General features: G+C 62.7%; 54 protein-coding genes (2 of these 54 cut by a window edge). 20 read left to right on the top strand and 34 right to left on the bottom strand.

Translation table 11 applies throughout. The features are described from left to right. From FKM97_RS15395 to FKM97_RS15365, 7 genes are all read right to left on the bottom strand, one after another. A protein-coding gene (locus FKM97_RS15395; protein WP_144293313.1) for an oxidoreductase crosses the window boundary here: on the bottom strand, nt 1–522 show its 5' portion. It extends 312 nt beyond the left edge of the window; 522 of the gene's 834 nt are visible here — the first part of the coding sequence; it begins with the start codon at nt 520–522; the stop codon falls past the left edge of the window. Between the two features lie 45 nt (nt 523–567). Continuing rightward, a complete protein-coding gene (locus FKM97_RS15390) occupies nt 568–1,722 on the bottom strand; it encodes a mandelate racemase/muconate lactonizing enzyme family protein (protein ID WP_144293312.1) in 1,155 nt (384 codons plus the stop codon). Between the two features lie 155 nt (nt 1,723–1,877). Beyond that, the gene (locus tag FKM97_RS15385) at nt 1,878–3,089 is read right to left on the bottom strand and encodes a hypothetical protein (RefSeq protein ID WP_144293311.1); all 1,212 of its coding nucleotides are present in this window, start codon (nt 3,087–3,089) and stop codon (nt 1,878–1,880) included. Nucleotides 3,090–3,189: 100 nt separating this feature from the next. Beyond that, entirely contained in the window at nt 3,190–3,975 is a 786-nt protein-coding gene (locus tag FKM97_RS15380; RefSeq protein ID WP_144293310.1) for a hypothetical protein, read from the bottom strand. A 290-nt stretch (nt 3,976–4,265) separates the two neighbouring features. Further along, nucleotides 4,266–5,231: a lipase family protein gene (locus tag FKM97_RS15375; protein ID WP_170240928.1), complete on the bottom strand. Its 966-nt coding sequence runs from the start codon at nt 5,229–5,231 to the stop codon at nt 4,266–4,268. Between the two features lie 133 nt (nt 5,232–5,364). After that, on the bottom strand, nt 5,365–5,667 hold the full coding sequence (locus FKM97_RS15370; RefSeq protein WP_144293308.1) for a hypothetical protein: 303 nt from the start codon (nt 5,665–5,667) through the stop codon (nt 5,365–5,367). Further along, on the bottom strand, nt 5,664–6,434 hold the full coding sequence (locus FKM97_RS15365; RefSeq protein ID WP_246105103.1) for a DUF2092 domain-containing protein: 771 nt from the start codon (nt 6,432–6,434) through the stop codon (nt 5,664–5,666). Before FKM97_RS15365 ends, FKM97_RS15370 begins: the two co-directional genes overlap by 4 nt. Nucleotides 6,435–6,788: 354 nt before the next feature. On the opposite strand from FKM97_RS15365, the gene FKM97_RS15360 reads away from it, so the two are divergent. The 8 genes from FKM97_RS15360 to FKM97_RS15325 all read left to right on the top strand — a co-directional run bounded on the left by FKM97_RS15360 (nt 6,789) and on the right by FKM97_RS15325 (nt 15,818). Then, nucleotides 6,789–7,985 carry an AraC family transcriptional regulator gene (locus FKM97_RS15360; RefSeq protein ID WP_205015054.1) on the top strand — a complete coding sequence of 399 codons (1,197 nt, stop codon included), beginning with the start codon at nt 6,789–6,791 and terminating at the stop codon, nt 7,983–7,985. 100 nt (nt 7,986–8,085) lie between these two features. After that, entirely contained in the window at nt 8,086–9,144 is a 1,059-nt protein-coding gene (locus FKM97_RS15355) for an alpha/beta fold hydrolase (RefSeq protein WP_144293305.1), read from the top strand. A gap of 144 nt (nt 9,145–9,288) precedes the next feature. Continuing rightward, on the top strand, nt 9,289–10,341 hold the full coding sequence (locus tag FKM97_RS15350; protein WP_144293304.1) for a class I SAM-dependent methyltransferase: 1,053 nt from the start codon (nt 9,289–9,291) through the stop codon (nt 10,339–10,341). A 368-nt stretch (nt 10,342–10,709) separates the two neighbouring features. Next, nucleotides 10,710–12,524: a potassium/proton antiporter gene (locus FKM97_RS15345; protein ID WP_144293303.1), complete on the top strand. Its 1,815-nt coding sequence runs from the start codon at nt 10,710–10,712 to the stop codon at nt 12,522–12,524. Between the two features lie 216 nt (nt 12,525–12,740). Beyond that, nucleotides 12,741–13,544 carry a molybdate ABC transporter substrate-binding protein gene (modA, locus tag FKM97_RS15340; RefSeq protein WP_144293302.1) on the top strand — a complete coding sequence of 268 codons (804 nt, stop codon included), beginning with the start codon at nt 12,741–12,743 and terminating at the stop codon, nt 13,542–13,544. 17 nt (nt 13,545–13,561) lie between these two features. Continuing rightward, nucleotides 13,562–14,263, top strand: a complete 702-nt coding sequence (modB, locus tag FKM97_RS15335) for a molybdate ABC transporter permease subunit (RefSeq protein WP_144293301.1) — start codon at nt 13,562–13,564, stop codon at nt 14,261–14,263. Next, the gene (gene modC / locus FKM97_RS15330) at nt 14,260–15,375 is read left to right on the top strand and encodes a molybdenum ABC transporter ATP-binding protein (protein ID WP_144293300.1); all 1,116 of its coding nucleotides are present in this window, start codon (nt 14,260–14,262) and stop codon (nt 15,373–15,375) included. The genes modB and modC overlap by 4 nt, the downstream gene beginning before the upstream one ends. 101 nt (nt 15,376–15,476) lie before the next feature. Beyond that, on the top strand, nt 15,477–15,818 hold the full coding sequence (locus FKM97_RS15325; RefSeq protein ID WP_144293299.1) for a winged helix-turn-helix domain-containing protein: 342 nt from the start codon (nt 15,477–15,479) through the stop codon (nt 15,816–15,818). An 18-nt stretch (nt 15,819–15,836) separates the two neighbouring features. Here the strand turns inward: FKM97_RS15325 and FKM97_RS15320 are convergent, their stop codons facing one another. The 3 genes from FKM97_RS15320 to FKM97_RS15310 all read right to left on the bottom strand — a co-directional run bounded on the left by FKM97_RS15320 (nt 15,837) and on the right by FKM97_RS15310 (nt 21,193). Next, nucleotides 15,837–19,034, bottom strand: coding sequence for an efflux RND transporter permease subunit (locus tag FKM97_RS15320; protein WP_144293298.1), 3,198 nt, complete (start codon nt 19,032–19,034; stop codon nt 15,837–15,839). Between the two features lie 88 nt (nt 19,035–19,122). After that, on the bottom strand, nt 19,123–20,340 hold the full coding sequence (locus tag FKM97_RS15315; protein ID WP_144293297.1) for an efflux RND transporter periplasmic adaptor subunit: 1,218 nt from the start codon (nt 20,338–20,340) through the stop codon (nt 19,123–19,125). A gap of 19 nt (nt 20,341–20,359) precedes the next feature. Then, nucleotides 20,360–21,193 carry an alpha/beta hydrolase gene (locus tag FKM97_RS15310; protein ID WP_144293296.1) on the bottom strand — a complete coding sequence of 278 codons (834 nt, stop codon included), beginning with the start codon at nt 21,191–21,193 and terminating at the stop codon, nt 20,360–20,362. 104 nt (nt 21,194–21,297) lie between these two features. Here FKM97_RS15310 and FKM97_RS15305 point away from each other — a divergent pair, with 104 nt between their 5' ends. Then, the gene (locus FKM97_RS15305; protein ID WP_144293295.1) at nt 21,298–22,194 is read left to right on the top strand and encodes a LysR family transcriptional regulator; all 897 of its coding nucleotides are present in this window, start codon (nt 21,298–21,300) and stop codon (nt 22,192–22,194) included. 74 nt (nt 22,195–22,268) lie between these two features. Here FKM97_RS15305 and FKM97_RS15300 read toward each other — a convergent pair whose 3' ends face one another. Further along, complete coding sequence (locus tag FKM97_RS15300) at nt 22,269–23,033, bottom strand: class I SAM-dependent methyltransferase (RefSeq protein ID WP_144293294.1); 765 nt, start codon at nt 23,031–23,033, stop codon at nt 22,269–22,271. 81 nt (nt 23,034–23,114) lie between these two features. On the opposite strand from FKM97_RS15300, the gene FKM97_RS15295 reads away from it, so the two are divergent. Further along, entirely contained in the window at nt 23,115–23,939 is an 825-nt protein-coding gene (locus tag FKM97_RS15295; RefSeq protein ID WP_144293293.1) for an MmyB family transcriptional regulator, read from the top strand. Here the strand turns inward: FKM97_RS15295 and FKM97_RS15290 are convergent. Then, nucleotides 23,855–24,595, bottom strand: coding sequence for a glutathione S-transferase C-terminal domain-containing protein (locus FKM97_RS15290; RefSeq protein ID WP_144293292.1), 741 nt, complete (start codon nt 24,593–24,595; stop codon nt 23,855–23,857). The two genes, FKM97_RS15295 and FKM97_RS15290, sit on opposite strands and share 85 nt — an antisense overlap. Before the next feature lie 92 nt (nt 24,596–24,687). Here FKM97_RS15290 and FKM97_RS15285 point away from each other — a divergent pair, with 92 nt between their 5' ends. Continuing rightward, complete coding sequence (locus FKM97_RS15285) at nt 24,688–25,449, top strand: hypothetical protein (protein ID WP_205015052.1); 762 nt, start codon at nt 24,688–24,690, stop codon at nt 25,447–25,449. Between the two features lie 381 nt (nt 25,450–25,830). On the opposite strand, the gene FKM97_RS15280 is transcribed toward FKM97_RS15285, so the two are convergent. Next, nucleotides 25,831–27,303, bottom strand: coding sequence for an MFS transporter (locus tag FKM97_RS15280; protein ID WP_144293291.1), 1,473 nt, complete (start codon nt 27,301–27,303; stop codon nt 25,831–25,833). Between the two features lie 263 nt (nt 27,304–27,566). On the opposite strand from FKM97_RS15280, the gene FKM97_RS15275 reads away from it, so the two are divergent. Together FKM97_RS15275 and FKM97_RS15270 are read left to right on the top strand one after the other, a co-directional pair. After that, nucleotides 27,567–28,397: an isocitrate lyase/PEP mutase family protein gene (locus FKM97_RS15275; RefSeq protein WP_144293290.1), complete on the top strand. Its 831-nt coding sequence runs from the start codon at nt 27,567–27,569 to the stop codon at nt 28,395–28,397. Nucleotides 28,398–28,402: 5 nt separating this feature from the next. Continuing rightward, a complete protein-coding gene (locus FKM97_RS15270; protein ID WP_144293289.1) occupies nt 28,403–29,134 on the top strand; it encodes an SOS response-associated peptidase in 732 nt (243 codons plus the stop codon). Between the two features lie 197 nt (nt 29,135–29,331). On the opposite strand, the gene FKM97_RS15265 is transcribed toward FKM97_RS15270, so the two are convergent. Beyond that, nucleotides 29,332–30,321 carry a CAP domain-containing protein gene (locus FKM97_RS15265; protein ID WP_144293288.1) on the bottom strand — a complete coding sequence of 330 codons (990 nt, stop codon included), beginning with the start codon at nt 30,319–30,321 and terminating at the stop codon, nt 29,332–29,334. A gap of 176 nt (nt 30,322–30,497) precedes the next feature. Here FKM97_RS15265 and FKM97_RS15260 point away from each other — a divergent pair, with 176 nt between their 5' ends. After that, nucleotides 30,498–30,896, top strand: a complete 399-nt coding sequence (locus tag FKM97_RS15260) for a PRC-barrel domain-containing protein (protein WP_144293287.1) — start codon at nt 30,498–30,500, stop codon at nt 30,894–30,896. Between the two features lie 148 nt (nt 30,897–31,044). Here FKM97_RS15260 and FKM97_RS15255 read toward each other — a convergent pair whose 3' ends face one another. The 7 genes from FKM97_RS15255 to FKM97_RS15225 all read right to left on the bottom strand — a co-directional run bounded on the left by FKM97_RS15255 (nt 31,045) and on the right by FKM97_RS15225 (nt 39,211). Then, entirely contained in the window at nt 31,045–31,458 is a 414-nt protein-coding gene (locus FKM97_RS15255; RefSeq protein ID WP_144293286.1) for a helix-turn-helix domain-containing protein, read from the bottom strand. Nucleotides 31,459–31,528: 70 nt separating this feature from the next. Continuing rightward, nucleotides 31,529–32,575, bottom strand: a complete 1,047-nt coding sequence (gene proX / locus FKM97_RS15250) for a glycine betaine/L-proline ABC transporter substrate-binding protein ProX (protein WP_342783557.1) — start codon at nt 32,573–32,575, stop codon at nt 31,529–31,531. A gap of 88 nt (nt 32,576–32,663) precedes the next feature. Then, nucleotides 32,664–33,599, bottom strand: a complete 936-nt coding sequence (locus tag FKM97_RS15245) for an ABC transporter permease (RefSeq protein WP_144293285.1) — start codon at nt 33,597–33,599, stop codon at nt 32,664–32,666. Next, a complete protein-coding gene (locus tag FKM97_RS15240; RefSeq protein WP_246105101.1) occupies nt 33,599–34,708 on the bottom strand; it encodes a quaternary amine ABC transporter ATP-binding protein in 1,110 nt (369 codons plus the stop codon). The genes FKM97_RS15245 and FKM97_RS15240 overlap by 1 nt, the downstream gene beginning before the upstream one ends. Before the next feature lie 391 nt (nt 34,709–35,099). Then, nucleotides 35,100–35,555, bottom strand: coding sequence for a MaoC family dehydratase (locus tag FKM97_RS15235; RefSeq protein ID WP_144293283.1), 456 nt, complete (start codon nt 35,553–35,555; stop codon nt 35,100–35,102). 55 nt (nt 35,556–35,610) lie between these two features. Continuing rightward, nucleotides 35,611–37,608: an acetyl/propionyl/methylcrotonyl-CoA carboxylase subunit alpha gene (locus FKM97_RS15230; protein WP_205015050.1), complete on the bottom strand. Its 1,998-nt coding sequence runs from the start codon at nt 37,606–37,608 to the stop codon at nt 35,611–35,613. Nucleotides 37,609–37,612: 4 nt separating this feature from the next. Next, nucleotides 37,613–39,211, bottom strand: a complete 1,599-nt coding sequence (locus tag FKM97_RS15225; protein WP_144293281.1) for a carboxyl transferase domain-containing protein — start codon at nt 39,209–39,211, stop codon at nt 37,613–37,615. Nucleotides 39,212–39,320: 109 nt separating this feature from the next. Between FKM97_RS15225 and FKM97_RS15220 the strand changes: the two genes are divergently transcribed. The 4 genes from FKM97_RS15220 (at nt 39,321) to FKM97_RS15205 (ending at nt 43,951) form a co-directional block, all read left to right on the top strand. Next, nucleotides 39,321–40,937: an AMP-binding protein gene (locus FKM97_RS15220; protein ID WP_144293280.1), complete on the top strand. Its 1,617-nt coding sequence runs from the start codon at nt 39,321–39,323 to the stop codon at nt 40,935–40,937. Nucleotides 40,938–41,000: 63 nt separating this feature from the next. Further along, nucleotides 41,001–41,492, top strand: a complete 492-nt coding sequence (locus tag FKM97_RS15215; protein ID WP_144293279.1) for a MaoC/PaaZ C-terminal domain-containing protein — start codon at nt 41,001–41,003, stop codon at nt 41,490–41,492. A 4-nt stretch (nt 41,493–41,496) separates the two neighbouring features. Next, nucleotides 41,497–42,129 carry a TetR/AcrR family transcriptional regulator gene (locus FKM97_RS15210; RefSeq protein WP_144293278.1) on the top strand — a complete coding sequence of 211 codons (633 nt, stop codon included), beginning with the start codon at nt 41,497–41,499 and terminating at the stop codon, nt 42,127–42,129. A gap of 148 nt (nt 42,130–42,277) precedes the next feature. Continuing rightward, nucleotides 42,278–43,951, top strand: coding sequence for a thiamine pyrophosphate-binding protein (locus FKM97_RS15205; protein WP_144293277.1), 1,674 nt, complete (start codon nt 42,278–42,280; stop codon nt 43,949–43,951). A 55-nt stretch (nt 43,952–44,006) separates the two neighbouring features. On the opposite strand, the gene FKM97_RS15200 is transcribed toward FKM97_RS15205, so the two are convergent. The 8 genes from FKM97_RS15200 to FKM97_RS15165 form a co-directional block, all read right to left on the bottom strand. Continuing rightward, nucleotides 44,007–45,140 (bottom strand): ABC transporter substrate-binding protein, encoded by a 1,134-nt coding sequence (locus FKM97_RS15200; protein ID WP_144293276.1) that lies wholly within the window; start codon nt 45,138–45,140, stop codon nt 44,007–44,009. Between the two features lie 33 nt (nt 45,141–45,173). Continuing rightward, on the bottom strand, nt 45,174–45,881 hold the full coding sequence (locus tag FKM97_RS15195; protein WP_144293275.1) for an ABC transporter ATP-binding protein: 708 nt from the start codon (nt 45,879–45,881) through the stop codon (nt 45,174–45,176). A 3-nt stretch (nt 45,882–45,884) separates the two neighbouring features. Continuing rightward, on the bottom strand, nt 45,885–46,637 hold the full coding sequence (locus FKM97_RS15190) for an ABC transporter ATP-binding protein (protein ID WP_144293274.1): 753 nt from the start codon (nt 46,635–46,637) through the stop codon (nt 45,885–45,887). After that, nucleotides 46,621–47,496, bottom strand: coding sequence for a branched-chain amino acid ABC transporter permease (locus FKM97_RS15185; RefSeq protein WP_144293273.1), 876 nt, complete (start codon nt 47,494–47,496; stop codon nt 46,621–46,623). Before FKM97_RS15185 ends, FKM97_RS15190 begins: the two co-directional genes overlap by 17 nt. Further along, on the bottom strand, nt 47,493–48,383 hold the full coding sequence (locus FKM97_RS15180) for a branched-chain amino acid ABC transporter permease (RefSeq protein ID WP_144293272.1): 891 nt from the start codon (nt 48,381–48,383) through the stop codon (nt 47,493–47,495). The genes FKM97_RS15185 and FKM97_RS15180 overlap by 4 nt, the downstream gene beginning before the upstream one ends. Before the next feature lie 90 nt (nt 48,384–48,473). Then, on the bottom strand, nt 48,474–48,887 hold the full coding sequence (locus FKM97_RS15175; protein WP_144293271.1) for a Rieske (2Fe-2S) protein: 414 nt from the start codon (nt 48,885–48,887) through the stop codon (nt 48,474–48,476). Continuing rightward, nucleotides 48,884–49,987 carry an amidohydrolase family protein gene (locus tag FKM97_RS15170; RefSeq protein ID WP_144293270.1) on the bottom strand — a complete coding sequence of 368 codons (1,104 nt, stop codon included), beginning with the start codon at nt 49,985–49,987 and terminating at the stop codon, nt 48,884–48,886. The genes FKM97_RS15175 and FKM97_RS15170 overlap by 4 nt, the downstream gene beginning before the upstream one ends. After that, entirely contained in the window at nt 49,984–51,054 is a 1,071-nt protein-coding gene (locus tag FKM97_RS15165) for an amidohydrolase family protein (RefSeq protein ID WP_144293269.1), read from the bottom strand. Before FKM97_RS15165 ends, FKM97_RS15170 begins: the two co-directional genes overlap by 4 nt. A 287-nt stretch (nt 51,055–51,341) precedes the next feature. Here FKM97_RS15165 and FKM97_RS15160 point away from each other — a divergent pair, with 287 nt between their 5' ends. Then, nucleotides 51,342–52,400 (top strand): alpha/beta fold hydrolase, encoded by a 1,059-nt coding sequence (locus FKM97_RS15160; RefSeq protein ID WP_144293268.1) that lies wholly within the window; start codon nt 51,342–51,344, stop codon nt 52,398–52,400. Here the strand turns inward: FKM97_RS15160 and FKM97_RS15155 are convergent. The 4 genes from FKM97_RS15155 to FKM97_RS15140 all read right to left on the bottom strand — a co-directional run bounded on the left by FKM97_RS15155 (nt 52,375) and on the right by FKM97_RS15140 (nt 55,341). Continuing rightward, nucleotides 52,375–53,256 carry an amidohydrolase family protein gene (locus FKM97_RS15155; protein WP_144293267.1) on the bottom strand — a complete coding sequence of 294 codons (882 nt, stop codon included), beginning with the start codon at nt 53,254–53,256 and terminating at the stop codon, nt 52,375–52,377. The genes FKM97_RS15160 and FKM97_RS15155 overlap by 26 nt on opposite strands. Then, nucleotides 53,253–54,239, bottom strand: coding sequence for an NAD(P)-dependent oxidoreductase (locus FKM97_RS15150; protein WP_144293266.1), 987 nt, complete (start codon nt 54,237–54,239; stop codon nt 53,253–53,255). Before FKM97_RS15150 ends, FKM97_RS15155 begins: the two co-directional genes overlap by 4 nt. Before the next feature lie 511 nt (nt 54,240–54,750). Next, nucleotides 54,751–54,957: a hypothetical protein gene (locus FKM97_RS15145; protein WP_144293265.1), complete on the bottom strand. Its 207-nt coding sequence runs from the start codon at nt 54,955–54,957 to the stop codon at nt 54,751–54,753. Nucleotides 54,958–55,062: 105 nt separating this feature from the next. Beyond that, nucleotides 55,063–55,341 (bottom strand): hypothetical protein, encoded by a 279-nt coding sequence (locus FKM97_RS15140; RefSeq protein ID WP_205015047.1) that lies wholly within the window; start codon nt 55,339–55,341, stop codon nt 55,063–55,065. A gap of 208 nt (nt 55,342–55,549) precedes the next feature. Between FKM97_RS15140 and FKM97_RS26950 the strand changes: the two genes are divergently transcribed. Beyond that, nucleotides 55,550–55,672 carry a hypothetical protein gene (locus FKM97_RS26950; protein ID WP_281290106.1) on the top strand — a complete coding sequence of 41 codons (123 nt, stop codon included), beginning with the start codon at nt 55,550–55,552 and terminating at the stop codon, nt 55,670–55,672. Here the strand turns inward: FKM97_RS26950 and FKM97_RS15135 are convergent. After that, nucleotides 55,669–56,037: the final stretch of a phospholipase D-like domain-containing protein gene (locus tag FKM97_RS15135; protein ID WP_144293264.1), read on the bottom strand. The gene runs 1,071 nt beyond the window's last position; 369 of the gene's 1,440 nt are visible here — the last part of the coding sequence; its start codon lies beyond the right edge, outside the window; its stop codon occupies nt 55,669–55,671. The two genes, FKM97_RS26950 and FKM97_RS15135, sit on opposite strands and share 4 nt — an antisense overlap.

The raw sequence follows: 56,037 nt of genomic DNA, 5'->3' as shown, positions 1-56,037 counted from the left end.
GGTCACCCGAACCCCGATCAGCGCCATCTCCTTGGCGAGCGCCTCGGAGAAGCCTTCCACGCCCCATTTCGCTGCCGAATAGGCTGCGCGACCCGGCGCACCGAGACGTCCGCCCACAGAGGAAAACTGGATGATGTGGCCGGATCGCCGCTCGCGCATATGGGGGAGGACCGCCTTGGTCATGATGATCGTGCCGAACAGGTTCGTCTCGATCTGGCGGCGGAAGGCCGCGAGCGAAGTGTCCTCCACTGAGCCGATATCGCCATAGCCGGCATTGTTGACCAGAACGTCAAGGCTGCCAAACTGCCGGATGGCCGCGGCGACGGCGGCACGGGCCTGGTCCTCGTCGGTCACGTCGAGAGAGGCGGTGAGGAGGTGCCCCTCCTGACTTTCACCCAACCGCATGAGGGTTCCGGGATCACGCGCCGTCGCGACGAGATTGTCGCCGGACTCGAGGATGGCTTCCGAAAGGGCTCGGCCGAAGCCACGCGAGCTGCCGGTGACAAGCCAAGTCCTGGTCATCAATCCTCCCGAAAGCTGGCGGCCGATCGATGCCGGCCACTCGGTTCAAATGGCGATCTTTTCCAGTTTCTGCCAGTCGACCTCGATCCCGAGTCCGGGTGCGTCGGGCAGTTCCGCATAGCCCTGGCTGATATCGACACCCCCCTTGTAGATGCTCGGGTCGGCCAGCTTGATAAAGGTTTCATGGCCGTCGCAACTGAGGGGGTAATGCCCCCGCGTGGTCATGGCCACATGGGCGATCGCGGTATCGCCGAGCAGGGAATAGGGGCTGGTGTCGACACTGATGCCGATGCCCGCACTCTCGCAGATGGTGATGACGTCGCGGGCCTGGCTCAGTCCGCCCACCCGGTTCACCTTCAGGACGATCCGGTCGCAGGCGCCGCGCCGAACGACCTCCATCGCGGCCTCGGGTGACCAGACGGATTCGTCCAGGATGACGGGAATGGTGGAGCGCCGGCGGATGTCGCAATGGCCCTCGATGTTGGCGTAGTGCAAAGGCTGCTCGATGGCCAAATTACTGGCCGATGCAAAGCGCTCGAGCCGGCGCACCACGATGCCGGGATTGGTCCAAGCCTGATTTGCGTCCGCATCGATGAAGACATCCCGGGGAACGACATCCAGCGCCGCCTCCAGAAACCCTGCTTCGGTGGCAAGCGAGTCTGCGCGGAAGCCGTCCTTCCAAATGACGTCGCCAATCTTGATCTTCAATCCTTTGAATCCGCGCTCGACGAATGTCTTGGACGCGGCCGCCATCTCTTCCGGGGTCTTGTGGTAGAGATTGGTGAGAAGATCCATTCTCTGCCGGCGTGCGCCACCAAGCAAGGTCGTCACCGGGACGCCCCAGAGCTTGCCCAGCAGATCATGCAAGGCGACATCAACGCCTGATCGTGCCGACCGCCCGCCCGGCATGGCACCCGAATAGGCTTTGTCCATCACATGGTTGGCGGCGGCGAGATTGGTGGCCTCGGCTCCCTTCAGGCGCGAGGCATAAAGCGTCAGGCAGGACCGGATCTGCTCAGATGTCTCGCCGAGATACCAAGTCTGACTGGCGACTTCACCGAAGCCTTCGGTGCCGTCTTCGGCGGTCACTCGGACGATGAAACAGGGGAGAGTGGGGGCCCAGACGGAGTTCTCGTCCCAGCTTTCCTTAATGCTCGTGGACTTGATCTCGATGAAATCGAGTTGCGAAATTTTCGGCATGTTAGCTTCCCCGTAGGCCGTGAAGGATACCGCCGCCGAACTCGTCACTGCGAGGGCGAACGGCGGGAGCAGAGTATCCCATTTTTCCGCCGACACACGGGGATTGAAACCTTGAATTCCGCAGCACCCTGGGGGCGGGCCAAATTCTCGCGGTCTCAGTTCCCGTTGAGCAGGGCCGTATCGTGATCCTTCACGGTCCAGCCGACTTTCGCGATCTCGCGACGGGCTTCATCGGTGACGGTGCCGCTGAGGCGGATCTCCACCGGTGCACCGCTCTCAGCGCTGATCTTCTGGCTCATGGCCAAAACGGTCTTCCGGACGGGATCGGTCCAGGCCAGAATGTCCATCGGAAACAATCCGACCAGCTTGCCGTCGGCGCGCACCAGCAGCGGAAATCCCAGCACATTCGCAAAACCCGTGATGGGCTCCACCTTCGCATTGTATGCGGCCATCCACTGGGTCTGAACCCGGTGGAAGAAGGCCGCGTCGACGTCAGCCGCACCGGCAATCTTGGCCACGTACAGGGTCTTGTTGGCCGCGCGCGGCATGGACTTCAGCGCGGCGACCACAAGGGTCTTGTCGGCCGGCGTATAGTGCTGGTTTGACATGAAGGCGGCCATGACAGTGGGATTGACGCCCATGGCAAGAAGTGCGGCCTGGTTGATCTCATCAAGCTGGGCAACGGTCTTGTCGCGGACCAGCGAGCCGAGTGTCCCCGCCGACTGCAATCCGCTCACCGCAAGGCCGGCACCGCCGGGAATGGCCATGACCGCCCCCTTCACCGCGAGGCCGCCCATGGCGTGAGCCTGGGCCAGGGTCTGCAGCCGCTTCGCGAGCGGGGGAAACTTCGTGTAAGGATCGACATCATATTGGTAGGCCAGCTGCCGCAGCGCGGCGGATGTCCCCAGTAGCCCGTCGACCGCGTTGTCGCTCTTGTCATAGGGGTCGTTCAGTCCGGCACTGACCTTGTCGAACATCGAGCCGACACCCGAGACGGTTCCGGTGACGAGCGAAAAGGGGTTCACGAGCGCCTTGCCCACAGTGGCGATGGGCTGTTGCACGGCCGCTGCGAGAGACTTGGTGAACTCACCGCTCTGCGACAGCGCCTCAAGCTTCTCGAGGGCGGCGAGCTCGTGCAGCCGCAGCTTCAACAGCTGCTCGCCGTCGACACGGAAATTGCCATAAGGTGTCGCCAGCTTGAAGACATACAAGACGCCGTCGGAGGTGATGGGGTTCTCCACCTGGTAATTCACCCCGCGCGCCAGGGGCCCCAGCAGCCGGGCCGTGTCGGTCGAAGGCGGCGCTTCCGCAAGCACTGCCGTCGAGGCCAGCGCCGTCAGAGCAAACGCCACCGCAATTGACTTCATCCGCATTTCCAATCCCCAGTCTCCTATCGCCGCAGCGATCATTCCCCAATTCGTGTCTTGCCATGGCTGCAGCGCTGAAGCCGGCCGCGCTGCCGGCCGATCAAAAGCGGATGGCTGCCCCCATGATCGGGCCCTGCTGCACCACGTCAAATTTGAAGCCGTCATTGGTATAATCGACGCTGACGGCGCGATAGCCCGCAATCGCCGAGATGTTGTCGGTGAAGCGATAGCCAAACCCGCCCAGCACATCCCACATGAAGTCAGATCCCGCTCCGAAGCCTCCGATCAAGGCCCAACTCGTCCAATAAATGCTGGGTGTGAGATCGGCCTTGAACTTGAGGCCGACGATGGGATCGACCCAGGTCTCGGTCGAGGAGAAGCTGTCACTGCCGATCAATCCGCCCTTCACCTTCAGCTTGTTGTCGAGAGACCACAGGCGAAAGCCGGCGACCATATCCAGAGCGTAAGTCGGGCTGTCGGTGATGGTATAACCAAGCGCACCGGTCCACATGAGTTCCTGGGTCGTGAGCTTGACCTTGTCGGCGAGCACCTGGTTGGGGGTCTTGGCGCTGTCGCTGAGCTTCACATAGACGATGTCCGAATAGATGCTGAAACGGTCATTGCGGACTTCAGCCGCCCCCATGAAACCGATGTCGAAGTCGCTCAGGACCTCACCGATGCTGGCATCGATATGGGCCGGAGGAAACCCGCCCGCGCCGACCTTGCCCTTGATGCCCGCGGCCCAGACATAGGGGGCCACGGTGATGGTCCAGTCGGAGGCCGGAGGCGGAGGAGGTGCCACGGGTTCAGGCGGCGACATATCGGCCGCCAGGGCCACCGATCCCGTCATCAACACCAGTGACGCGGCGATTGCTGTCAATCTCATTTGGTCAGTCTTCCCCTCAAGCGCTCTTCTCAATGTCACACCCTCCGGCCGTCCCGGTCTGCTCCCCGGAGCACATCCATCACAGTCTCTGCTCGCCAGCCGCATGGACATGTCGCTGTTGCCGGTTGCTTGTGACCCCGTATCAAAACTCTATTGAAGCCGTGAAGAATTGAATTGGCCTCTGGGGACAAAGGCTTGACATTTTGTGCCAGCGATTTGGTCATCCGGCGACGCTGTCACTTTGGATGCCAAAGGCCAGCCCCGCTTCGGTCCCAAGACTTGGCGTGCCGCTACTGCTGAGAGTTGAAGTTCGTCTTTTGCTGGAGCTGTTGCTCGGGCCCCCGTGTGTGGCGCACCACATAGGTCTCGCGGTCGGCGTAGTCGACGCGCTGGGCTCGTTGCAGCTTGTCCTTGATGTTGGCGAGATACCAGTCGATCTTGTGATCGGGGACACTCGAGAGCACCGCATCATGCTCGAAAGACTCGAGGGAAAGCTTCGTCGCTTCCGAAGGCGCGAGGAACGCATAATAGGGGCCTGAGAGAATGGTCACCTCAGTTCCCAGATGGGCAAATTTGACCTGCCCGCCCTTGGTCGTGTCGGGAAGCATCGGCACAATGTCGTTCTGATCGACCACGCGCAGATAGGGCAGGTGACCATATTCCGCGATCCCGGCCTCATTCGTGAATTTGGGCTGACCGAAGGTCACCACGCCGGCAATCTTATAACCATCTTCGTGGAGATAGAGAGCCAGCAGGCCGGCGACCGCGCCACCCAGAGAGTGGCCGGTGAGATAGACTGAATAGTCCCGGTTCAAATGCTGCTTGAGATCCGCATAGAGCATCTTCGCCGCCGATTGGAAACCACGATGCACCAGGATGTGCGCCTTGGCGTCCACAATGCCTGCCGTATCCTCATCGAGGGACCAGTTCGCCTTGCTGGCCGTGCCGCGCACCGAAATCGTGTGGATGCGGCTGTCGTGATCGTGCTCGATGAAATAGAGCACGTCGGTCGTGCCCGGCGTGGCGATCCATGAGACGCCGGGATCGAGGGTGTTAATCGCCGCATCCGCCTTATAGGCATTGCTCGCACGCTGGGCGAAATAATAGACCTCCTCGAAGTCGATCTCGCCCGAGGACGTGTAGAGCTGATGCTCCTCCGCATACGCGGATGGAAGGTGCAGAAGGGTCAGAGCGAGCGCCAAAGCGCCCAACATCATTTTACCGGCCGCAAGACAAGGCCGCATCCCGCACGTCATGGCGCGATTTCCTTTGGCAACATTGACCGACAGCATCCCGACTTAATGCGTAGTTCACCCGTTCCGGCAGTCTCGGCTGGCACAGATGCCGTCATCCGCGCCAGCCATATTCAACTCGGCCTCCGGGAGCCGGTTATGGGCAACGCCAGAAAACCTGTCCGTAGCTGTTCACCGCCTGGACGCAGCCCGCGCGAGGGACCACCACCACGGGTGCCGGGGCGACAACGACGGGAGCGCCATAGACCCCTCGACGCGTGGTGCGTCGGGCGACGCCGGCATAGCTGAGCGGGGTGGCCGGACGGCCGATGATCGCCTGCGCCTTCGAGACCAACCCATCGGGCTGATCGAGTATGATCCTGTCGCTGAGCATCATCACGGCAGCGCCGACCACGAGGCCAAGGACGAGGCCGAGGCGTTTCATTGGGGTGGTTCTCATTGTTGCTCTCCCATCGGCTTGCTGTGCGGTACATCGTCGATGTTTTGCATCTCCGAGATCTCAATCTTTTTCGCGCCGGCAGGCGGCGTGAAGGTAAAGGCATCGGCCGCAAGCTGCGGATCCGATTTCCAATCCTTGATCACCATCGTGTATTGCGGAGCGGCCCCAACTGTCTTGCTGGTAATGACATATTTGCAGGGGATGGGCTTGTCGCCCGCCTGCACCCAAATCTGCCAGTCAATTTCGATGGTGCGGAAGGCGAGATGCTCACATTCGACGCCGTTGATGACGCCGCGGCCGATGTGCTTGGCCTCGATCACGCCATCCATGAGGATTTCGGCGGGGTTGGTCGACAGCAGATCGGCCGCCGGGAGTTCCGCCGAGGTATTGCCGCGCATATGCTCGACCACTTCCTCGATGCTGCCGCCCCTGTCGATCTGAGCATAGGCATTCATGTGCTTGCCCACGAGGGTCACGCTCTTGCCGTCCGAGAGGAGCTCCACATCGGCATAGCCCCCCATGCGCCGCGCCCTGACCTTGTCGGGTCGGCTCACGGCGACATCGCCGGTGCTGTCAAACTGGATCTTCTCCATTTCCGGCGTCACCACCTCGATCGACGTGTCGAAGGTGAAGGTGAAGGACGGTTGAGCGGAGACGTAATCCGACATGGATTTCAGGATGGCCGTCGCGTCCTGTGCCTGCGCGAATGAGCCGGTGGCGAGCATGAAGACACTCGCCGCGAGCGAGGCCTTGAGAGAGGTCTTCACAAGTTTTCGCGGTTGTTTTGATATGCAAATCTGCACTTTGATTTCTTTCTTGTTAAACGCAATTGGCCATATGCCCATGCATCGCAGCATGGTGGCGCTAACCGGGGCTGCGAGTCAGCGGGACATTCATCCCGGATACAATTTTGTGGGCGGGCGTTCTGTATTCCGCACATCTTAGCAGATGAGGTTCTCTCTTATCAGTCTTCGCACCAGACATACATCTTAAAACAATCAACGCTTGACAGTTTGGGGCAACAATCTGACCGTAAAAGACAGGGATCGGGTGCGCGAATTCACTCTGGAATCGCACGGCTCCGTAATGAGAAGAAAAAAGTAGCGGGAGGGATCGGGGCCGTGCAGTCAGTGGAGAGCATCGATCAGACGAAAAGAATGGCTACCGTCGTCCATGCAGGGCTGGGGCAGCCGGTGCCACAGAGATTTATCCGCGTCGGGGTTGCCGCAGCGCTCCCGGGCGTGCTGCGAGACTTCGGACACGAGCCGGAGGAAATTTTCGGAGCTGTCGGAATTCCGGTCGAGGTTTTCGACGATCCTGATAACACCATCCCCTTCGCCGCATTCGCAAAGCTGATCGCCCTGGCGGCACGGCACACCGGCCGAGATGATTTGGGGCTGCTCATCTGCGAGAAAACCAGCGCCTCCGCCCTCGGCATCACAGGCTTTTATCTGCAACAGGCGCCCGATCTCAGGACCGCACTCAACGATCTTGTGCGCTATCTCCACCACCATGACAGGGGGGCGGTGCCGTTTCTTGCTGTGGATGATGGGAATGTCCGGTTGGGATATCTGATTTACGAGCCCAATGCGGAGGGGTGCAATCAAATCTATGATGGTGCGATCGCCATCGGCCGAAACATCATGAGGAGCCTGTGCGGACCCGAATGGTCGCCCCTGGAAGTCCTGCTGTCGCGACCCGCGCCCTCTTCGCGCGCGCGGTATGAGCGGTTCTTCAATGCGCCGGTCCGATTTGGTGCTGAGCAGAGCGCGTTGATCTTTGAAGAGAAATGGCTGGAGACGAAGTTAAGAGATCCAGACGTCGCGCTGCGAAATATTCTGCGTAAGCACATCGAACTGCTGGATCTCAGCATGGGCGCGGCAAGCAGCAGCCTGTCGGATAAAGTTCAACGACTGCTGCGGGTCGTCCTTCTCACTCGGGCGGCATCGGTGGACGATGTCTGCGAAGCCCTGCAGATGAACCGCAGAACGCTTGCCCGACGCCTGAAGTGGGAGGGAACGAGTTTTTCCGAGCTGGCCAACGGCATCAAATTTGAAATTGCCCGCCAGCTTCTGCTCAATACTTCCGCATCCGTCACCGATATCAGTCTTTCCTTACATTTTTCAGAGGGGAGCGCCTTCACGCGCGCCTTTCGCCAGTGGTCCGGCTCTGCGCCGAAGAAGTGGCAAAATGAACATTGCACCGGCAGCTCCGCTTCCGCAGGGCTCGGCCCTGACGTGACCGTGCCGATGCCGCCTCACATCCCGCAGGGTGAAGCTGACGGAGCCATGGCCGCGATGACATCCCCAAAGGCCTAGGCCCCTCCTTGTGCCGAAGCAGCACTTTCATTGATCCCGCACAGGTCAGCTCCCCAACATTCCATCTTTTGCACTGCACGCAGCTGCGGTAAAATGGGCCATGACCACGCGACAGGCGATAAGGTTCTGCACCTCTGCGGACGGAACGCGCATCGCCGTTGCCTCGTGCGGCGAGGGCCCCGTGATCCTTCGGGCTGCCCACTGGTTGAGCCATGTCGATTACGATCTCGAAAGTCCGGTCTGGCGGCCCTGGGTGCAGTCGCTGTCATCCCGCAACCGGTTCGTCCGCTACGATCCGCGGGGCTGCGGACTTTCGGACCGCCATGTCGCCGACCTGTCCATCGAGGCTTGGCATGCCGATCTCGAGGCAGTGGCCGCTTCGATCGAAGAGAGGCGCTTTGCCCTTCTCGGCGTGTCACAAGGCGCCGCACTCGCCATCGTTTATGCTCTGAACCATCCTGAGCGCGTCTCGCATCTCATACTCCTCAACGGCTACGGCCAGGGTGCACGAACGAGGGCGAAGACTGACGCAGAGCGGCTAGAAGCAGAGACGCTGGTCAATTTCGTGCGCATCGGCTGGGGGCGCGAGAACCCTGCCTTCTGCCGATTCTTCACCAATCTCTTCATTCCGGAAGGGACGCCCGAACAGCATCGCTGGTGGGGCGACCTGGAGCGCGAGACCGCATCGGCGGCGGTGGCGGCGGAACTGTTGTCAAACATGCAAGGGATCGATGTGCTGGATCTCGCGGCACAGCTCCGCCTGCCCACCTTGATTGTGCATTGCCGCGGAGACATGCGCGTGCCCTTCAATGAAGGCTGCAAGCTGGCGACGGCAATCCCCGGGGCCCGCTTCGTCCCGCTTGACAGCAAAAATCACGTGATTTTACCGGGGGAGGCAGCCTGGTCGGTGTTTCATTCCGAGCTGGCCGCCTTCCTTGGCCAGGTCCGGCCGGCGGAGCCGATCGCCATTCGCAATGCCAGATTGACCGCTGCAGAGCTCGCGATCCTTGATCTCGTTGCCGAGGGCCTCGACAACCGCACGATCGCCGAGCGGCTCGGCAAGCGCGAGAAGACGGTGCGCAACCAGCTTTCGGTCATCTTCGACAAGCTCGGAGTCCACAGCCGCGCGCAGGCGATTGTCATGGCCCTGTCGCGATAAGCGCCGTCGCGGGACAGATGCCCCTGTCTTTTCAACTTATTTTATCCGAGGCGGGACAACCGCCTCATGCTGTTGGACGGCGTCGATCGCATGCTCACCCGCGATGACCCGACATTCGGTCGGGCGCAACTATGGATGAGTGCAATGAAGCAGACATTGGATGACGGCAAACTCAACGACCTTGTGGGTCGCGTGCTCGGAGATCTCGGCGGAGCGGTCAGCATACCGCTGGTGCGAATTGGCGACGCGCTCGGCCTCTATGCAATCCTCAAGACGATCGGCCCCGCGACCGCCGACGAGCTGGCCAAGGCGGCTGGCTCAGCCCCGCGTTACATTCGCGAATGGCTCGCAGCGCAGGCCGCATCCGGCTATGTGAGCCACCAGGGTGGACGTTTCTTTCTGACACCCGAGCAGGCGTATGTCTTCGCCGAGCCGGACAGTCCCGTGCATCTGATCGGCGCGTTCGATACGGCGGCAGCCATGGTCGAGAACCAGGACAAGGTTCAAGCCGCGTTCAAGACAGGCAGAGGCGTCGCCTGGGGCGAGCAGGCCGGCTGCATGTTCTGCGCCGTGGCCAGGCTGTTCCGGCCAGGCTATGTCAACGCGCTTGTCCAGGAGTGGCTGCCGGCGCTGGACGGCGTGGTCGAGAAGTTGAAGGCCGGGGCGAGGGTCGCCGATATCGGCTGCGGGCATGGATTGTCGACGCTGCTCATGGCGCAGGCCTTTCCCCAATCCCGCTTCACCGGCTACGACTTCCATGCGCCTTCCATTGCAGCGGCAACGGCGCATGCGCTGGCGCAGGGCGTGTCCAATCTCGAGTTCAAGGTTGGCCGGGCGCAAGATTTCCAAGAGCGCGGCTTTGATCTCATCACCTGTTTCGATTGCCTGCACGACATGGGGGATCCGGAGACTGCCGCGGCCCATATCCGTCGGGCCTTGGCCGATGGCGGCACATGGATGGTGGTGGAGCCGATGGCCGGGGATAGTCTGGAGGAGAACATCAATCCGGTCGGGCGACTCTATTATGCGGCCTCGACCATGATTTGCGTCCCCACATCGCTGGCTCAAGAAACCGGGCTCGCCCTCGGCGCCCAGGCTGGCCCAGCGCGGCTGGCGGAAGTGATCCGCTCGGGCGGATTTACGAAGGTGCGGCGTGCGGCCTCGACCCCGCTCAACATGGTGCTCGAAGCCACGTAATCGGGCCATCAGCGGTACCAAGGCTTTGTCTGACGATATCGTGACGGACGCGGCTGGCTTAACGTCCAGAGGAAGTGGGCATTTGCTTGCGGCGGCTCTTCGAGAGCCGGCGAGGTTTTGCCCATATCCTCTGGTCAAATTCGTTGTGCCGTGTCTTCCTTGGCGTGATCAAAGTCGCTTCGACCGGATTTGACCCGCGGGACGTTTTTCAGCTACTCGCGTGATCAGTCGTGCGATGAGACTCATTCGAAGGACGTCTCTTCGCCGCTGGAGACGTCGCACCGACCCTTTTTCAAACCGTTACGGCAATTGCTTCGGGGAACAGATTACACTCATGCTCTCATTTAACAGGTCTCGCAGGGGCTCGGATGGCTGAAACGATCGCACTCGCCACCCTTATCGGTTCCGGCTTGGTCGTTGTCTCCGTGCTCACCAGCCTGGTCGCTTTCCGGGTTGGAGCTCCCCTTCTGCTCGTCTTCCTTTGTGTCGGCCTGGTTGCCGGGGAAGACGGCCTGGGCGGGATCGAGTTCGAGAGTGTCGAGACCGCCTATTTCGTCGGGAGCCTGGCGCTTGCCGTCATCCTGTTCGACAGCGGGATGACCACGCGGCTGCAGTCCTTCCGTGTGGCCGCAACGCCAGCGATCGTCCTCGCCACCATCGGGGTGTTCCTGACGGCCTTGCTGATCTCCGTCCCGATCCATTTTCTTCTCGGGTTTCCCTGGCTTGCCTCCATCCTGCTGAGATCCATCGTGGGCTCAACGGATGCCGCAGCGGTCTTCTTCTTGTTGCGCGTGGGCGGAATCCAGATCCGCGAACGGATCCGGGCCACACTGGAAATCGAGTCAGGCTCGAATGATCCAGTGGCGATTTTCCTCACCGTGACCCTGGTGGAGCTCATCGCCGCCGGCGCGACGGGTCTCCAGGATCTGTCGTGGGAATTTCTCACCGCATTGTTCAGCCAGCTCGGCCTGGGGGTGCTGTTCGGGCTCGGCTTCGGTTTTCTCATCGTCCCAGGCTTGAACCGCCTTCGCCTGGAGGCCGGTCTCTATCCCATTGTGATCCTCGGCCTTGCATTATGCATCTTCTCCGTGACGGCACTTCTCGGCGGCAGCGGCTTTCTCGCCGTCTATGTTGCAGGGCTCGTCATGGGCAATATGGAATTGCGTGGAGGATTGGGGTTTCGGCGTTTCCAAGATGGTCTCACCTGGCTTGCGCAAATCACCATGTTCCTCGTGCTCGGGCTGCTTGCCACACCATCCCAATTTCCAGCCATCGCCTGGCAGGCGGTGCTGGTCGGGCTGCTGCTGATGTTCGTCGCCCGTCCGATTGCCGTCTGGCTTTGCCTCCTGCCCTTTGGCTTTCATCGCAATGAGACCACTTTTGTCGCCTGGGTCGGCCTGCGGGGGGCCGTTTCCATCCTGCTTGGGATCCTGCCGATCATCGGCGGAATGGAGTCTGGCCAGGTCATCTTCAACGCCGCCTTCATCATCGTCCTGACTTCGCTGCTCATCCAAGGCTGGACGATCCGGCCGGTGGCCAAATGGCTCAGCCAAGTGGTTCCGCCACCCATTGGCGCCATCGACAAAGTGGAGCTGGAACTGCCCGGCAATGCCAGTCACGAACTGCTCGTCTACCGGATCGCGAGTGACAGCCCGGTGGCGAGAGGCGAGCGGATCCCCCGCTGGGCGCGCCCGTCCCTGGTGGTGCGCGATGGGCGCTCCATGCGCATTCATGAGGCCGGCCGCTCACGGGCTGGAGATTTCGTCTATATCTTCGCGCCCTCCCGCCTGAGCAGTCTGCTGGACAGGATCTTCGCCAGCCAAGTGCGACTGACGGATCGGGATCAGGAGTATTTCGGCGAGTTCACCATCAACCCGGAAACTCCGCTGCAAGCCCTTGCCGATGCTTATGGTTTCGAGATTTCCGCTGAGCAGGGCAAGGTCCTGGTGGGAGACTTCATGAAGTCGCGACTGCATGGGTTCCTGGGGCGCGGAGAGCGGGTGGCCTTGGGTCAGGTCGAACTCATTGTTCGCGACGTGGATGCCGACACGGGTCTCCTGTCCATCGGGCTTGGTCTGGAGCCTGCACAATCTAACGCACCCAGGCTGCCCGTCTTCCAAAACTTTCAGGAGATCAAAGCGACAGTTCGCGCCTGGATGAGGCGCAAAACGTCAGACACCTGACGTCGCCTCGTTCATCGCGAGCGTGCCCCTTCGGTGCGGGAGATTTCCAGACCGACTCTTCCCTGGCGGTTGCGGCTGCGATCCGGGAAAATCCTGCTCGAACCCAATAGACTCGCGGCTCTTGTTATGTTTGATTGGATATATCGGTAGGCTATCTACGCTGAGCACTCGGCACAGTTTCTGCGAGCTCGCTATTCCGGAGGAGGGGTACGCGCAATGACGACAGTGAGACAGATGGGACGTGCGATCACTTTGGCGCTGGCTGTCACGATCGCACTGGCGTCGGGGCCCGTGGCTGGTCTGGCGCAGGAGAGGGTCACGGTGTTTGCCGCCGCGAGCCTGAAGACCGCGCTGGATGCGGTGAACGCCGCCTGCGAAGCGGAGGTGGGCGAGAGGGCGACGATTTCCTACGCCGCCAGTTCCGCGCTCGCCAAACAGATCGAGGAGGGCGCGCCGGCGGATGTGTTCATCTCGGCGGACCTCGCCTGGATGGATTATCTCTCGGACAAGAACCTGACCAAGAAGGACACCGAGGTCAGACTTCTCGGCAATCGCATCGTGCTCATCGCGCCGGCGGACTCCGGAGCCGCCATCGACATCGCGCCGAACTTCGACCTCGCCGGTCTGCTCGGCGACGGCAAGCTGGCCATGGCGAATGTCGCGTCGGTTCCCGCCGGAAAATACGGCAAGGCGGCGCTGGGGAAGCTGGGGGTCTGGACATCGGTCGAAGGCGATGTGGCGCAGGCCGATAATGTTCGTGCCGCCTTGGCCCTGGTCGCGACGGGCGAGGCACCGCTGGGCATCGTCTACCAAACGGATGCGGCCGCCGAGCCGAAGGTGAGGATCCTGGCGACCTTCCCGGAGGATACACATCCGCCCATCATCTATCCGGTTGCGCAGACCGCGCGCTCGAAGGATGATGACACGGCTGATTTCCTCAGGTGCCTGCAGTCATCGAAGGCCAGGGATCTGTTCGAGAAGCAGGGATTTACGGTTCTGACGCCGGTCGCTACCAATTGATCCGGATCGCCTGAGAGATGGGATGGCTCGACCTCAGTCCTGACGAGTGGAATGCGGTCCACCTCTCCATCAAGGTCTCGATCTGGGCCACGCTCGTCTCGCTCCCCTTGGGCGTCCTCGTGGCGTGGCTGCTGGCGCGCAAGACGTTCTGGGGCAAGTCAGTCCTGAACGGCATCGTACATTTGCCGTTGATCCTGCCGCCGGTCGTCACCGGCTATCTCCTGCTCCTGACCTTCGGACGGCGCGGCCCGGCCGGTGCGTTTCTGGACAGCTGCTGCGGCATCGTCTTCTCGTTCCGTTGGACGGGGGCGGCGCTGGCCTGCGGTGTCATGGCATTTCCCCTGATGGTGCGCGCCATCCGGTTATCGATCGAGAGCGTCGACCGAAAGCTGGAGGCGGCCGCCGGCACGCTCGGCGCCAATCCGGCCTGGGTGTTCGGCACCGTGACCCTGCCGCTGATCCTGCCCGGCATCATCGCCGGCATGATCCTCGCCTTCGCCAAAGCCATGGGGGAGTTCGGCGCCACCATCACCTTTGTCTCCAACATCCCCGGTGAGACACAGACACTGCCTTCGGCCATCTACACCTTCACGCAGGTGCCCGGCGGCGACGTCGGCGCGCTCAAGCTCACGCTGGTGTCGATCGCCATCGCCATGGTCGCCCTGGTGGCGTCGGAGGTCATGGCGCGCCGCGTCAGCCGACGCATGGACATCGAATGACGCTGTCGGTCGATGTCCATCACAGGCAGGGCGATTTCGCGCTCGACATGGCTTTCGAGAGCAGCGGTCGGCTGACGGCGTTGTTTGGCGCCTCGGGGTCTGGAAAGACGACGCTGGTCAACATGATCGGCGGGCTCATCCGGCCCCAGGTGGGGCGGATCGCCATCGATGGACGGGTGCTCGTCGACACGAAAGCAGGCATCTTCGTCCCTGCCCATCGCCGCCGCATCGGCTACGTCTTTCAAGATGCGCGGCTGTTTCCGCACCTGACAGTCAGTCAGAACCTGCGCTACGGCCGCTTCTTCACACCGCCAAGCCAGCGCTATGCCGATCTGGAGGCCGTCATCGATCTGCTGGGGATCGGCACGCTTCTGGACCGTCGTCCCGGGCGTCTCTCAGGCGGCGAGAAACAGCGTGTCGCCATCGGCCGGGCCTTGATCGCGAGCCCGAAGCTCATTCTCATGGATGAGCCGCTTGCCTCCCTCGATGATGCGCGCAAGGCCGAAATCCTCCCTTATATCGAGCGGCTTCGCGACGAGACAAAGATCCCCGTCGTCTATGTCAGCCACTCCATCGCTGAGGTCTCGCGGCTGGCGACCGACGCCGTCATCCTGTCGGGCGGACAGATCCTGGCGTCTGGCCCCGCAGCTGAGGTCCTGTCTCGGCCCGATGCCCTGCCGCCTAGTCAGCGCGACGAGGCCGGAGCGCTTGTGGAGCTGGAAATTGCCTCTCAGGACGAAGATTATGGGCTGACGGTTCTTCGATCGTCGGCCGGCGAATGGCGATTCTCGCGCATCGACCAGCCTATCGGCACGAAGGTCCGCGCCCGAATCCGCGCCCGCGACGTCATGATCATGACCCAAGGGCCGGTCGGCATAAGCGCCTTGAATATTCTCCACGCGAAGATCGTCTCCGTGACGCCTGGCGAAGGGCCGGATGCACTGCTCACCCTCGCGAGCGGCACCGACCAGCTGCTGGCGCGCGTGACGCGGCGCTCCGTCCATGCCCTCGAGCTTCTGCCGGGAAAGGCCGTCTTCGCCGTGGTGAAGGCGGTGACGCTCGATCGCGGGACCGCAGCTCCTGCCGCGCCCCTGAGGAGTGGTCCCGCCTGAATTCCATCGATATATTCGCTGCGGAATAGCGACATCGAGGACTTGTCACAGTTCCCTCAGGCAAGGCACACTCAGATGACGTGGAAGCAAGGAGCATCGCCATGGCGTCTCTCAGCCTCAGGATCAATCTCGATCCGGACGGAAAGATCGGACCCGGGAAGATCGAGCTCCTGGAGCATATCGCGGCCTTCGGTTCCATCTCGGCCGGAGCGCGCATCATGAAGATGTCCTACAAGCATGCCTGGGACCTCGTGGAGGAGATGAACCGGCTCTTCGGCAAGCCGGTGGTTGCGGCCCAGACCGGCGGCAAGCGCGGAGGAGGGGCCCAGCTGACGCCGGTAGGCCTCGCCGTGGTCAGCCGGTTCCGCGCCATCGAGCGGGCCGCGACCGCGGCCGCCGAGCAGCATATCGTGGCCCTGCAGAAGGAGATCGCGATCGCGTAAAGCCCAAACCCTGGTGCGCTATGGCTTCACGCCGCTGTCCAGCATGGGCTCGGCCGGCCGGAGAGGGGCTCCATGCTGGACCAGGGGACGGTTGCCGGTGAGCTTGCGCAGAAGGACGTAGAAGAGCGGCGTCAGGAAGATCCCGAACAGCGTTACGCCCAGCATTCCGGCGAACACCGCTACGCCCATGGCGTGGCGCATCTCGGCGCCCGCGCCGGTCGACATCACCAGGGGCACCACGCCCATGATGAAGGCGAATGAGGTCATGAGGATGGGGCGCAGGCGCAGGCGGCTCGCCTCGATGGCGGCCGCGACGGGCGTACTCCCGGACAGTTCCAGCTCGCGGGCGAATTCGACGATCAGAATGGCATTCTTCGCTGACAGGCCGACCAGGACCACGAGACCGATCTGCGTGAAGACATTGTTATCACCTCCGGTGAGCCAGACGCCGAACATGGCAGCGAGCAGGCCCATGGGAATGATCATGATGATCGACAACGGCAGCGTCAGGCTTTCATACTGGGCGGCCAGGACCAGGAAGACGAGCAACACAGCAATCGGGAACACCCACAGGCCTGAATCGCCGGCCAGGATCTCCTGATAGGTGAGCTCCGTCCATTCAAAGGAAAATCCTTTGGGCAGGGTCTCCTTGGCGATGCGCTCGACAGCGGCCTGCGCCTGGCCGGACGAATAACCGGGGGCGGCACCCCCATTGATGTCGGCGGAGAGAAAGCCGTTATAGCGCATGGCCCGCTCGGGACCCGCAGCGGAGCGCACGTTCAAGAGCGCGGCGAGCGGGATCATCTCCCCAGAATCGGAGCGCACCTTCAGCTGTCCGATGTCGTCCTCCCGAGCCCGATATTGTGCATCCGCCTGAACCCGGACCGAATAGGTGCGGCCGAACTTGTTGAAGTCATTCACATAGACGGAGCCGAGATAGGTCTGCATCGTGTCGAACACGGCAGTCACCGGTACGTTGAGCTGCCGAGCCTTGGTGCGGTCGATGTCGGCGTAGAGCTGGGGGACGTTGACCTGGTAGCTGGAGAACAAGCCAGCCAGTTCAGGAGCTTTGGCCGTTTCGGCCATGAAGGCTTTCACCGCCTCATCCAGTGCGCTGTAGCCCAGGCCCGCCCGATCCTCGATCTGTAGCTTGAAGCCGCCGATCGTGCCCAGACCCTGCACCGGTGGGGGAGGGAAGATCGCGATGAAGGCCTCTTTGATGCCGGCAAACTTGGCGTTGAGAGCCCCGGCGATGGCCATGCCGCTCAGGTCGGGTGACTTGCGCTCCTCAAAGTCCGTCAAGGTCACAAAGACAATGCCGGCATTGGAGGAATTGGTGAAACCGTTGATCGAGAGGCCCGGAAAGGCCACAGCGCTCTGCACGCCGGGCTGGGCGAGGGCGATCTCGCTCATGCGGCGGATTACTTCCTCGCTGCGATCCAGGGTGGCGGCATCGGGCAATTGGGCGAAACCGACGAGATATTGCTTGTCCTGCCCAGGCACGAAGCCGCCGGGGACGGTGCGGAACATCACGACCGTCATGGCGACGAGGACGAGATAGAGACCCATCGTCAGCGCCTTCCGCGCAATCACGCCGCCGACGCCCCGAGCATAGGCGTCGGAGCCACGGCGAAAGACCGTGTTGAAGCCGCGGAAGAGCCAGCCCAGGCTCCAGTCCATGACCCGGGTGAGGCGGTCCTTGGGCGCGTTGTGACCCTTCAACAGAAGGGCGGCCAAGGCGGGCGACAGGGTGAGGGAGTTGATCGCCGAGATCACCGTGGATATGGCAATCGTCAGAGCAAACTGCCGGTAGAACTGTCCGGTCAAGCCGGAGATGAAGGCGAGGGGAACGAAGACCGCCACGAGCACGAGGGCAATGGCGATAATGGGCCCCGACACTTCCGCCATGGCTTTATAGGCAGCAGCCCGGGGCTCCAGGCCATCCTCGATGCTGCGCTCCACATTCTCCACCACGACGATCGCGTCATCCACGACGATACCAATGGCGAGCACCAAGCCGAACAGGGTGAGGGCATTGATCGAGAAGCCGAAGACATGCATGACGGCAAAGGTGCCGACGATCGAAACCGGGACCGCCAGCAGGGGGATGATCGAGGCGCGCCAGGTCTGCAGAAACAGGATGACCACCAGAACCACAAGGACAATGGCTTCCAGCAAGGTATGAATGACGGCGTCGATGGATGCCCGGACGAACTGGGTCGTGTCGTAGACGATCTCGTAGTCGATCCCGTCGGGCATGTTCTCCTTGATTTCGTCCATGACCCGGCGGACCTCGTCGGAGATCTGCAGGGCATTGGATCCTGGCGACTGGAAGACGGGAACCGCGACGGCGTAGTCGTTGTCCAAAAGCGATCGCAGGGCGTAATCCGCCGCGCCGAGCTCGATGCGAGCGACGTCGCGCAGGCGCGTGATCTGGCCGTCCGAGCCCGTCTTGACGATGATGTCGCCGAACTGCTCCTCGTTTTCCAACCGCCCCTGGGCGTTGACCGACAGCTGCATGTCGATGCCATCCACGGCCGGTGAGGCACCGACCACACCCGCCGCAGCCTGTACGTTCTGGGCGCGGATGGCGTCGACGACGTCGGAGGCGGCGAGGCCGCGCGCGGCGACCTTTTGCGGATCGAGCCAGACGCGCATGGAATAGTCGCCGGAGCCGAACAGCTGGACTTGGCCGACGCCGTCGATGCGCGCCAGACGGTCCTTGACGTTGATGACCGCGTAGTTGCGCAGATAGGTCATGTCGTAGCGTCCGCCGGGCGAGCGCAGGTGCACGACCATCATCAGATCAGGAGAGCTCTTTATGGTGGTGATCCCAAGGCGGCGGACCTCTTCCGGAAGCCTGGGCTCGGCTTGAGAGACCCGGTTCTGAACGAGCTGCTGCGCCTTGTCGGGATCCGTGCCGAGCTTGAAGGTCACCGTCAACGTCATGACGCCGTCGGTGGTCGCCTGGCTGGACATGTAGAGCATGCCCTCCACGCCGTTTATCGATTCCTCGATCGGGGTCGACACCGTCTCGGCGATGACCTTGGGATTGGCCCCGGGATATTGGGCGCGCACCACAACCGAGGGGGGGACGACCTCCGGATATTCCGAGATCGGCATCACCTGCAGCGCGAGAAAGCCTGCGAGGAAGATCAGGATCGACAACACGCCCGCGAAAATCGGCCGGTCGATGAAGAATTTGGAAAAGCCCATGGCGCGGCTCCCGGAAGGTGCGTGATCAGGGTGTGAGATGTGGTTCGCGTGGCCGATATCGCGGCGGCCCGCGATATTCTCGCTTGGTTCAGCGTGTCAGGGTATCGGCGGCACTGGCTTGCGCCCCGCTGTGCGCCGGCTGGCCCATGGGGACCACCTCCGGCGCGACGACCGAGCCCGGACGGATGCGTTGCAGGCCATTGACGACAATGCGATCCCCCGGCGCGAGACCGGTATTCACCACGCGCAAGCCGTCGCGAATGCTGCCGAGGTGGATCTCGCGGTAAACGGCCTTGTTCGACTGATCGACCAGCATGACAAATTTCTTGTCCTGATCGGTGCCGATGGCCCGCTCGCTCACCAGCAGCGACGGTTCCGGCTTCGGCTGGCCCATTCGCAGCCTGGCAAACTGGCCCGGCATCAGTCCTCCGTCGGGATTGTCGAAGATGGCGCGGACGCGGATCGTGCCGCTGGCGGCATCGACGTGGTTGTCGATCAGCGCCAGCTTGCCACGGACCACGGGGCCACCGCTCGTGGAAGTGACCATCTCGACGGGGATGCGGTCGATCTCGTCGCGCCCCTGGGGGCCGAGCGCCCGCAACGCCTCCATCACCACCGGCTCATCGGCATCGAAGCTTGCGTAGATGGGGCTCACGGACAGGAGGCTGGTCAGCACCGGAGCGCCGGGACCGGCTGCAACCAAATTGCCGACCGTGACCTCGAGCCGGCCGACGCGTCCGGCGACAGGGGCCTTGATTTCCGTGTAGCTCAGATTGAGCTGTGCGGAGCGCAGACTGGCCTGTGCCGCCTGAAGGTTGGCTTCGGCCTCGGCATGGGCGTTGATCCGCTCATCCAACTCGCTCTGCGAGACGGTCCGCGAGTCCCACAGCTTCTGGCGGCGGTCACGCTCGCGCAGGGTGAGAGCCACCCGGGCTTTGGCCGCGGTCACCTGAGCCTCGGCGCGCTGCACTTCGGCTGCGTAAGGATCGGGATCGATGGTGACGAGACGATCTCCCTGCTTCACCAATTCGCCCTCGGAAAAATGTACCGATCGCACCGCACCAGCCACGCGGGAGCGAACCTCGACGCGCTCGATCGCTTCAAGGCGGCCAGAGAACTCATCCCAGCGCATGGATTCATGCATCTCCACGAGCGCCACGGAGACCGGCGTCGGCGGAGGCGGGGCGGCGGGGCCTTCGGATGCTGCTCGAGAGGACGGCATAAGCATCAGCCCTGCCGAAAGGGCGACAATCATGACGCTTGCGGTGCTCGCGCCCCAGAGAGCTCTTCTTGATGAATTTTGCATGTTCAACCTCAGCCTGAATTCAGGCTCCCCTTGATTTGAATGAGGCGGCCGCTCCCTTGGTCTTCGCGATTTCGGCGAAGAAGGACGCGATGTGGCTGCGCAGTTCTGCCGCCCAGGCCGGTGCTGTAAGGGCCGGGTCAGAGAGGGCGCAGGGCCAATGGGTCGGTGCCGCAAGAACGTGTTCGGTGACGGGTACCCCGGCCTGCCGCAGCCGGGCGGCATAGGCGAGGCTCTCGTCATGAAAGAGATCGTCTTCCGCGGTGATGATCAATGCGGGTGCCAAGCCGGCCAGTCGGGTCGACCCGAGCGGTGCAGCATAAGGATGAGAGGCCTTGTCGGCGGTGCCCAGATATTGGTGCCAACCATCCGCCCATTTGCAGCCGACCGGACCCGCACAGGCGTCGCGCATCGAGCCCGTGCTCATCCCGGGATCCAGCATGGGCGACAGCAGGATCTGACCGGCCAGGGGGGGCATCCGCCGATCGCGCGCCATCAAGGCGAGGGCTGCGGCAAGATTGCCGCCCGCTTCCTCTCCGGCCACGACAATCTGAGATTTCCGCGTGCCGAAGCGCGCACGGTTTTCGAACACCCAGTTCAGGGCCTCAAACGCCGTGCCCAGGGGCGTGGGAAAACATTGTTCGGGCGAAAGCGGATAGGCTGCCGAGATCACGATGGCCCCAGAGTCGGCGAGAAGTCCTGCCACCAACTGACCACTGTCCAGGGAGCCCTCGACGAAGGCGCCGCCATGGAGATGCAGCACAACCGGTGCCGCTGCGGAGCCCACGCGCTCGCCGTAGACACGGATCGCCATGTCGGATTTGGCGCAATGGAGAAGGTGATCGGCTGCGGTCATGTCGGTTTCTTCTGTTGCAGTGCGGTAGATTTATTCTATTCTTGGCGGGAATAAATAGCCGTATTGTGACTTCATTGTTTCTACCAGTGGACAATAGGGAAAAAATGGATCAGCTTTCCGCGATGCGGGTGTTCACGAAGGTGGTGGAGGCGGGAACCCTCACCCGCGCCTCTCAGCTCACCCAGATCCCCAAGGCCACAGCGTCGAAGCTCATCCAAGAGCTAGAGGCTCACTTGAGAACGAAGCTGCTCAACCGCACGACACGACGGGTGACGGTCACCTCGGATGGTGCAGCCTATTACGAGCGCGTTGTCCGCATCCTGTCGGACCTCGATGAGCTGGACGGCATGGTCTCCCAGTCCCAGGCCAAACCGCAGGGTCGCCTGCGGGTCGATATGGTCTCGCCCCTGGCACAGCTTGTGGTGCTGCCGGCCTTGCCAGGATTTCACGATCTCTACCCCGATATTCAGATCGACATCGGAATTGGTGATCGGGCGGTCGATCTGACCGGGGAGAACGTGGATTGCGTGCTGCGCAGCGGAGAGCTTCGCAATCCGTCTCTCGTTGCCCGTCGGATCGGTGAACTGCCCTTCGTCACTTGCGCGACTCCCGCCTATCTCGAGCGCTTCGGCACGCCTGCCCATCCGACAGATTTCGAGCGAGACCATCCTGTCGTGAGCTACTTCAGCCAAGCCTTGGCGCGGCATTTGCCGTTCAGTTTCACCCGCGGAGAGGAGATGCTGGAGGTCAATGGGCGCTACATCATCTCCGTCAACGACAGCAGCGCCTATCTGGCCGCCGGCATGACGGGGCTCGGTGCCATACAGACGCCCCGCTTCATGGTCAGTGAACAATTCGCAACAGGAGCGCTGCTTCCGATCCTGGAGGATTGGACTGCCGAGACCATGCCGCTTTATGTTGTCTATCCGCCGAACCGCCATTTGAGCAATCGGCTGCGGATTTTCGTCGACTGGGTGGCTGGCCTCTTCGCGGGACGATAATTATGCCCGCGAAGAAGACCGGGAGGGCCTACGGAGCCGAATTGCGCCGCTCGTTCAGCCGTCCCGAGTTTTGTTCAGGCTGCGGTGGCCTCTATCTGCAGCGTGTCGAGCGTGAAGGAGCCATCGGGCTCGATGCCGTAATAGTCCGCCGTCTCGCGGGAGGCGTTCTGCTGCAGCGAACGGATGGCCGCTCGGTGGGTGTCGGGGGTGCGCATGCGGTCGACCCAGACCGGATAATCCATCCGCAGGCGCCGCGCCTGGGTGGTCTGGACATGGAAACCGGCCCTGACCAGGGCAGCGCACCAGCCGGCAGCCGTGTAGTTGCGGATGTGGGAGGGATCGCGAAGCAGCTCGACAGCCTGCAGATGCGTGTCGAACGCCGCCGGACCCGGTGAGACGACGTCGATGAAGACGGCCGTCGCGCCGGGCTTCAGCACACGCCGCGCCTGCCGCAGGCCAGCCTCGAAATCATGCCAGTGGTGGGCGGAGAAGCGGCAGGCGAGGAAGTCGAACGCGGCATCATCGAAGGGGAGGTGCTCGGCCGGAGCGATGCATGTCTCGATGTTCGGCAGGTGTCGTTGGCGCGCCGTCGCCGCGACGGCGGCCATCATGTCGGCTGACAGATCACAGGCCGTCACCGAGACGGAGTGGGGCGCGAGCCGATAGGCGACATGGCCGCCCCCCGCCCCCAGATCGAGCGCTTTTTGCGGAGCGCGCAGGCGCGCCATTGCCTCCAGCGCATCGAGATCCTCGCCGCCGGCGTGGACGGCGCTGTGCACATAGGCCTCGGCGCGCGGGCCAAACTGATCTTGAACGACAGCATCATGTGAGCGGGTCATGGAATTCATCCTCCTCGCCCTGAGAAAGCGCGTTTTTCAGCCTAGTACAATGGGGGGCTTTATCCTATTACACTGACTCCCATGAAGACCAAAGAACAGCGGCGACTCTTGGGGCAGTTCCTGCGCTCCCACCGCGAGCGCATGGCGCCCGAGGCACTGGTCCGCAGACGGCGGACCCCCGGACTGCGACGCGAGGAACTGGCGCTGCGGGCCGGCATCGGCGTCACCTGGTGTGCCTGGATCGAGCAAGGTCGCGATGTCAGCGCGTCGCCCGAGGCCCTCGCCCGGCTGGCCGTCGCTCTCGCCTTGACGCCCGCCGAGCGGGCCTATCTGTTCGAGCTGGCCGGACGCCGCGATCCTGATTCGGTACCGTCCAAACCGATCTCGGCCGCCCCGGACTCTGTGCGCGCCCTGGTCGAGGCGCTCGCTCCTCCTGCTTACGGTCTGGACAGGCTGTGGAATGCCTGCTGCTGGAACAGGGCGGCCGAACATCTCTTCGATGGCTGGCTCGGAGCAGGGCAGCAGAAGAATCTGCTGCGTTACGCGTTCACCGACCCCTCGGCGCGCAGCCTGCTGCCGGACTGGAGGGATCGCGCCTTGCGATTGCTGGCGGAATTTCGTGCCGATTATGGCCATGCCCTGAATGATCCGGCCATGATGGCCCTCGTCGACGACTTGAAAAGCGCCTCCGATTTCTTTGCCGATGCCTGGGACCGGCAGGCCGTCCTGGCGCGCGAGGGTGGAGCACGGAGCTTCCTCCATCCGGCAGACGGCCCGCTCACCTTCGCGCAGCATACCTTCTCTCCGGCCGAGCGGCCGGACTACAAGCTGGTGGTGCTGCTGCCGGGAGGGGACGCATTGCGAGAGTTACCGCTCGCCACAGCAGCATGCATTCTGCAGCAGTGATCGACGATGTTCTGATGCTCCAGAACATATCTCTTCAAAGGCGTTTCGATCGCGTAGAAGTAGATGTTCGCAATAAACCCGTAAATGGCTGCGTCGACGGTGGATGGCCTCTGGCCGTGCATATAGCCTTGCTTAGGGAGAAGATCTGCGAGAACCTTCAGATCGGCCAATCCGCGCTGATAGGCGTCATCAGGTTCGTAGCGGCCTATGCCTTGGAAGTGATAGCGCTGAAAATTATAGTCACGGGCTCTTATCAGGTCCGCTTCGGTCAGAACGGAGTGTTCATTTAGAAAAGCGTCACGGAAAAGTGGCCAGTAGCGGTCGTCTTTCCAGCGTGAGTAGGAGATCACCCAATAGAGATCATCGAGCATTCTCGTGACGAGATGATCCATTGTTGGATTTCCGTCGGCCAAGTTTTCTTCGACGTTCGACGTGTAACGCTTCCGAAGAAAATCGATGATCTTCCCGCTGTCCCCAACCGTCATGTCGTCCTGCGTGATGTAGGGAAGCTGTCCTCTTGGTGCTGCCGACGCGTCGAACACGTGCTCATGACGAAAAGGGATCCGGGAGACCTGCAAGAAGGCGAAGATTTTCAGGCCATAGCCGTTGTTGTCGGCTACACCGAACAATGGGGGATAGGAATAGAGCGTCAACATGCTGGCTCCTTCAGGCTGGCGAGGCGCACAGACTATGATGGTCTTCGACCGAGCACTAACAGAGATCCGCGAGGGATGCCGGCTGGTTGGTGATGGTGGCAGGAGCAAGGTTCGAGAGAACCGAGAATCGTCGGGAGGCATCGCTGCGGATCATTGATTTCAGTTCATGGCAGGGTCTGCTCGCGACACTGATCGGATTGGCGCTGTTTACGCTTATCGGCGTCGGCATCCGCTTGTTGATGATGTTCACAATCCAGCAGCGGCGAGAGCGCATGAACCGTCAGATCAACGAGCGGTTGCGCACGCTGATCGCAGCTTACAAGGTCCTCGGAGGCTCTTTCACCGGAGACCTCAGTGTCGATCCTGCTCACCTTGGAGAGCTGCGCCGACGCAGCGAGAGCGCTGAGGGCGAGGCTGAGACAACCTCCGACGTTGCTGGGGAGCGCGCGGCTGGATCGGACCGCAGGCGGCGCATCCGCGATGCGGTCGAAGCGGCCTTGTCTGACGTGATCCTGCTGGGAACCGAAGAGCATGTCCGCCTTGCCGAACACGCGGCGCGCGCGCTGGTCGCCGGCCAGCCGGTGCATATGCATGATCTCGTGATCTCGCTGCGGGACTTCATTCGCAAAGCACTCGACCTCGACCCCATACCGGCCGACCTCCAGATTCCGCTGCAGGGCCCCACTCGTCCCTCCGGTCCTGGTGGAGCGGGCAGAGAGCGGGGAAAAGAGGGATCAAGGCAGGGCGGTGGAGGCCAGGGCGGTGGAGGCCAGGGCGGGGGGACGGGTCAAGGGTGGGGACCCGAAAAAAGCGGCGACGTGGAGGATGTTTCCACCGCCGGTCACCGCCCCTAGACCCTCGAATGCCTCGGGTCACTCTCTTGCGTCGTCTTACCCCTCACGGTTGATCTGCCACCGCGGCCCTTCAGACGAGATCTCAGCCTAAGCGGGGTAGGGGTTCTGCATGATTCATTCTTGTTCGCAATCCGCCTCCGGCGACCCGGCGCGGCGGCGCGGCGGATCCGGGGCGTCCGCGTCTCGCTGCGGCTGAAGTCGAGGCCTCTCGCCCTGGGGCTGTGATTTCAGATCTCTCGGGACCATGACGCATTCTCCTGTGCCCCTAGAAAGCTGCAGCGAATGACGCCGGTTCCGAATCCGGAACAACCGAGGAGGCGCGAAACCAGGAGGCGGCAGTGCGGGGGCTGGCAGGGCCGGGTGGTTTTGCGCGCCTGACGATCAAGTGAGCTGTGCCGCCTTGCCGGCGGGTGCTCCTCGCCAGGCGACCAGGGCGGCCGCCACGGCGATCACCAGCAATGCCGGAAGACTTTCATGCACCGCGGTCAGCAGGCTTTCACTGTCGGCCGTGAGCCAATCGCGATCCTTGCCCGTGACTTCACTCAAGCGCCACGCCAATGTCGTCGCGCCGACGGCTACGCCGAGACTGGTTCCCAGGACCCGCATCAGATTGAGGGTCGAGCCGGCCGCGCCCGCAAGCTCGGCAGGGACGGACGCGATGGTCCAATTGTTGGTGGGGGCAATGAACAAGCCGAGGCCGATGCCGATCAATGTAAAGGCCATGGTGTCGAGCAGCCGGTGGTTGGGGGAGACCCCCACCGAGAGCATCATGATCGTGACGCCGAGGCCGCAAAGCAGCATGGCGACGACACTTATCAGCCCCTCACCCATGCGATCCTTGATGCGCGCACTGAAAGGAGCGGTGAGACCAATGGCAACGGGCACGATGGCCAGGCGCAGGCCCACTTCGGCAAGTGGCTCGCCATAGCCGTGGCCCAGAGCGAAGGACATGAGGAAAAACGTTCCGTACAGCAGAGCATAGGCAAGGATCACCGCCAGGGTCCCGCAGCGAAAGGACGGGCTTTGAAACAGTCGCGGATCGATGAGGGGCGAGGATGAGGCGCGCTCCTGTCGCGCCAGAAGCCACAGGAGCAAGGCCGCCAGGCTGAAGCTGCCCAGTGTGACGGGGGAGAACAGGCCCCAATGCGACATGTGGTTCAAGGTCGCCACGATCAGGATCAAGGCCGGACCGATCAGCAATGCACCGCCAAAGTCGAAGGATTTCCGGGCGCCGATCGTCGAGCGCGGCAGTGCCAGCCAACCGATGATGATGGCGAGCGCGCCGAAGGGGACGGTGACCCAGAAGATCCAGCGCCAGCCGAGATTCGCCAGGATGAAACCGCCCAGGGCGGGCCCTGCGCTCATGCCGATTGCCTGTGCCGCCGCGAAATATCCGAGCGCCCGGCCCCGCGCCTCCGTCGGTACGGTCGCAACCAGAATGGCGATCGAGTTCGCTCCCAGCAGAGAGCCGCCGATCCCCTGCAGGACGCGGAAAAGCAGCAATTGCTCCAATGTCGCGGCCAAACCGCAAAGGGCACTTGCGACAATGAAGAGGGCGTAGCCCACGATATAGAGACTTTTTCGGCCAAACATCTCGCAGAGGCGACCGAAGATCGGCAGGAACGAGGCAAAGGCCAGGAGATAGGCCAGCGCGACCCAGCTGACATGCTGGAGGGGAGCATCGAAGGTCGCACCCAGGGACGGAAGCGCAAGCTGGACGATGGTGGCATCGAGCTGGCCGACAAAGGCGCCCACGCAGACCAGCCCAAGGACGAGCCAGGGATGCCAGCGCTGATGGACGATCCAAGACAGGGGCGCGGGTTCGGTGAGAAGCCTACTCGAGATGAGCGACATGCGGGTTCCATGGAGGGCACGCTCACGTCATATCACGGGTCGAGCGGGGTCTCCAGACGGGTGTCACGGAGCTCCGCGCTGGGGCGGCAGTGGCGTTGTTTGTTGACGAAACCATCTTTAATCGTCATGGCCGTTGACGTTGTTCCCAAATATGTTCTTATTCTGTTCCGGGAGGCGGCTCCTGGCCGAACTCTTGGGGCCGGGGGCCGGGGGCCGGGGTCGGGAGCGGGAGCGGGAGCTGAGACATGACCGGGAGCTGAGACATGACAATGTCGCAAGAGAAGTTCGAGCGGTTCCGGAGCCTGCATACGCGGTCGGGTGCCTTCGTCATCCCAAATCCCTGGGACGCCGGGTCGGCTCGGATCTTGACGGCCTTGGGCTTCGAAGCCCTGGCCACGACCAGCGCCGGCTTTGCATTTTCCATCGGACGACGAGATTCAGCGGCAGCCCTGTCGCGGGACGAGGTCCTGCGAAATGCCAAAGACATCGTTGAGGCGACGCATTTGCCTGTCTCCGCCGATCTCGAGGACGGACTCGGATCAGAGCCGGCAGCCTGTGCGGAGACCATCGCGCTGGCCAGCGAGATCGGGCTGGTGGGCGGCTCCATCGAGGATGCGACCGGCGATCCGGACAGGCCCATCTTCGACTTCGCCCTCGCCGTGGAGAGAGTGGCTGCTGCGGCGGAACAGGCGCGAAACCGTCCGTTCATTTTGACGGCGCGGGCGGAAAACTTCCTGCATGGAAGACCGGATCTGGAGGATACCATTCGCCGTCTTCAGGCCTTCGAGCGGGCCGGCGCGCATGTGGTTTACGCCCCCGGGCTCCCCGGCCTCGAGGCCATCAGGACGGTGTGTTCGGCCGTGACTTGTCCGGTCAATGTGGTCATGGGCCTGTCGGGCCCCTCATTTTCCGTCGCCCAGCTCGAGGATGCCGGCGTGAAGCGCATCAGTGTCGGCGGATCGCTGGCCCGCGCTGCCCTTGGCGGCTTCATGCGCGCTGCTCGGGAAGTGAAGGAAAAGGGGACATTCACCTATGCCGCCGACGCCTTGTCGGCAGCTGAGGCCACGTCCTATATGGCGGACTACGATCGGTAACCGTCATGTGCAACCTCTACAGCCAGACCAAGGGCCAGCAGGCGATCAACGAGCTGATCCGCCCTTGGCGCGACGGCACGGGGAACCTGCCGCCGCTGCCAGGGATCTTTCCGGATTACTCGGCCCCCATCATCCGCAACGCGCCGGAAGGCCTGGAGATGGTCATGGCGCGCTGGGGCATGCCGTCGTCGCAAAGGGCGCTCATGGAGGCCACGCAAAGGCGGGCGCAGAAGCTGGAGGCCAAGGGCCAGGCCGTCGATTTCAAGGAGCTGCTGCGGAGGGAGCCCGACAAGGGCACGACCAACATCCGCAATGTCGGCAGCCAGCATTGGCGGCGCTGGCTTGGGCGCGAGAATCGGTGCCTGGTGCCGTTCACGAGCTTCTCAGAGTTCAATGCCGAAGCGGGCGGTGACATCTGGTTTGCCTTCGACGAGAGCCGGCCGCTGGCGTTCTTCGCCGGGCTTTGGACGCCTTGGACCTGTGTGCGCAAGGTGAAGGAGGGGGAGGTCAGTTGCGACCTCTATGGCTTCCTGACCACGGAGCCCAATGCAGAGGTGGCGCCCATCCACCCCAAAGCCATGCCGGTGATCCTCACCACCGCTGAGGAGCGCGATGTCTGGATGCGGGCGGACTGGTCGGAGGCGGCCGCGCTGCAACGGCCGCTGCGCGATGGCATGCTGCAGATCGTGGCGCGCGGGCAGAAGCAGGATGGGCTGGAGGATGCGCTGTCCTTCTGAAGCCGCCGCCGTTCTTTGAGGAGGTGTGAGAAATTTTCGAGAGTCCCAAGAACACATCTCAGCCTATCCGTGATGCCTTCTGTCTTGCTCGGGTACTCCGCGGCGCACTCCTGACGGAGGGCGTTTTTAGGGCTCGGCTGCTGCGCGAGTGCCTCGACTTTAACGGCTGCATGGATTCCTGACCGGCCGGTGTGGCCTCACTGGTACTCGCCGAGAACCGCGACGGCCAGCTTCTTGCCCTCTCCGTTCGCGGTGATGTCGAAGCCGAGATGAGTGAGGTTTTCATCCAGCAGAGAGCGTCGGATGCCCGGGTCCTCGAGCCAGTTGTCTGCGAAGGCTGCCACGTCGGAGCGGGCGGGCTCACGGCCACAGCCGCCACAGGCGCCCGATGCCGTCGCGAGCCGACGCCATTGCCGCGGTCGATCGTCCGGTAAAGCGTCGTAGAGGCCGCCTTCGGCGCGCACGGCAAAGGGTTCGTCGTCGCTTTCGGGCAAGAGCGCGCTTGCGGCCGTCGACAGTGTCTCGCTGAGCCGGAGGGGCGAAGCGCCAGATTGCCGTCGCACCGCATTAATCTTGTCGAGCATGATCCCGGCGGCTTGCTTGCCCTTGACAGGCTGAGCCGATTCGCCCTCGGCGAGGTTTTGCGCAACCCCAGGACCGGCAAAGGTCTGTACTGCATAGAGCGTTCCGTCGTCACCAAGGACGATGCCGAAGCCGAAACGCTCGAGGCCGCGGGCGAGGATGTTGCGGCGATGCTCGGGGCTCTCCATCCAGTCCTGCTGTAGTTTGCGCACCATGTCCGCCGACAGTGAACAGCCGACGCAGCGGGCAATGTTCTCCGCCACGAGCTCCCATCGGCTACCGCCGGCCGCGACATAGCGATCCTGGACGGTCTCTCCTTCAGGCGATGTGTGCGCGTAGAAGTTGCGCTTCAGCATGTCTTCGGCGTGAGTTGCTGCTGCCCGATTGAGAGCCTCTCCCAAACCGAGGGGGCCCAAGCCATTGCGCTCTCGATCAGCATTGAGAGCCTCCAGGGCAACGCCGCGATGCCTATCCTGGTCGGCAGGTTCCTGAGCGGCCGCGGTGAAGGAGGCCGCGCAGATGAAAAACGCCCCCAGGACGTGACGGATCGTTCGCCTTCGGGGGAGTGACCACGCCGCACATTCTCGCTCCCCGTGATCCGGCATCCTGCACGGTTCCCTGTTCGTCACTCGATCCTCAACAGAGTCGAGAATGTCTCCACTGGATCAAGGTTCCGGTTCGAAGTGTTTACGGCGGCTCACAATTGGTGCGCCTGATCGCGGATCCGGAACATTGTCCGGACCTGGCGGTTTCATCAGTTCAGCCATCAGGAGGCGGCATAATGACAAGTTACAACGCGCAGACCACCGATGTTTCAGCCGACGAGACGGGAACACTCATCGCTGCAAGCAAGGTGGAGGGCACGAATGTCTATAACCGGCAGGGCGAAAGCCTCGGCTCGATCTATGACGTGATGATCGACAAGCGCTCCGGACAAGTTGCCTATGCCGTCATGTCCTTTGGCGGATTCCTCGGCATGGGAGAAAGCTACCACCCCCTCCCATGGAGTGTGCTGGATTATGACACAGCACAAGGCGGGTATGTGATCGACCTGGACAAAGACACCTTAACGGGAGCGCCGTCTTACGCGGCGAGAGAAAATCCCCGATGGAACGAAGACTATACCCGCAGCATCGACGAGTATTACGGTGCTCCTCCCTATCGCGGCCTTGGGCTCTAAGCGTCTCGGCGGGAGCATCCGGAGGGTCGACGCTCCTGGTATTCGAGACCGGTCGGTCGGCCCGTTAATGCCGCTGCCGCTCGTCATCGTAGTGTCTCCCTAAGGACCTGGACTGCGTCCAACCTTAGGGAGATCATCGAGGTCTTACCTATCCCTCCATGACAACCTGGGCAGAACTCCCGCGCGGCGGAGGGGCTTCATTGCGCAGACGGTTGACCAGGGCCTGGACGCGTTGTTGCGATTGGAAAGCCTCCGCGGAGGCGGCTTCCAGATCCCGCAGCACGTCGCTGGCATCGTCCTCCTGGTTCCGAGGGGTTGGCGCCGGCCCCATGCCAGCCATAAGCCAGGTCAGTCCGACACCCAGCAGTCCGGCCATCATCACGAGACGGTTGGGCCGGGGTTTGTCTGAATCACTCTCCCAGGCGTTCCATGTCTCCACCTGCACTCCCAGCCGATGGGCCGCCTCCACCGGCGCCAGGCCCAGGGCTTCGCGCGCCATGGCGATGCGCAGGCCCAGGGTAGTCTCAGGCGTGGCCTGATCCGCTCTGCCAGAAATTGTCATTACGATGCCGTCCTCAATCAACAGATGAATGTGTGCGGTGGGCGCCCCTCAGGCGCCCACCACGCTCCCCTCAATCGGCAGCGGTGCGGGCCTTATCAAGCCAGCCCTTCACCAGATCGGCATGGGCCTCGACCCATTCATCGGCATGGCGCGCGATATCCTCTGAATCGCCTTCGCCCTTATTCATCGTCGCGTTCTGAGCAAAGATGTCTGCGATGGGGATGCTGACCTCCTCCAGCAGCACCTTCGCTGCCGGGTTCTCCTTCACGAACTCACTGTTGGCGACCGGGCGAATATCGTTGGCGGGAAAGCCCAAGCGGCATGGATCTTCGACACAGCCTGCAACGCCTGCCATGGTGGCGGCGTCCTCCAGGCTCTTCTGAGCCTCGGGCAGATCGACCTTGGGAACCTCGATCCACACGACATCCTTACCCGGCTTCAGGACGTCGACCGTCCAGTTTGGTGTCCACGTATAGAAAAGGATGGGCTTGCCTTCGCCGTGAGCGGCCACCGCGTCGGCCATTGAGGCTGCGTAGCTCGCCTTGATCGGGTTGACCGAATCCCGCAATCCGTAGGCGTCGAGATGGTGCTCGATGGTGACTTCGCAGCCCCAACCGGGCGGGCAGGCCACCAGATCCGCCTTGCCGTCGCCGTCACGGTCGAAGGCCTTCTTGACCTCGTCGCGCTTGAAATCATCGAGCGTCTTGATGTCGAACTTCTCGACCGATGCCTTGTCGACGAGATATCCCTCGAGCGCGCCACCCTTTGCCACATAGCCGATCTTCTCGGCGCCGTTGCTGAAGGTGCTCTCATAGGTGTTGTGGAGCGGAAACCAGCCATTCACCCATAAATCGAGGTCGCCTTGCGCCATGGCTTGGTAGAAGGGCGGATTGTCCAATGTCGTTGGTCCTTCGACCGTGTAGCCGAGGTCTTCGAGCAGCTTCTTGTAGATCGCGGCATGGAACCAACCGGTATCCCAGGTTGCCTGCCCCATCTTGACAGTCGTGCCTTCTCCGGGTTTTTCCTGCGCTTGCGCCGTCCCCAGCGGCAGGCTCAGGGCCATTCCGGCGGCCATGGCGGCAGCGGTCAGGCGCCGCGAAAATTTGGGTTTCGTCATGAGTCTCTCTCCTTGATTTTTGTTACTCGCGGGACGGCGGATCGCGCGAGGTAGACCCTGCTCGATGCAAGGTCGTTGACGACAGGCCTCAGACGGCCCGTTCGGGCGCGCCGGCCGAGCGTTTGGCCGGCACGAAAAATGAGCGAAGGGTTGCAAACAGCGATACCGTGGGCACCGATTTGCGCTTTCCCAGAGCCTGGCTGATGCGGTCGAGGATGATGGCAAGCAATACAATGCCCACTCCGCCTGCCGTCGCCTTGCCCACGTCGAGCCGGCCGAGGCCGGTGAAAACGGTCAGGCCGAGGCCGCCAGCACCGATGAGGGCGGTGATCACGACCATCGACAGGGCCAGCATCAGGGTCTGGTTCAGGCCCGCCATGATGGTGCGCATCGCGAGGGGAAACTGAACTTCCCACAGCGTCTGCCACGGGGTGGCGCCAAAGGAGTCCGCCGCTTCGGTGAGGTCCTCGCGGACATTGCGGATGCCGAGATCGGTCAGGCGCACGATGGGGGGCAGGGCGAAAATGATGGTAGCGATGATCCCCGGGACCACGCCGACGCCGAACAACATGACGATCGGCACCAAATAGACGAATGAGGGAATCGTCTGCATGATGTCGAGAACCGGCCGCTGGATCGCCTCGTAGAGATCGCTGCGGGCGGACGCGATGCCCAACGGTATGCCGATGACGACGCAGAACAGGACTGCGGTGACCACCATGGCGAGCGTTGTCATGGTCTCAGGCCACAATCCGATGAGATCGATGAAGCACAGGGCGAGCAGCGTGAACACCGCCACTCCGCGTCCGGCAGTGCGCCAAGCGACCAGCGACAGGATCGCGGTGAAGACGATCATGGGCGTCGCGTTGAGACCTGCGGCCAGGCCGTTCAACACCTGCACCACAGGCCACTGAATCATCCGAAAGAAGGGGCGGAAGTTCGGTACCAACCAATCCTTGACGAAGGTGTTCACCCAGTCGGCGAAGGGAAGCGAGAAGAAATCGGACGGGCTGATCAGGTCCATCACGCCTCTCCTGCAAGCTTCGCGAACACCGCCTTCGGGGCGACGACGCCGGCCGGCAGGCCGTCATCGTCTTTGAGCAGGATCGGCAAACCCCGCCCGGCCACGGAATAGAGCGTGTTCAGATGGGCGTGAGGAGCGCTGGTCGGCCAATTGGCCGTCACGTGTTCGTCCAGGGATACATGTCCGCTGCGCGCGGCGGCGATCGCATCGCGGTAGGTGACGAGGCCCACAACCCGACCTGCATCGGTCACGTGCAGAGCATCCAGCGCCTTTTCCTCCATGACGCTGATCGCCTCGTGAGGACCGGTGGATGAGAGTTCCACCATCGTGGCCGGCGTCGCCACGCTCGCGGCCGTGAAGACACGCGAGCGGTCGATGTCGCTGGTGAAGGCCGACACATAGCCGTCGGCCGGCGATCCGACGATTTCCTCCGCCGATCCCACCTGGACGAAGCGGCCGTTGCGCATGATGGCGATGCGGTCGCCCAGCGTCAGGGCCTCATGCAGGTCATGGGTGATGAAGACGATCGTCTTCTTGAGCCGGCGCTGCAGTTCGAGCAATTCCTCCTGCATGTCGCTGCGGATGAGCGGGTCGAGGGCGCCGAAGGGCTCATCCATCAGCAGGATCTGGGGATCCGAGGCCAAGCCTCGTGCCAGACCCACCCGTTGCTGCATGCCGCCGGAGAGCTCGTCGGGATATCGATCCGCGCGCTCGGCAAGTCCCACTTGTTCGAGCACCGTCAGTGCCCGAGCCCGTTGCTCCGCGGAAGAAACGCCCTTGATCTTCAGCCCGAAGGCCACGTTTTCAACCACGGTCTTGTGCGGGAACAGGGCGAAATGCTGGAAGACCATGGCCACCTTCTCGCGACGAACGGCGCGAAGGTCCTCCGCCGTGGCACGGCTGATATCGGCGCCGTCGATGGCAATGACGCCAGCCGTGGGCCTGATCAGGCCGTTGATCATCCGAATGAGGGTCGACTTTCCGGAGCCCGACAGGCCCATGACCACAAAAATATGGCCCTCTTCGACCTCGAAACTGACATCCTGGACCCCAACGGATTGTCCCGTTGCTTCGAAGACCGCGTCTTTATCCCGCCCCTCTTGCAGCATTCGAAGGGCATCGTCGGGACCATTCCCGAATATTTTATAAACGTTTTTTGCTGATATCTTCGAAACCATAATGTCCAAAACTAATCAGAAGAATTTCCAATTTTTTCTTCCGTTTTATATTTGATTTAACGAGGGGATTTCATCCGATCTCGAGGTTCAGGCCTGGGATGGATCCAGGCCCCGCTCTTTGCAGCGAGATCATCTATATAAAGACATAAGGTCGGAAGCGCAACCCGCGGCAGCGCGATTGTGGCTGAAGAATGACAAGAGCGCGCTGGTCAGCGGGGGGCGACCGCGCCTGCGCGTCGCAGCAGAGCAAATTTGGCAGCGGAGGAGGGCGGCCCAATCAATGGGATCCGGGGGCAATCCTCTCAGCTGGATCGCATGGGGTTCAGGCCTTGGGGCGGCAAAGCATGAGGCCGACGCGGCGGCAGCTGGCCACCACCTCCTCGCGCTGGTTGGTGGCGGTGTGCTCGAACTCGACGAGGCCCTGAGTGGGGCGCGACTTGCTGGGGCGGGTGGAGAGGATCTTGGTATGCGCCTTCAGGGTGTCGCCATGGAACACGGGCCGCGGAAACTTCACGTCGGTCATGGACAGATTGCCCACGGTGGTCCCGAGCGTCGTGTCATAGACGGTCATGCCGACCAGGATGCCGAGCGTATAGAGGCTGTTGAACAGGCGCTCGCCGAATTCGGTCTGAGCGGCGAAATGGGCGTCGATATGCAAAGGCTGCGGGTTCATCGTCAGCAGGCTGAACATCGTGTTGTCCATCTCCGTCACCGTTCGGCTGAAGGCGTGATGGAACTCCTGGCCCACGAAGAACTCCTCGAAATACAGACCTGCCATGGGTGACCTCCGCGTCTTGGATGAGTGCGTCAAAGGAATGGTCGGAAGGGCTCCGTCACGCTGCCGATGCGGGCTCGATCAAGGCGAGCCGCTTGCCTGCGGGAACCGTATCTCCCGGCCGACAGGCGATGTCGGTCACCACGCCCCCCGTCTCAGCCTTCAGGGAACTGAACAGCTTCATGGATTCAAGAATAATCACGATGTCGCCGGCCTCGACCGTGTCGCCGATGGCCATCCTCACCTCCACCACGACGCCGGGCATGGGGGCGAGAATCGAACCAGATCCCGCCGCACCGGCACCGGCGCCGGCGAGGACCGCCACGGCCGACGCCAGTGCGAACTCATAGATTTCGCCGGCAAGCAGCAATCGCACTTTGCCGCCGGAGCGTTCAAAGATCCCCTGGTGAAGAGTGCCATCGCACTCGATGACGACCGCATCGCCGTCCGTGGTGACGCCCAGGCGGAGAGTGCCCTGATCGTCACTGACGCTGTGGGTTCCGTCGGCGCAAGCCAGGATCGTCAAAGCCGTCGTCGCGGTCTCGTCGGTGGCGACCAGATGCGCCTCGGAGAGACCGCCGGCTGGACCCAAGAGGCGGAAGCCGGCAAGCCGCGACCAAGCAGAGTTTGCTGTCGAAGCCGCGGGTGCGGAGCAGACCTCCAGAATTGCTGCAGCCGCACGGGCCAGTCGCGCCAGGGGTCTCGCCGGTAACCATCCCTCCGGAAAGGCATCCTCAATGAAGCGAGTCGTGGCACGACCCTCGACGAAGATCGGATGCTCGATGGCCTCGACAAGGAAGGGGATGGTGGTGGAGGGCCCGAAGATCGGGAAGTCGCGCAGGCCGCGCGCGAGCTTGGCGCAGGCAAGTGCGCGGGTGTCTCCCGTTGCAATCGCCTTGGCGAGAAGGCTGTCGTAGAAGAGGGTGACTTCAGAGCCCGCTGCAACACCGCTGTCGATCCGGAGTCCGGCCGGCTCGCGATAAAGCCGGATAGGGCCACCATCCGGGCGAAACCCCTGATCGGCCCGCTCCGCAGTGATCCGCGCCTCGATGGCATGGCTGTGTTGATGAATTTCCTCCTGCAGAGCCGGCAGCCGCTCACCGGAGGCAATGCGGATCTGCCATTCCACGAGGTCGAAACCCGTGATCGCCTCAGTGACGGTATGCTCGACCTGGAGGCGGGTGTTCATCTCGAGGAACCAGGGATCATCCTCCCCCTCTTCAAGGATGAACTCCACGGTCCCGAGATTGTCGTAGGAAATCGCCTTTGCCAAAGCGAGCCCGCGTTCAAGAAGCCGGGCGCGGATTGCGGGCGCGAGATTGGGGGCAGGGGCCTCCTCGAGGACCTTCTGGTTGTTGCGCTGGACGGAGCAGTCGCGCTCGAAGAGGTGGACAACGTTGCCGTGGCTGTCGCCGGCCACCTGGACTTCGAGGTGACGGGGGCGCTGGACCAGCTTCTCGATCAGGAGCGCAGGGTCACCGAAGGCCGATTCAGCCTCACGGCGCACGAGGTCGAGGGCAGAGTTCAACTCGGCGGCATCGAAGACGCGGCGCATGCCCTTGCCGCCGCCGCCGGCAGAGGCCTTCAGCATCAGGGGGAAGCCGATGCGCAACGCTTCCTGAGCCAGGCGACCGGTGGACTGGTCCTCACCGGAATAGCCCGGCACGCTCGGCACGCCGGCGCGCTCGGCAATGTGCTTCGAGCCAATCTTGGGCCCCATGGCGATGATGCAGTCAGCAGAGGGTCCCACAAAGACCGGGCCCCCTTGGGCGCACAGCAGGGGCAGGTCCGGACGTTCGGAGAGGAAGCCATAGCCGGGATGGATAGCCTCGGCACGCGTGCGGATGGCTGCTTCCATGATGGCATCAGGGCGAAGGTAGCTGTCGCGCGCGGCGGCAGGCCCGATGCGCACCGCCTCATCCGCGTAGGCCACATGGCGAGCTTCCCGGTCGGCGTCGGAATAGACCGCAATCGTGCGGATCCCGAGCTTGCGGCAGGTGCGCATGATGCGGATGGCGATCTCGCCCCGGTTGGCGATGAGCAGGGATCCGATCATGGGTCTACATCCGATAGACGGGGCGGTGGTCCGGCAGATCGATCTCGCGAGCGGCCAGTGCAAGACAGAGCCCGAGAACGTCGCGGGTCTGGGCGGGTTCGATGATGCCGTCATCCCACAGCCGAGCCGTGGCATAATAGGGCGTGCTCTGCTCATCGAATTGGGTGCGCGTCGCCTCATGGACGCGCGCGATCTCGGCCTCGTCGGCGGCACCGCGACTGAGGCTGGCGCGGCGGAGGTCGGTGACCACCGCGGCGGCGACGTCGGCGCTCATGGTGGCGATCCTGGCATTCGGCCAGGCGAAGAGAAAGCGGGGCTGGAAACCGCGGCCGCACATGCCGTAATTGCCGGCGCCGTAGGAGCCGCCGATGATGACCGTGTAACGGGGGACGCGGGCATTCGCCACCGCGTAGACCAACTTTGCCGAATGCTTGGCAATCCCCCCGCGCTCGGCCTCGGTGCCCACCATGAAACCGGTAATGTTCTGGAGGAAGAGGAGCGGGATGCGGCGCTGATCGCAGAGCTCGATGAAATGGGCGCCTTTCACCGCGGATTCGGAGAAAAGCACGCCATTATTGGCGAGGATGCCCACGGGCTCGCCGTGGATCCAGGCAAAGCCGCAAACGAGAGTGGCGCCATAGGCGGGTTTGAACTCCTGGAACTCGCTGCCATCGACCATGCGAGCTATGACTTCGCGGACGTCGAAGGGCTGTTTAAGATCGGTGCCGACGATGCCACCCAGCTCAGCCGGATCGTGAAGCGGTTCACGGGTCTCGCGCGCCGTCGTCCGATGCTGCTGCGGCCAATTGAGGGCGGCGACGATGTCGCGCAGCTTGCCAATCGCCTCCAGCTCCGTCCCGGCGATGTAATCGGAGACGCCGGAGACGGTGGAATGCATCTCGGCACCGCCGAGGGTTTCACCATCGACGATCTCGTTGATGGCGGCCTTGACGATGGGTGGGCCACCGAGATGAATGCGGCCGCTGCCGCGGACCATCACCACCTCGTCCGACAAGGCGGGAATATAGGCGCCGCCCGCCGTGCAGCCGCCGAAGACGGCTGAAAGCTGCGGCAGGCCGGCGGCGGACATGCGGCATTGCTGGAAGAAGGTGCCTCCGAAATGGTCGCGGTCCGGAAAGACGCGGTCCTGCTCGGGGAGAAAGGCACCGCCGCAATCCACCAGATAGATGCAGGGAAGACGGTTTTCGAGGGCGATCTCCTGGGCGCGCAGGTGCTTCTTGACGGTTTCGTGGAAGAACGAGCCGCCCTTAACCGTTGCATCATTGGCGATGATCATGCAGGGCGTGCCGGCGACGACACCGATGCCGGTCACGATGCCGGCGGAGGGCACCTCATTGCCGTAGAGTTCCCAAGCGGCCAGAGGCGACAGTTCCAGAAAAGGCGAGAGCGGATCCACAAGATGGTCGATGCGTTCACGCACCGGGATCTTGCCCCGCTGGCGGTGACGATCGCGAAATTTCTCGCCGCCGCCCATGAGAACATGACGGTGGCGATCGCGCAGAAGCTGCAAAAGGGTGTCATAGGCAGACGTGTTCTGTTCAAAGCCCGGATCGGTCCGGACCCTCGTGTCCAACACAGGCATTTTCCCGATCTCTTGTTTCCGTGACGACCCGATTGGGTGCCCGACTTGCCGGCAGCCAAAGAATGCTTTAGACCTACCAAGCGCTAGGGAGCGATACAAGGGAAATCGAATGACGTTGTCGGGGAGGACATATGAGGAGGTCTGTGCCGGCTTCCGCTGGGCCGTGCCAGACAGGTTCAACATCGCCGAGGCGATCTGCGACCGCCATGCGGCGGCGGGCGGGACGGCCATCATCTTCGAGGCTGGGGATGGCGCCAGGGAGTTGAGCTTCGCCTATCTGCAGGAGCAGTCGAAGCGGCTCGCCAACGCGCTGTCGGCGCATGGGGTCGTGCGGGGCGACCGAGTGGGGATCCTGCTGCCGCAATGCCCGGAGGCCATCATTACGCATCTGGCTGCTTACCGGATTGGCGCAATTGCACTGCCTCTGTTCACATTGTTCGGTCCGGAAGCACTGGACTACCGGCTTAAGGACAGCGGCGCCAAAGCCGTCGTGTCCAACAGCTCGGGGATCGAGAAGCTCCTCGATATCGTGGGCGCGCTGGAGGCGCCGCCCGTGCTGATCGCCATCGAGGACCGCCATGAGGGAAGCGTGCTGGAGTGGACAGCGCTGCTCGAACGCGCCTCAGCTGATCATACGCGCGTGGACACAGCTTCGGACGATCCGGCGATCATGGTCTATACGTCGGGCACGACCGGCAATCCCAAGGGCACGCTTTACGGCCACCGCGTTTTGCTCGGGCACATGCCCGGGGTCGAATTCCCCCATGACTTCTTTCCCCAGCCCGGCGACCGGATGTGGACACCGGCAGACTGGGCCTGGGCCGGGGGATTGATGGATGTGCTGTTGCCGTCGCTGTTCCACGGCGTGCCGGTGGTCGCCAAGCGGCTGCAGAAATTCGACCCCGAGGAGGCCTTCGCCTTGCTCGCCCGCCACGGCGTGCGCAATTCTTTCATGCCGCCGACCGCACTCAAGATGATGCGCCAGGTCAGCCGGCCGCAGGAGCGCTTCGGCTACAAGATGCGCAGTGTGGCAAGCGGCGGCGAGCGGCTCGGCGACGAGATGCTGGAGTGGGGCCGCGAAAGCTTCGGGCTGACGATGAACGAATTCTACGGCCAGACCGAGGCCAATCTGACGATCGGCAATTGCGCATCCATCATGGAGCTCAAGAAAGGCTCCATGGGGAGGGCAATGCCCGGCCATGTGGTGGAGGTCGTCGATGGTGACGGCCATCCCCTGCCGCCAGGTGCTACGGGCACCATCGCGATCAAGGCGCCGGACCCCGTGTTCTTCCTGCGCTACTGGAACAAGCCCGAAGCGACAGAGGACAAGTTCCGCAATGGCTGGCTGCTGACGGGCGATACCGGCAGCCGTGATGAAGACGGCTATTTCTGGTTTCACGCCCGCAATGACGACGTCATCATTTCCAGCGGCTATCGCATCGGGCCAACCGAGATCGAGGAGTGTCTGATGGCACATCCGGCCGTGGCCATGGTGGCCGTGGTGGGCGTTCCCGACCCGGTGCGCGGGGAGGTCGTGAAAGCCTTCATCGTGGCGCGGGAGGGTATCGCCATCGATGCGGCGGTTCATGCGGACGTCCAGGCCTTCGTCAAGGCGCGGCTGTCGGCGCATGAATATCCGAGACAGATCGAGTTCCGAGAGAGCCTGCCGATGACGGTGACCGGCAAGATCCGCAGAAAGGATCTGCGGGACGAGGCCCAGGCCTGACGGCAAAGGTCGTGACTTACTCATCAGCGGCCTTGCTTGCCGGCTCATAGTGGAAAGGTTTTCATGGGACGCGTGTTCGGAGAATTCGAGATTGGCCAGCGATACTTGACGCCAGGTCGGACCATCACGGAAGCCGATGTCGGGACTTTCGCCGGCCTGACGGGCGATTATAATCCGGTTCACACGGACGAGGAGTTTGCGGCGAACACCGACTTCGGTGGACGGATCGCGCATGGGCCCCTCGGCATCGGCGTTGCCTTCGGACTGGCGGCGCGTCTTGACCTCATCGATGGAACGGTGGTGGCGCTGCTCGGGGTCACATGGGACTTCAAAGCGCCCGTTCGGTCCGGCGATACGATCCACGCCCTGATCGAAGTGTCCGGAAAGCGCGCCGTCCGAGATCCCGAGCGGGGGATCGTGGAGCTTGCGATCACCCTCATCAATCAGGACGGGACCATCGCCCAGACCGGCTCGGCGCGACTGCTGATGCGGCGGACGAGGCCGACGGATGCATCCTGGGGGCTTCTCGCGGATGCCGCGCATGTTGTAGGATGAGGACATGGAGCAAGAGCAGGCCATCGCGGCGTATGATGGGGGGCAGGTCAAGGACAACGAGATCGAAGCGATCGGTGTCCGACGGCAGATCCTGAATGCCGCCGCGCTGCTGTTGCGGCTCAAGGGCTACGAGGCGACCACGACGCGCGCCATCGCCACGGAGGTGGGGATCAAGGGCGGCAGCATCTATCATCACTTCCCTTCGAAAGATGCTATCGTAGAGGCGGTGGTGAACGAAGGCGTGCTCGTCGTCTATAATGCTGTGGCCAAGGCCCTGGACAGCCTGCCGAAGGATGCGACACCGCGCCAGCGGCTCGAGGCGGCGATCAAGGGCCATCTGCTGTCGTCGCTGGAGCATAGCAACTATACCTCCGCCAGCATCCGCGCCTTCGCCTTTCTTCCCCAGGCGGTGCGCAGCGGCTGTCGGGTGGAGAGGCGGCGTTATGAGACGCTATGGGAGGGCCTGGTCCAGGAACTCTACGACGCGAAGCTGATCGATCCCTCGATTTCGCCGGATTCGGTACGGTTGCTGCTGCTCGGTGCGTTGAACTGGGCCGGAGAATGGTATCGGCCCGAGCGGATGGATATCAACGACATCTCCCGCGACTTCGCAGCCAGCATCGTGGGGACGAAATAAGTCCGAGTGCTGACAGGGGGGCCGGATCACCCATTCAAGCCGACATCAGAATTGTGCAGCTTCCTAGCGCTTGGTCGCTTTGATTAACACCTGGGCGACGTCCGTCGGCCCGGTCTTCAGATGAACAGAAACGCCAGCAGGAGATCAGATGACCACCATGCAGACGCCGGTCTACCAGGTGCTGGCCGAGGACATCGCCCGCCTGGGGACCGATACATGTTTCGGCCTGATGAGCGACGATACGATCGGGCTCTTCGTGGCTCTGGACGCCATCGGTGTCCGGCTCTGCTCGGCGCGGCACGAGACCAATGCCGTGCTGGCGGCGGAAGGATATGCGGCAGCGACAGGTCGGCTCGGAATCGCGGTGATCGGGCGCGGGCCCGCGGCAGCAAATGGCATGCATGGCATCATGGTCGCGGCGCGCAGCGGTTCACCGGTGCTGATCATCATGGGCGATGGCGAGCCTGATGCCGACCCGAACGGCATCGGCCCGGACTACAAGGCCTATAATGCCACCGCCGTCATGGCGGCGGCGGGCCTCCAGACATTCTCCGTCACCAGCACGCATACGGCGCGGGCGACACTCGCTTCGGCGATCACCGCCGCATTGAAGGGCGCCGCGGTTACCCTGCATATTCCGGCAAGCGTGCAGAACGCGCAGATCGACGCTGCTGAGGCGGAAGCACCCGCCCTCGCCGTTGCCGCGAGCACGCCGAAGGTGCGAGAGGCTGGACTTGCAGCCGCCATGGCGCTGCTTGCGACCAGCCGGCGGCCGCTCATCCTGGCGGGGCAGGGCGCCCATCGCGCCGGTGCGCGGGAGGCCCTGGAGCGGTTGGCGGAAACGACCGGCGCCCTGCTGGCTACCACCTTCAAGGGCAAAGACCTGTTTCGGGGGCATCGCCTCAATCTCGGCGTTTGCGGCTCATTCTCCCATTCCCTCGGCCGGAAATACATCGAGCAAGCCGATTGCGTGCTCGTCTTCGGCGCAAGCCTGAACTTCTATACGACGAGCAAAGGCAAGGCCTTGCCCGAAGTTCCTCTCATCCAAGTTGATCATTCCCGGCGCAATATCGGGCGATGGCACCCGGCCGATGTCGCCGTGGTGGGGGACGTGAGGGAGGTGGCAGAGCGGATGGGGGCTCAGGTGGAACGAGGGCCCGAGCGCGACAGGCCCTTCCACAACGAGACGGTGCTCCGCGAGATCGCGACCTTCGACATCGAAGGAGATTTTCAGCCCGCTAACACAAATCGTACCCTGGATCCACGGTCGCTGGCGGTGGCCCTCAACAGGCTGCTGCCGCAGAAGCGGAATCTGATCTATGACGCCGGAAACTTCCTCATGGTGGCGGGCTATCTGTCGGTCGACGGGCCAGGCCATCTCAAGGTGAGCAGCGATTTTGCCTCCATGGGAGCAGGGTTCGGAACCGCGCTTGGATTTGCCATCGGACGGCCGGAGGAGACGAATATCCTCGTCATCGGCGATGGCGGCCTGTTGATGAGCCTGTCCGAGCTCGAGACGGTGGCACGCAACGGCATTCCGCTGGTCATCGTCGTGGTCAATGACTGTGCCTACGGCGCAGAGCTGCAATTCTGCCGACAGCGCAACCTGCCTGAGGCGACCTCAGTCTTCGCCGATATCGACTTCGGACCTTTGGCGGAAACATTGGGATTTCAGAGCGCCACGATCCGCAGCCTGGAGGATCTGGAGCGGCTCAGTACGCAAATTGCGGATTGGAACGAGCCGATCTTGCTCGACTGCAAGGTGAATGCGGACGTGCAGGCGCCATTCATTTCCGAGCTCGTCGAAGCGGTCGAACGCTGAAATCGACCTGGCTCCCCGCCGTCGGCAGGGAGCCAGAGCAGTTCACGGATCAGGTCTATTTCACACCGACGAACTTGCCGCCCTCGACCTTCAGCAGGACCGGGGTGTATTCGACCTGACGGCCCTCGCCGATGCTGTAGCTTCCGGTTCCCAGCACCACGGGAACATTCTTGACAGCCGATGTCAGCTTGTCGCGAACCTGCTCACGCGTGGGGTTCGGGCCAAGTTCCTTCAGGATGGTCCCCACCACCTTCATCTGCGCGTAGCCGCCCGCGGCGAAATTGTCGGGAGCGGTCCCGAAGCGGGCCGTGTAGGCAGCGACGAAATCCTTGCTCTCCTGATTGGTCGAGCCATCCGGGGCGAAATCTCCGACGAGCAGGGTGCCTTCAACGGCATCGCCGCCGAGCTTGATCAGGGTCGGTGCGGCCATGTTCATGGAGCCGATGAGCTGGGTTTCCTTCGGCAGTCCGGCCTGACGCAACTGGGCCAGAACATTTGCGCCGACATGGGCCTGGGCGGCGACGAAGACTGCATCAGGCTTCTCGCCGACGACCTGGGTGGCGATGACGGAGAAATCGGTATCCGTGCCCAATATGCCGTTTTCGGACACGATCTCGATGCCGTTCTTCTCCAGGTCTTCCTTGAGGAACTTCTTCTGAGTGACGGTCGAGTCGTTCTGGCGGTCGAAGATGATCGCCACGCGCTTCGGCTTGAGAGTGCCGACGATATACTCGCCGACGGGCTTCATATAGGCGCTGGTGCCGACGAGACCCTTGAAGGCCCATGGGCCGGATTTGAAGATGTCCGAGGAGAGCGCCAACGTGTAGAGGGGGATGCCCTGCTCATTGGCGACGGGGGCCGAGGCCAGGGATTCGATGCTTGAGGTGGGGCCGACGATCATGAGCGCCTTGTCGGCGGTGGCAAGCTTCGTCACCAGGTTCATGGCCTGGTTGCGATCGCTGGCCGTATCCTCGACGATCAGCTTAATCGTGTCGTCGCCAAGAACCTTGTTCTTGTTGATCTCCTCGGCTCCGAGAATGGCGCCGTTGGCCATGGTGGTGCCGACAAAGCCGACATTGCCGGTCAGGGCATGCATCAAGCCGATCGGGATTTCCGCCGACAGGACGGGGCCGGCAGAAAGAACCGCACCTGCAAGACCCAGGAGCAGCAGTCTCAAACTCTTCTTCATTGTTCCCTCCGATGTTTTTCGTTTCGTGGCAGTTCAGGCAATCACGCCCAAATAGGATTCCGTCACCCTTTGGTCGTGGAGAAGATCGGTGCTGTCGCCGTGATAGGCGATGCGGCCGCGTTCGAGGATGTAGGCGCGCTTGGAGACGGTGAGCGCGCGGCGGGCATTCTGCTCAACAACGAGGATGGTGAGGCCCGCTTGGTTCAAGGCGCGCAGGGCCTCGAAGACCTGGGCAATGATGATCGGGGCAAGGCCGAGGCTGGGTTCGTCGAGGAGCAGGACCTTGGGCGATCCCATGAGGGCGCGGCCGATGGCCAGCATCTGCTGCTGGCCGCCGCTGAGGGAGCCGGCGCGCTGGCCGGCACGCTCCTTGAGAATGGGAAACAGCTTGAAAACCTGCGGAAGATCCTGCTGCGGCTGGCGATCACCGAGGGCGAGACGGCCGAGCAGAAGATTCTCCGTCACGGTCTGGGACCCGAGGACATGACGGCCCTCAGGAACTTGAATGAGGCCGAGGCGAGCAATGCGATAGGCCGCCTGACCCGAAAGGGTCTGGCCCTCCATGCGGACCGATCCCGAGCGGGGGCGGACGATGCCGCTCAAGCCGTTGAGGAGGGAGGATTTCCCCGCGCCGTTAGAGCCGATCAGCGCGACCATCTCCCCCTGACGCACCTCGAGGGAAGCATTGCGCACCGCGTGAACGCCGCCATAGGAGATGGTGAGATCTTCGACGGTGAGCATCGGCTAGGCTCCGAGATAGGCTTGCTGGACCGCGGGCGATCTGAGGGCTGCTTCGGGCGTGCCCGAGGCGATGAGACGACCCGTATCCAAGACGTAGACATCGCGGCAGACGGCCGTGACCAGGCGCATGTTGTGCTCCACCAGCAGGACGGCCATGCCCTTGGCGGCAAGATCGACGAAGATGTCCCCAAGCTCGCCGGCTTCCACGTCGTTCATGCCGGCGACGGGCTCATCCAGCAGGAGCAGCTTAGGGCGGGCTGCCAAGGCACGGGCGATCTCGACGCGGCGTTGATGACCGTAGGAGAGGCTGCCCACCAGGGCATCAGGATAGGCCCCCAGGCCGAATGAGCCGAGCAGTTCCCGGGCCTCGTCACGCATGGCGCGCTTTTCCCGCGTGGCACTCGGGAGGCCGAGAAGGGCGGACAGCCAAGAGGCCGTACCGTGGCGATAGAGCCCCAGGGCAACGTTCTCCAGCACGGTCGCGTCGAGCAGGAGCCGCACATTTTGAAAGGTGCGAACGATGCCGGTCAGCGCGACATCGGTCGGCGAATAGGTGGTGATGTCACGATCCTCAAAGGAGATCGTCCCGACAGTGGGGGCCAGGATCCCGGAGATGAGATTCACGACCGTGGTCTTGCCCGCCCCGTTCGGGCCGATCAGGCCAGTCACAGTCCCAGGCCGCACCTCAAGGCTGAGGTCCGAGACGGCGAGGAGACCGCCGAAGCTCTTCGAGACGGCGTCAAGTCGCAGCGACATCGCGATCAGGCTCCAAGCGAGAGGGGTTCTTCTTAAACCGGGCCGACAGGCTGTCGACGATGCCGCGCGGCAGGAAGACGATGATGACCACCAGCAATATGCCGTGGATCAGGGCGCGGTTTTCCGCCAGGGGACGCGCCAGTTCCGGCAGAATGGTGAGGATGAGAGCCCCGACGATTGGGCCCCAGACCGACCGTCGCCCGCCGAGGACCACCATGGCCAGGATGGAGACGAGGAGCGGGAAACCGAATTGGGCGGGCTCGATGCTGTAGGTGTGGAGGGCAATGAGGCCGCCGAAGAGACCGGCGATCGCGCCGCTGAGGGCGAAGGCGAGGAGATGCAGGGGTGGTACCGAGACGCCCAAGGAGGCCGCGACGATTTCATCCTGCCGGATCGCGTCAAGGGCCGAGCCCAGGCGGCTGCGACCAATCGCGATGATGACGTAGAGGCAGGCGCAAACGGCCACGAAGATATGGACCGTCCCGACGGTCTTCGGGATAGCGTTCAGGCCAAGAGGACCACCGGTCACGTCCTCCGCATAATACATCAATGACAGGACGATCTGGACGAAGGCCAAGGTGGCGATCGCCTGATAGACGCCGCGAACCCGGGCTAGAGGCAGGGCCAAGATGATCGCCGTCACGAGGCCGACGACAAGTGCCGCCAGCAGCGCCAAGGCGACCCCCATCTCGGCATCGCGGGCGAGCAGGGCCGCCGCATAGGCGCCCATGGAGGTGAAGCCGGCCGTCGCCACGGAGAACACCCCGGCGCGAAGCACGATGTATTGGCTGAGCGCGAGCCCGCAATGGATCAGAACGAGGTCCAGAATGGGAAAATAGGGGGCGAAGATCCCGGTCATTGACGCACCGCCCGCACGTCCTTCACAGCGCTGCCGAAAATGCCGCTGGGACGGACAAGAATGATGAGGAAGAGCAGAGCGTATATGACGGGATCACTGAGGCCGGCGGGGAGATAGGCCGTGCAGAGCGCCTGGATCAGGCCGAGCAGGAAGCCTGCTGCCAAAGCGCCCTTGAGGCTGCCCAATCCGCCGATGATGAGCACGACGAAGCCCCGCAGCAGATAGGGTTCGCCCATCAAGAACTGGACGGTGTTGAAGGCAAGCCCCACCAGGACGCCCGCGACGCCGGCCATGGCGCCGGAGATGAAGAAGGTCTGGAGATAGACGCTGTTTGCGTTGACACCGAGCAGAGACGCCGCGCGCTCGCTTTCGGCAACCGCACGGACCTGGCGCCCGAAGGAGGTGCCATAGAGATAGATCGCGATCCCTGCAGCCATGATGGCGACGGTCGCCACGATGGTGATCTGCAGGCCCGTGATCCTGAGGCCGAGAAAGGTCAAAGCGAAATCGGGAAAGGTGCCGTAGGGAAAGCGGAAGACCTGGGTGTTGGACAGGCGCTGCGCCAATGTGGTGAGCACCATGTCGGCGCCGATACTGGAGATGATCGCGGCAAATTCGATCTCATTGCTGCGCCGCAAGGGTCGGAATGCCACCAGGTCGATGACGACGGAGACGATGCCCGCGGCAATGGCGGCAATGATGAAGGCGGACCACAGAGGGAAGCCATTGAGTACGGTCACGAGTCCGGCAAAAGCTCCGACCATCAGGATCGCGCCATAGGCCAGGTTCAAGATGCCATGGACGCCGAAGATCAGATTGAAGCCGAGGGCGAACAGTCCGTAGACCGCCCCCATGACCAGACCGTTCAGGAGTTGTTGCGCCAGCATTGGAGACATACCAAAAGCGAAGAAGGAGAGTGAGCCATGCAGCGGCGCGGGCGCTCCCAGACCGCCATGCCTGGAGGCGACTGAACTCGATTACAGCTCGATGACGACGTAGTCGGTCTCGACCGAGACCTGGAACGTCTCGGCCACATAGGGACCCTTGACGAGGTCCTCACCGGCCTCGACATTGGCCTCATAGGTCTTGACCCGGATCCGCTTCGGATCGACCCAGGACTGGCCCGTGCGGATGTCAAACTCCCATGCGTGCCAGGGGCATTTCACCATCTCGCCGCGGCGTGAATATTCGTAGATGCCGGGCTCTTTCGACTGGACAAGGCCAATTCGGGCGCCACGACAGAGGCTCCCCCCCTCATGAGGACAGCGGTCGAGGAGTGCGAAAAACTCCCCGCCCTGGTTGAAGACGCAGATGGTCCGCCCTTCGACGACCGCCAGGCGCTGTTCGCCGTCCGGAATCTCGTCGGTCCGAAACACCACATGGCGCGTCATTGAGGAAGACCAAAAACGTGGCGCGCATTATCGAGGTAGACCATGCGCTTCTGCTCCTCCGAGAGGGTGGATTTGAAGGCAAAGCGGGGATCGTCAAAATCCCAGTGGGGATAATCCGTTGAGAACAGGAGGCGGTCGAAACCGACCCAGTTCAGGACGTCCATCATCTGGGCCCGCTGCTCGGGCTCCTCGACGGGCTGGGTGGTGAACCAGACCTGGCGCTCCATGTATTCCGACGGCTTGCTCTTGAGGTGCGGCACCTCGCTGCGGAGCCGCTCCCAATGCTTGTCCAACCGCCACTTGAAGGCCGGAACCCAGCCGAAGCCCGCTTCGACGGAGATCAGCTTCAGCTCTGGAAAGGTCTCGAACACCCCCTCGAACACGAAGCTCGCCATCAGCGCCTGCATGCCGATGGAATGGTTGTAATGATCTTCGAAATAGAAGGATTGCCAGCCGCCCGGCGTCGTCGGATAGCCGCTGACACCGCCGACATGAATCGCCACCGGCATGGATTCCTCTGCCGCAGCTTCGTAGATCGGCCAGTATTTGCGCTGACCCAAGGGCTCACGCGTCCGCGAGGTCATCAGGATCTGCACGAAATCCTTATTCTTGGCGCGGCGCCGGATTTCGGCGGCAGCGGCCTGGGGATCCTCGCAGGGGATCATGATGGACGCCTTGAGGCGCGGCTCGGGTTCCGTCCACTCCGCCAGCTGCCAATCATTGGCCGCCTGGCACAAGGCCACGCCAAACTCCGTATTGCGTTGGTCCTGGCCGTTCGGGCCCAGGAACTGCAGGATGCCGTATTCGACGCCATTGGGATCGAGATGCTGTTCGCGCATGAAGGCGAGATCAGAGCCAGGCAGGCCTCCCGTCGGCGGCCAAGAATCGAGGCGGGCGAGGGCCGGGGTCGCCTTGGGGTAGGTGGAACTGCCGAGGAAGGGCTCGCGCAGAAACTGGCCATAGGTCGCAAAATGGTCACGCCAGCGCTGCGGCAGATAGGGATCCAGGGTCCTGGGCGATGCCAGGGTGGGGTGAATGTCGCAATCGATGACCTTCAGGTCCGTCTTTGCGGAACGGACGGCCGGATTGTGAATGTTCATACGACAAGCTCCTTCAGCCGTGGATAGGTTGCGACAGCATTGTCCCTTATAATCTTCTGGTGCAGCCGCTCCGGTATGCCTTCCGACAGGACCTCGTCCCCCTCGAAGTGCCAGTGCGGATAATCGGTCGAAAACAGCAGCATGTCATCTGAGCCGAGCTGATCGCAGATGCGCGCAAGCTGGCCAGGTTCGGGTGGTGCGTCGGTCGGCTGAATCGTGAGGCGCACATTCTCGCGGATGATCTCGGAGGGCGAACGGTCGACCCAAGGGATTTCCGTTCGCAGGGCGATCCAGGTCTTCGTGGCTCGCCACATAAAATGCGGCAGCCAGGTAAAGCCGGATTCGATGAGGACGATCTTGAGATCAGGGAATTTGGTGAACACGCCCTCCACCAACAGGTTGAGCAACTGGTGCTGGAAGGCGGTGGCCTGACCGACATATTCCTCGACGACATAGGAAGGCCAGCCCAGCGAGGTGGTTGGATTCCGATAGAGGCTGCCGGCGTGGATGCCGATGGGCAGACCATGCTTCTCAGCTGCTTCATAAATTGGCCAATAATGCCTCCGGCCCAGGGGCATCTGCTCCTGTACGAACATCAGCGCCTGAACGAACCTCCTGTCGGAGGCACGGCGCTCGATCTCCTCGGCGGCGAAAAGAGGATTGTGCGTCGGCAGGATGATCGAGGCGCGCAGACGAGGATCTCGGTCGAGCCATTCCTTCGCCAGCCAGTCATTTGCGGCACGCGACAGGACTGCACCGAGATCAGCGTTATAGAGTGCGGGCGCGCCATAGAGGCAGTTCAGGATTGCGTGGTCGACATGAAAGCGGTCCAGCACATCGGTGCGCAAGCGCTCGATGCTGCTGCCCGCCTTGCCGCCTTCGATGCGCCAGTCCGGCCGGACACTCAAAGGCGAGTTCGGCGGATAGCTCCGGAGGTCGAGACCATCCGTGCCGCGGGACACCATCATGTCGCGCCAGAACTCGTCGAGATAGGGGAGCAACTGCTTCATGTCCGGCGCAGCCGGATGAACGTCGCAATCTATGGAGCCGCTCAGGTCGACGGCCATGCTCCCTCCCATCTCGAGGCTTCGTATTCTTCTTCCAGCCTTCCAAGCGCTAGGTAACCTGGCTGGAGGCGTTTTGTCAACGCGGCTTGCGGCGATGTTGGATCGAAACTGAGGAGCGGCTCTTTCAGAAATTCAGCGATGTGATCGGTAGAACTCGAAAAAGCCGACCGGTCCAAACAATACAGATCGGAGGCTTCACTGTATCGCAGAGGTACCAAAAAGGGGAGCTCTGGCCTGGCCAACGTGCCATCGGCAGAGCAGGTACCGTGATCGTCAAAGGATCTTCCATGAGCCAACATCCCGATCCAAGCCGCCGCCTGTTCCTTGGTGCCGCCGCCATGACCGTCGCCGCCGTTCCGCTCGGCCCGATCCGTTCGGCCATGGCACAGGGGGCCATCGCGGAACCGAAGCCTCGACGCCCTACCGACACTGGGGCGGTGCGCACCTCCTTCGGGCCGTTGAAGCAGATCGAGGCCGGGGTGCTCACGACGGGCTATGCCGAGGCGGGTCCCGATGACGGGCCCGTGGTCATTCTCCTTCATGGCTGGCCCTACGACATCCACACTTATGTCGGTGTTGCGCCCATACTGGCGGAGGCGGGATACCGCGTGATCGTGCCGTTCCTGCGGGGCTATGGCACGACGCAATTCCTTTCTGCCGAAACAGCCAGGAACGGCCAACAATCAGTGTTCGCCCTCGATATCCTGGCCCTGATGGACGCACTGAAGATCGAGAGGGCGACGATCGGCGGCTGCGACTGGGGAGCCCGCACCGCCGACATCCTCGCGGCGCTCTGGCCGGAGCGCTGCAGGGCGCTGGTCTCGGTGAGCGGCTATCTCATCGGCAGCCAAGCCGCCAACGAGACGCCGCTGCCGCCCAAGGCGGAGCTCGCCTGGTGGTATCAATACTACTTCGCGACGGAACGCGGCCGAAAGGGTTATCAGGAGAATCGGCGCGACTTCGCCAGGCTGATCTGGGCGCTGGCCTCCCCGAAATGGTCCTTCGATGACGCCACTTTTGAACGCAGCGCCGCTGCCCTCGATCATCCCGACCATGTCGAGATCGTCATCCACAATTACCGGTGGCGTCTCGGCCTGGCCGAGGGTGAGCCGCGCTATGATGCGCTAGAACGGCGCCTCGCCGCGTTTCCGCTGATCGGCGTGCCGACCATCACGCTGGAAGGCGACGCCAATGGCGCCCCTCATCCGCAACCCGCCGCCTATGCCAAGAAGTTCTCCGGCCAGTATGAGCATCGGACCGTTACCGGTGGCATCGGGCATAACTTGCCGCAGGAAGCTCCGGACGCGTTCGCCAAAGCCATCATGGATGCCGATCGGCGGGGTTAGGACGGCCGAAGCCATAAACTTCCGCCGCGTTGTCGACCATGATCCGGGTCGCTATCGCCGCGTCGCCGCACCACTGAGCAAACAGGTCCACCAGGTTTGCGTCGTCGGGCGGGTTTCCGGGCTTCGACGGGTGGGGCCAATTGGTGGCGAAGAGGCACCGCTCCGGCGCATGGGCGATCATTGCGCGGGCAAGCACCGCAACGTCGGCATAGTCGGGTGCACCCGTGCGGGAGGTCTCGTAGACGCCGGAGGTCTTCACCCATGTCTTGCCGCCGTCGATAAGCTTGCGCAAGGCGAGGACGCCGGGATGCCCAATGTCCACGGGCTCGAGGAACTTGCCATTATGGTCGATGACCAGCCGGCCGGGCAGGCGGGCGAGGCGGTCGGCGTGATCGTCAAGGTGCCGACCATCGAGCTGCATCTGCACATGCCAGCCGAAGGCTGCGGTCTTGGCTGCCAACAGGTCGAGATCGTCCCAACCGAGCGAACCCCCACCAATCATAAAGAAGCGGATGCCGCATATGCCGAGCCCCGTGAGCCGCTCCAGTTCGGTGTCGGTCACATCGGGCGGCACGACAGCTACGCCACGCGCGACGTCCCCCAGGGCGGCCATGGCATCGAGGGTAGCGCGATTGTCGAAACCATAAACCGATGGCTGCACGACGACAGCCCGCGTGAGGCCCAGGATGTCCCGAACGCGCTTGTAGGTCTCCACATCGCCGCCTGCGACGGGCGGAAATGGCGAGGCGGGATGCGGAGGATAGACCGTCGGATCGCCATAGGCATGCATGTGACAGTCGCATGCCGCTGGTGGTGGGCGGAACTTCGGCGGGTGGGCCGGCAGCAGCGCGCTCACGCCGCGCCCCAGCCAACGACACGGTGCGGATTGACGGCGTGCATCGGGAGCCGGCCCGCCAGGATCGCCTTGACCTGCTCAACCGTCTCCATCGCCTGAAACTCCGAGGGCTCGATCATCAGCGCTGCTGTGTGGGGCGTCGCGATGACGTTGGGCAGGCGGGCCAATCGCAATGACGGCTGCTCGTCGATGCCATCGCCGACGTCGAGGCCGGCGCCTGCGATGATGCCCGATGTCAGGGCCGCTTCCAGGGCGGCCTCATCGACCAGAATGCCGCGAGAAATATTGACGAAATACGCGTCCTTGCGCATCCGGGAGAAAGCATCGGCGTTCATCATCCGGAGCGTCTCAGGGGTCGCATAGGCGGCGCAGACGACGAAATCCGGTTGCGACAGGACCTCGTGGAACCCCACCACGTCGACGGCGCCATGGCGAATGGTGGCATAGGGATCATAGACCGAGACCTTCATCGAGAATGCCAGCGCCAGTTCGGCGATGCGTTTGCCGATGGAGCCATAGCCGATGATGCCCACATGGGCGCCTGCCAGCTGGCGGCGGAACACCATGGGATGGGCATCCTGGCCGGCATGGTAGCGGGAGGCGTCGGTCGTGATCCCGCGGGCCAGATCCAAGATCAGTGCTATGGCATGCTCACCCACTGCATCGGCATAGCCGGAACTACAGCGACATACGAGGATGTTGGCGTCGGAGGCTGCGTCGACATCGATATTGCGGATGTCGACCGCGCAGCGGATGAAGGTCTTCACATCCGTCAGTTTCTCCATCACCTCGCGCGGCCCGGTGGCGAGGCGGTCGGAAATCACGACCTGGCACCCTTGGGCAGCGGCGACCAGCGCGTCGCCGCGAAGTGGCTCATCACTCTCGTTCATGCGCAGATCGACGATCTCCTTCAGGGCATCCACGGCTTTGAAGCTGTAGAAATGCTTGAGCAGATCGCGATTGTGGGTCAGCAGAACACGCATCGCTCATTCATCCTGTGATGTGGTGGGGGAGGTGATCAGGCGCCGGCGGCTCACAGTGAGTCTGTGTCGCCCGCCACACGCGGGACGGCAGGCAAGAAAGATCGAGAGGCGTTGCGCTGTTGCTTTGACGATGCCACCGCCCTTCACGGCATCGCGGGTCGAAAAGCCAGGCGTCCGAGGATCTGCCACGCAGAAATACGCTTCACCGCGGAGCATGTCTCAGACCCCCATCAATCTGACCTAAACTGAAGCAAATCCACGCCTATGGCAATAACAGTCCCGGAGCAAGACGCCGACGTCGCTGAGCCTCGAAGAGACCGGCTTCGGGGAACAACCATCCATGGCGAACGTGGGAAAGAGGTGCGGAGGTTGTCGTCGACGGCGGCCGTGGCACTTGCGACGATGCGGCGTGCCGAGGCCATTTCAGTCGGCGGTTTTGGCTCCGGGGAGGCGTGCGGCCAGCATCGGCCAGAGCCATCCTGGTCCGTGCTTCCTGTTGGACATCAGTGGGTTAAGATGCTCGAAGCTCGGTGTCTTGCGAGCGGATAACAGCCGAAGACTTCAACATGCCGATGCGACGATCGGTTCTGGCCAATTCGATCTGTTCTCTGCTCTTATCGATGCCGTCCAAGATCTGGCCGCGAATGATCATCACGTATCGAGCCCGCTCCCGTTCCAGCTCCGATATCCGTCGATGGAAGAACGAATAATTAACCATGATCATCTCCTCCGATCCAGAAACCAGAGGAGAGCAATTTCCGTTCCACACTTCTTGTTCACAGTGTTGTTTTCGAGAGAGCCTGAGACGCGACGGATGCCGCTGTCATCCGTCATTGCTCGCATTCAGATCGGTCGTCGCAATGAATTCCGGCGTTGTTTCCTCATTCCGCTCAACCAGGCTCCCAATGAGCCTCAGCAGTTCCCGGGTCTCGGGACCAGTGCCTCCCGTGGTGAGGAACTGACCGATGTCCATATCGGTCACTTTCCCGCCGGAGGGCTCGTTGGCCTCGTGCCGGACGAACACCCGTAGGTCGCCGTCTCTCACCAGGACCCAGCGATCGCCGCTGGAGCTGCAGTAAAGGTCTCGAGTTTCGGCGGTCATGGGGGCTCCTTCGCGCTCCGCCGCAGTCACTCCGCGGTGGGTTCAAATCGCTGGCGTCGTACAGCGTTCAGAGGTTGTATCGTTGTCCTGGCCAGGAAGGTGAGATGCACATCCGATATCATTTCGCCTCACCAAGCGCTCAGGCATCAGGAACTGCACAGCGACCCTTCAGTTCCGAAATAAGGATCTCTCGGGTGATGGAGCTCTGATGTCAGCATTCTTCGACGGAGCAGAGGGCGGTGCCTATGCCGCCACGGGGTTCGTCCAAGGCCCTGCGGCGGCCGTGGTTTCGTGGAGCGCTCATCGGCTGTTCTGCAGCCGCAGCCGCTAACGCAGATGGCGCGAAGGGAGGACGCCCCGGATGAGACTTCGCCACAAACTCGGGGGGCGTTCAGGGTCCAGAAGATCGCTTTCGGAAAGCGCCTCCTCCACTGCATTTGGTTCATCGGGAACATAGGGCACGAGGGTCTTTCCCTCGCCTCTGAGCTCCTCGATGACGGCGATGAGCGATCGATCCGAGCGGGTCTGTAATTGGTTCAGCGCAATCCCCAGATGCTCGCTCAGGAGATCGTCCCTCAAGTCGCGGATCATCGCCCTGACCTCGCTTTCGTTCGGAGCGCCTTCGACCGCCTCAATGGCGAGGTCGCATTCGGAATCCAGTCCCATGGATCGATTGTTCAAGTTCGAGGATCCGAC

It is taken from the genome of Rhodoligotrophos appendicifer (assembly GCF_007474605.1).
Classification (GTDB): domain Bacteria; phylum Pseudomonadota; class Alphaproteobacteria; order Rhizobiales; family Im1; genus Rhodoligotrophos; species Rhodoligotrophos appendicifer.
The sequence above is the reverse complement of the archived record's forward strand: the minus strand, read 5'-3'. Positions and strand labels throughout refer to the sequence as shown.

Excerpts from the sequence above, each read along its gene's own strand:
- FKM97_RS15375 (WP_170240928.1), bottom strand. The coding sequence starts at position 5,231 with ATGACGTGCGGGATGCGGCCTTGTCTTGCGGCCGGTAAAATGATGTTG.
- FKM97_RS15320 (WP_144293298.1), bottom strand. The coding sequence starts at position 19,034 with ATGGGCTTTTCCAAATTCTTCATCGACCGGCCGATTTTCGCGGGCGTG.
- FKM97_RS15185 (WP_144293273.1), bottom strand. The coding sequence starts at position 47,496 with ATGACCGGGATCTTCGCCCCCTATTTTCCCATTCTGGACCTCGTTCTG.
- FKM97_RS15355 (WP_144293305.1), top strand. The coding sequence starts at position 8,086 with ATGACCACGCGACAGGCGATAAGGTTCTGCACCTCTGCGGACGGAACG.
- FKM97_RS15225 (WP_144293281.1), bottom strand. The coding sequence starts at position 39,211 with ATGCCTGTGTTGGACACGAGGGTCCGGACCGATCCGGGCTTTGAACAG.
- FKM97_RS15240 (WP_246105101.1), bottom strand. The coding sequence starts at position 34,708 with ATGCTGCAAGAGGGGCGGGATAAAGACGCGGTCTTCGAAGCAACGGGA.
- FKM97_RS15295 (WP_144293293.1), top strand. The coding sequence starts at position 23,115 with ATGAAGACCAAAGAACAGCGGCGACTCTTGGGGCAGTTCCTGCGCTCC.
- FKM97_RS15300 (WP_144293294.1), bottom strand. The coding sequence starts at position 23,033 with ATGACCCGCTCACATGATGCTGTCGTTCAAGATCAGTTTGGCCCGCGC.
- FKM97_RS15280 (WP_144293291.1), bottom strand. The coding sequence starts at position 27,303 with ATGTCGCTCATCTCGAGTAGGCTTCTCACCGAACCCGCGCCCCTGTCT.
- FKM97_RS15210 (WP_144293278.1), top strand. The coding sequence starts at position 41,497 with ATGGAGCAAGAGCAGGCCATCGCGGCGTATGATGGGGGGCAGGTCAAG.
- FKM97_RS15160 (WP_144293268.1), top strand. The coding sequence starts at position 51,342 with ATGAGCCAACATCCCGATCCAAGCCGCCGCCTGTTCCTTGGTGCCGCC.
- proX (WP_342783557.1), bottom strand. The coding sequence starts at position 32,575 with ATGACGAAACCCAAATTTTCGCGGCGCCTGACCGCTGCCGCCATGGCC.
- FKM97_RS15275 (WP_144293290.1), top strand. The coding sequence starts at position 27,567 with ATGACAATGTCGCAAGAGAAGTTCGAGCGGTTCCGGAGCCTGCATACG.
- FKM97_RS15310 (WP_144293296.1), bottom strand. The coding sequence starts at position 21,193 with ATGACCGCAGCCGATCACCTTCTCCATTGCGCCAAATCCGACATGGCG.
- FKM97_RS15220 (WP_144293280.1), top strand. The coding sequence starts at position 39,321 with ATGACGTTGTCGGGGAGGACATATGAGGAGGTCTGTGCCGGCTTCCGC.
- FKM97_RS15140 (WP_205015047.1), bottom strand. The coding sequence starts at position 55,341 with ATGACCGCCGAAACTCGAGACCTTTACTGCAGCTCCAGCGGCGATCGC.
- FKM97_RS15165 (WP_144293269.1), bottom strand. The coding sequence starts at position 51,054 with ATGGCCGTCGACCTGAGCGGCTCCATAGATTGCGACGTTCATCCGGCT.
- FKM97_RS15215 (WP_144293279.1), top strand. The coding sequence starts at position 41,001 with ATGGGACGCGTGTTCGGAGAATTCGAGATTGGCCAGCGATACTTGACG.
- FKM97_RS15325 (WP_144293299.1), top strand. The coding sequence starts at position 15,477 with ATGGCGTCTCTCAGCCTCAGGATCAATCTCGATCCGGACGGAAAGATC.
- FKM97_RS15265 (WP_144293288.1), bottom strand. The coding sequence starts at position 30,321 with ATGCCGGATCACGGGGAGCGAGAATGTGCGGCGTGGTCACTCCCCCGA.
- FKM97_RS15235 (WP_144293283.1), bottom strand. The coding sequence starts at position 35,555 with ATGGCAGGTCTGTATTTCGAGGAGTTCTTCGTGGGCCAGGAGTTCCAT.
- FKM97_RS15305 (WP_144293295.1), top strand. The coding sequence starts at position 21,298 with ATGGATCAGCTTTCCGCGATGCGGGTGTTCACGAAGGTGGTGGAGGCG.
- FKM97_RS15245 (WP_144293285.1), bottom strand. The coding sequence starts at position 33,599 with ATGGACCTGATCAGCCCGTCCGATTTCTTCTCGCTTCCCTTCGCCGAC.
- FKM97_RS15270 (WP_144293289.1), top strand. The coding sequence starts at position 28,403 with ATGTGCAACCTCTACAGCCAGACCAAGGGCCAGCAGGCGATCAACGAG.
- FKM97_RS15175 (WP_144293271.1), bottom strand. The coding sequence starts at position 48,887 with ATGACGCGCCATGTGGTGTTTCGGACCGACGAGATTCCGGACGGCGAA.
- modC (WP_144293300.1), top strand. The coding sequence starts at position 14,260 with ATGACGCTGTCGGTCGATGTCCATCACAGGCAGGGCGATTTCGCGCTC.
- modB (WP_144293301.1), top strand. The coding sequence starts at position 13,562 with ATGGGATGGCTCGACCTCAGTCCTGACGAGTGGAATGCGGTCCACCTC.
- FKM97_RS15205 (WP_144293277.1), top strand. The coding sequence starts at position 42,278 with ATGACCACCATGCAGACGCCGGTCTACCAGGTGCTGGCCGAGGACATC.
- FKM97_RS15200 (WP_144293276.1), bottom strand. The coding sequence starts at position 45,140 with ATGAAGAAGAGTTTGAGACTGCTGCTCCTGGGTCTTGCAGGTGCGGTT.
- FKM97_RS15260 (WP_144293287.1), top strand. The coding sequence starts at position 30,498 with ATGACAAGTTACAACGCGCAGACCACCGATGTTTCAGCCGACGAGACG.
- FKM97_RS15195 (WP_144293275.1), bottom strand. The coding sequence starts at position 45,881 with ATGCTCACCGTCGAAGATCTCACCATCTCCTATGGCGGCGTTCACGCG.
- FKM97_RS15170 (WP_144293270.1), bottom strand. The coding sequence starts at position 49,987 with ATGAACATTCACAATCCGGCCGTCCGTTCCGCAAAGACGGACCTGAAG.
- FKM97_RS15345 (WP_144293303.1), top strand. The coding sequence starts at position 10,710 with ATGGCTGAAACGATCGCACTCGCCACCCTTATCGGTTCCGGCTTGGTC.
- FKM97_RS15255 (WP_144293286.1), bottom strand. The coding sequence starts at position 31,458 with ATGACAATTTCTGGCAGAGCGGATCAGGCCACGCCTGAGACTACCCTG.
- FKM97_RS15285 (WP_205015052.1), top strand. The coding sequence starts at position 24,688 with ATGGTGGCAGGAGCAAGGTTCGAGAGAACCGAGAATCGTCGGGAGGCA.
- modA (WP_144293302.1), top strand. The coding sequence starts at position 12,741 with ATGACGACAGTGAGACAGATGGGACGTGCGATCACTTTGGCGCTGGCT.
- FKM97_RS15150 (WP_144293266.1), bottom strand. The coding sequence starts at position 54,239 with ATGCGTGTTCTGCTGACCCACAATCGCGATCTGCTCAAGCATTTCTAC.
- FKM97_RS15380 (WP_144293310.1), bottom strand. The coding sequence starts at position 3,975 with ATGAGATTGACAGCAATCGCCGCGTCACTGGTGTTGATGACGGGATCG.
- FKM97_RS15190 (WP_144293274.1), bottom strand. The coding sequence starts at position 46,637 with ATGTCGCTGCGACTTGACGCCGTCTCGAAGAGCTTCGGCGGTCTCCTC.
- FKM97_RS15230 (WP_205015050.1), bottom strand. The coding sequence starts at position 37,608 with ATGATCGGATCCCTGCTCATCGCCAACCGGGGCGAGATCGCCATCCGC.
- FKM97_RS15315 (WP_144293297.1), bottom strand. The coding sequence starts at position 20,340 with ATGCAAAATTCATCAAGAAGAGCTCTCTGGGGCGCGAGCACCGCAAGC.
- FKM97_RS15290 (WP_144293292.1), bottom strand. The coding sequence starts at position 24,595 with ATGTTGACGCTCTATTCCTATCCCCCATTGTTCGGTGTAGCCGACAAC.
- FKM97_RS15385 (WP_144293311.1), bottom strand. The coding sequence starts at position 3,089 with ATGAAGTCAATTGCGGTGGCGTTTGCTCTGACGGCGCTGGCCTCGACG.
- FKM97_RS26950 (WP_281290106.1), top strand. The coding sequence starts at position 55,550 with ATGTCAGCATTCTTCGACGGAGCAGAGGGCGGTGCCTATGCCGCCACG.
- FKM97_RS15145 (WP_144293265.1), bottom strand. The coding sequence starts at position 54,957 with ATGGTTAATTATTCGTTCTTCCATCGACGGATATCGGAGCTGGAACGG.
- FKM97_RS15180 (WP_144293272.1), bottom strand. The coding sequence starts at position 48,383 with ATGCTGGCGCAACAACTCCTGAACGGTCTGGTCATGGGGGCGGTCTAC.
- FKM97_RS15370 (WP_144293308.1), bottom strand. The coding sequence starts at position 5,667 with ATGAGAACCACCCCAATGAAACGCCTCGGCCTCGTCCTTGGCCTCGTG.
- FKM97_RS15390 (WP_144293312.1), bottom strand. The coding sequence starts at position 1,722 with ATGCCGAAAATTTCGCAACTCGATTTCATCGAGATCAAGTCCACGAGC.
- FKM97_RS15350 (WP_144293304.1), top strand. The coding sequence starts at position 9,289 with ATGAAGCAGACATTGGATGACGGCAAACTCAACGACCTTGTGGGTCGC.